General features: G+C 43.9%; 52 protein-coding genes, 5 tRNA genes and 2 other annotated features (2 of these 59 only partly in view). Of the genes, 12 read left to right on the forward strand and 45 right to left on the reverse strand.

The features are described 5' to 3' along the window. Both VIG27_RS09925 and VIG27_RS09930 read left to right on the forward strand, forming a co-directional pair. On the forward strand, positions 1-476 hold the final stretch of the coding sequence (locus VIG27_RS09925; RefSeq protein ID WP_394522334.1) for a 6-phosphofructokinase. Its footprint begins 742 nt before the window's first position; the window shows 476 of its 1218 coding nt (coding positions 743-1218); the start codon falls outside the window, past its left edge; it ends in the stop codon at positions 474-476. A 187-nt stretch (positions 477-663) separates the two neighbouring features. Continuing rightward, positions 664-2295 carry a diguanylate cyclase domain-containing protein gene (locus VIG27_RS09930; protein WP_394522335.1) on the forward strand — a complete coding sequence of 544 codons (1632 nt, stop codon included), beginning with the start codon at positions 664-666 and terminating at the stop codon, positions 2293-2295. 41 nt (positions 2296-2336) lie between these two features. Here the strand turns inward: VIG27_RS09930 and VIG27_RS09935 are convergent. The 3 genes from VIG27_RS09935 to VIG27_RS09945 form a co-directional block, all read right to left on the reverse strand. Beyond that, a tRNA-Leu gene (locus VIG27_RS09935) sits at positions 2337-2420 on the reverse strand. 141 nt (positions 2421-2561) lie between these two features. After that, a tRNA-Leu gene (locus tag VIG27_RS09940) sits at positions 2562-2645 on the reverse strand. Between the two features lie 48 nt (positions 2646-2693). Further along, a tRNA-Leu gene (locus VIG27_RS09945) sits at positions 2694-2777 on the reverse strand. A 157-nt stretch (positions 2778-2934) separates the two neighbouring features. Here VIG27_RS09945 and VIG27_RS09950 point away from each other — a divergent pair. The 3 genes from VIG27_RS09950 to VIG27_RS09960 all read left to right on the forward strand — a co-directional run bounded on the left by VIG27_RS09950 (position 2935) and on the right by VIG27_RS09960 (position 4088). Continuing rightward, positions 2935-3018 (forward strand) — tRNA-Leu (locus tag VIG27_RS09950). Positions 3019-3080: 62 nt separating this feature from the next. Next, a tRNA-Asn gene (locus VIG27_RS09955) sits at positions 3081-3153 on the forward strand. Positions 3154-3830: 677 nt separating this feature from the next. Beyond that, positions 3831-4088 (forward strand): hypothetical protein, encoded by a 258-nt coding sequence (locus VIG27_RS09960; protein ID WP_394522336.1) that lies wholly within the window; start codon positions 3831-3833, stop codon positions 4086-4088. 97 nt (positions 4089-4185) lie between these two features. Here the strand turns inward: VIG27_RS09960 and VIG27_RS09965 are convergent, their stop codons facing one another. Next, a complete protein-coding gene (locus VIG27_RS09965; RefSeq protein WP_394522337.1) occupies positions 4186-4389 on the reverse strand; it encodes a hypothetical protein in 204 nt (67 codons plus the stop codon). Between the two features lie 271 nt (positions 4390-4660). Here VIG27_RS09965 and VIG27_RS09970 point away from each other — a divergent pair, with 271 nt between their 5' ends. Further along, positions 4661-4876 carry a hypothetical protein gene (locus VIG27_RS09970; RefSeq protein WP_394522338.1) on the forward strand — a complete coding sequence of 72 codons (216 nt, stop codon included), beginning with the start codon at positions 4661-4663 and terminating at the stop codon, positions 4874-4876. Between the two features lie 73 nt (positions 4877-4949). Here VIG27_RS09970 and rplT read toward each other — a convergent pair whose 3' ends face one another. The 9 genes from rplT to VIG27_RS10015 all read right to left on the reverse strand — a co-directional run bounded on the left by rplT (position 4950) and on the right by VIG27_RS10015 (position 14117). Further along, complete coding sequence (rplT, locus tag VIG27_RS09975) at positions 4950-5306, reverse strand: 50S ribosomal protein L20 (protein WP_394522339.1); 357 nt, start codon at positions 5304-5306, stop codon at positions 4950-4952. A gap of 29 nt (positions 5307-5335) precedes the next feature. Beyond that, entirely contained in the window at positions 5336-5533 is a 198-nt protein-coding gene (rpmI, locus tag VIG27_RS09980; RefSeq protein WP_013272956.1) for a 50S ribosomal protein L35, read from the reverse strand. Between the two features lie 27 nt (positions 5534-5560). Continuing rightward, entirely contained in the window at positions 5561-6055 is a 495-nt protein-coding gene (gene infC / locus VIG27_RS09985; RefSeq protein WP_394522341.1) for a translation initiation factor IF-3, read from the reverse strand. A 318-nt stretch (positions 6056-6373) separates the two neighbouring features. After that, a complete protein-coding gene (locus tag VIG27_RS09990; RefSeq protein WP_394522342.1) occupies positions 6374-6688 on the reverse strand; it encodes a DUF1540 domain-containing protein in 315 nt (104 codons plus the stop codon). A gap of 119 nt (positions 6689-6807) precedes the next feature. Beyond that, the gene (gene thrS, locus VIG27_RS09995) at positions 6808-8769 is read right to left on the reverse strand and encodes a threonine--tRNA ligase (RefSeq protein ID WP_394522343.1); all 1962 of its coding nucleotides are present in this window, start codon (positions 8767-8769) and stop codon (positions 6808-6810) included. A 201-nt stretch (positions 8770-8970) separates the two neighbouring features. Then, positions 8971-9185, reverse strand: a binding site (T-box leader). 211 nt (positions 9186-9396) lie between these two features. Next, on the reverse strand, positions 9397-10467 hold the full coding sequence (locus VIG27_RS10000) for a branched-chain amino acid aminotransferase (RefSeq protein WP_394522344.1): 1071 nt from the start codon (positions 10465-10467) through the stop codon (positions 9397-9399). Between the two features lie 119 nt (positions 10468-10586). Continuing rightward, complete coding sequence (locus tag VIG27_RS10005) at positions 10587-12017, reverse strand: MATE family efflux transporter (RefSeq protein WP_394522345.1); 1431 nt, start codon at positions 12015-12017, stop codon at positions 10587-10589. A 206-nt stretch (positions 12018-12223) separates the two neighbouring features. Then, positions 12224-13372 (reverse strand): lactaldehyde reductase, encoded by a 1149-nt coding sequence (gene fucO, locus VIG27_RS10010; protein WP_394522346.1) that lies wholly within the window; start codon positions 13370-13372, stop codon positions 12224-12226. A 175-nt stretch (positions 13373-13547) separates the two neighbouring features. Then, a complete protein-coding gene (locus VIG27_RS10015; protein WP_394522347.1) occupies positions 13548-14117 on the reverse strand; it encodes a TetR/AcrR family transcriptional regulator C-terminal domain-containing protein in 570 nt (189 codons plus the stop codon). Between the two features lie 201 nt (positions 14118-14318). Between VIG27_RS10015 and VIG27_RS10020 the strand changes: the two genes are divergently transcribed. Further along, positions 14319-15749 (forward strand): MATE family efflux transporter, encoded by a 1431-nt coding sequence (locus VIG27_RS10020; protein ID WP_394522348.1) that lies wholly within the window; start codon positions 14319-14321, stop codon positions 15747-15749. Positions 15750-15815: 66 nt separating this feature from the next. Here VIG27_RS10020 and nrdG read toward each other — a convergent pair whose 3' ends face one another. From nrdG to coaBC, 19 genes are all read right to left on the reverse strand, one after another. After that, entirely contained in the window at positions 15816-16334 is a 519-nt protein-coding gene (gene nrdG, locus VIG27_RS10025) for an anaerobic ribonucleoside-triphosphate reductase activating protein (protein WP_394522349.1), read from the reverse strand. Positions 16335-16344: 10 nt separating this feature from the next. Continuing rightward, a complete protein-coding gene (nrdD, locus tag VIG27_RS10030) occupies positions 16345-18474 on the reverse strand; it encodes an anaerobic ribonucleoside-triphosphate reductase (protein WP_394522350.1) in 2130 nt (709 codons plus the stop codon). A 112-nt stretch (positions 18475-18586) separates the two neighbouring features. Further along, on the reverse strand, positions 18587-19207 hold the full coding sequence (locus VIG27_RS10035) for a flavodoxin family protein (protein WP_394522351.1): 621 nt from the start codon (positions 19205-19207) through the stop codon (positions 18587-18589). Between the two features lie 15 nt (positions 19208-19222). Then, complete coding sequence (locus VIG27_RS10040; protein ID WP_394522352.1) at positions 19223-22372, reverse strand: DEAD/DEAH box helicase; 3150 nt, start codon at positions 22370-22372, stop codon at positions 19223-19225. Positions 22373-22395: 23 nt separating this feature from the next. After that, complete coding sequence (gene argS, locus VIG27_RS10045; RefSeq protein WP_394522353.1) at positions 22396-24165, reverse strand: arginine--tRNA ligase; 1770 nt, start codon at positions 24163-24165, stop codon at positions 22396-22398. Between the two features lie 166 nt (positions 24166-24331). Next, positions 24332-24889, reverse strand: a complete 558-nt coding sequence (efp, locus tag VIG27_RS10050) for an elongation factor P (RefSeq protein WP_394522354.1) — start codon at positions 24887-24889, stop codon at positions 24332-24334. Between the two features lie 112 nt (positions 24890-25001). Then, the gene (gene aroQ / locus VIG27_RS10055) at positions 25002-25430 is read right to left on the reverse strand and encodes a type II 3-dehydroquinate dehydratase (RefSeq protein WP_394522355.1); all 429 of its coding nucleotides are present in this window, start codon (positions 25428-25430) and stop codon (positions 25002-25004) included. A 109-nt stretch (positions 25431-25539) separates the two neighbouring features. Beyond that, positions 25540-26055: a YqeG family HAD IIIA-type phosphatase gene (locus tag VIG27_RS10060; RefSeq protein ID WP_394522356.1), complete on the reverse strand. Its 516-nt coding sequence runs from the start codon at positions 26053-26055 to the stop codon at positions 25540-25542. A gap of 7 nt (positions 26056-26062) precedes the next feature. Further along, positions 26063-26515 carry a transcriptional regulator NrdR gene (gene nrdR / locus VIG27_RS10065; RefSeq protein WP_394522357.1) on the reverse strand — a complete coding sequence of 151 codons (453 nt, stop codon included), beginning with the start codon at positions 26513-26515 and terminating at the stop codon, positions 26063-26065. An 84-nt stretch (positions 26516-26599) separates the two neighbouring features. Continuing rightward, positions 26600-26860 (reverse strand): PRC-barrel domain-containing protein, encoded by a 261-nt coding sequence (locus VIG27_RS10070; RefSeq protein WP_394522358.1) that lies wholly within the window; start codon positions 26858-26860, stop codon positions 26600-26602. A 64-nt stretch (positions 26861-26924) separates the two neighbouring features. Then, positions 26925-27752, reverse strand: a complete 828-nt coding sequence (locus VIG27_RS10075) for a DUF975 family protein (protein WP_394522359.1) — start codon at positions 27750-27752, stop codon at positions 26925-26927. Beyond that, on the reverse strand, positions 27752-28150 hold the full coding sequence (locus tag VIG27_RS10080; RefSeq protein WP_394522360.1) for a hypothetical protein: 399 nt from the start codon (positions 28148-28150) through the stop codon (positions 27752-27754). Before VIG27_RS10080 ends, VIG27_RS10075 begins: the two co-directional genes overlap by 1 nt. A gap of 158 nt (positions 28151-28308) precedes the next feature. After that, positions 28309-29205: a MetQ/NlpA family ABC transporter substrate-binding protein gene (locus VIG27_RS10085; protein WP_394522362.1), complete on the reverse strand. Its 897-nt coding sequence runs from the start codon at positions 29203-29205 to the stop codon at positions 28309-28311. A gap of 44 nt (positions 29206-29249) precedes the next feature. Next, a complete protein-coding gene (locus VIG27_RS10090; RefSeq protein ID WP_394522363.1) occupies positions 29250-29915 on the reverse strand; it encodes a methionine ABC transporter permease in 666 nt (221 codons plus the stop codon). Beyond that, a complete protein-coding gene (locus VIG27_RS10095) occupies positions 29905-30927 on the reverse strand; it encodes a methionine ABC transporter ATP-binding protein (protein WP_394522365.1) in 1023 nt (340 codons plus the stop codon). The genes VIG27_RS10090 and VIG27_RS10095 overlap by 11 nt, the downstream gene beginning before the upstream one ends. A 339-nt stretch (positions 30928-31266) precedes the next feature. After that, complete coding sequence (locus tag VIG27_RS10100; protein ID WP_394522367.1) at positions 31267-32670, reverse strand: Sapep family Mn(2+)-dependent dipeptidase; 1404 nt, start codon at positions 32668-32670, stop codon at positions 31267-31269. A gap of 18 nt (positions 32671-32688) precedes the next feature. Beyond that, a complete protein-coding gene (locus VIG27_RS10105) occupies positions 32689-33141 on the reverse strand; it encodes a GatB/YqeY domain-containing protein (protein ID WP_394522368.1) in 453 nt (150 codons plus the stop codon). A 53-nt stretch (positions 33142-33194) separates the two neighbouring features. Next, entirely contained in the window at positions 33195-34784 is a 1590-nt protein-coding gene (locus VIG27_RS10110) for a peptide chain release factor 3 (RefSeq protein WP_394522369.1), read from the reverse strand. A 63-nt stretch (positions 34785-34847) separates the two neighbouring features. Beyond that, complete coding sequence (gene coaBC / locus VIG27_RS10115; RefSeq protein WP_394522370.1) at positions 34848-36068, reverse strand: bifunctional phosphopantothenoylcysteine decarboxylase/phosphopantothenate--cysteine ligase CoaBC; 1221 nt, start codon at positions 36066-36068, stop codon at positions 34848-34850. A gap of 84 nt (positions 36069-36152) precedes the next feature. Between coaBC and VIG27_RS10120 the strand changes: the two genes are divergently transcribed. Further along, positions 36153-36920, forward strand: coding sequence for a type III pantothenate kinase (locus VIG27_RS10120; protein WP_394522371.1), 768 nt, complete (start codon positions 36153-36155; stop codon positions 36918-36920). 108 nt (positions 36921-37028) lie between these two features. Then, positions 37029-37805 carry an RNA polymerase sporulation sigma factor SigG gene (gene sigG / locus VIG27_RS10125; RefSeq protein WP_394522372.1) on the forward strand — a complete coding sequence of 259 codons (777 nt, stop codon included), beginning with the start codon at positions 37029-37031 and terminating at the stop codon, positions 37803-37805. Positions 37806-37864: 59 nt separating this feature from the next. Here the strand turns inward: sigG and VIG27_RS10130 are convergent, their stop codons facing one another. The 8 genes from VIG27_RS10130 to VIG27_RS10165 all read right to left on the reverse strand — a co-directional run bounded on the left by VIG27_RS10130 (position 37865) and on the right by VIG27_RS10165 (position 49899). Then, a complete protein-coding gene (locus VIG27_RS10130; RefSeq protein WP_394522373.1) occupies positions 37865-38734 on the reverse strand; it encodes a DUF3298 and DUF4163 domain-containing protein in 870 nt (289 codons plus the stop codon). Between the two features lie 25 nt (positions 38735-38759). Further along, entirely contained in the window at positions 38760-39230 is a 471-nt protein-coding gene (locus tag VIG27_RS10135) for an RNA polymerase sigma factor (protein ID WP_394522374.1), read from the reverse strand. A gap of 141 nt (positions 39231-39371) precedes the next feature. Then, the gene (gene sigE / locus VIG27_RS10140; RefSeq protein WP_394522375.1) at positions 39372-40112 is read right to left on the reverse strand and encodes an RNA polymerase sporulation sigma factor SigE; all 741 of its coding nucleotides are present in this window, start codon (positions 40110-40112) and stop codon (positions 39372-39374) included. A 29-nt stretch (positions 40113-40141) separates the two neighbouring features. Next, positions 40142-41035 (reverse strand): sigma-E processing peptidase SpoIIGA, encoded by an 894-nt coding sequence (locus tag VIG27_RS10145; RefSeq protein ID WP_394522376.1) that lies wholly within the window; start codon positions 41033-41035, stop codon positions 40142-40144. Between the two features lie 219 nt (positions 41036-41254). Continuing rightward, a complete protein-coding gene (locus VIG27_RS10150; RefSeq protein ID WP_394522377.1) occupies positions 41255-43894 on the reverse strand; it encodes a valine--tRNA ligase in 2640 nt (879 codons plus the stop codon). Between the two features lie 67 nt (positions 43895-43961). Further along, positions 43962-44184 (reverse strand) — a binding site (T-box leader). Positions 44185-44273: 89 nt separating this feature from the next. Then, positions 44274-45089: a hypothetical protein gene (locus tag VIG27_RS10155; RefSeq protein WP_394522384.1), complete on the reverse strand. Its 816-nt coding sequence runs from the start codon at positions 45087-45089 to the stop codon at positions 44274-44276. Continuing rightward, positions 45086-46309 (reverse strand): DUF5716 family protein, encoded by a 1224-nt coding sequence (locus VIG27_RS10160; RefSeq protein ID WP_394522385.1) that lies wholly within the window; start codon positions 46307-46309, stop codon positions 45086-45088. The genes VIG27_RS10155 and VIG27_RS10160 overlap by 4 nt, the downstream gene beginning before the upstream one ends. 17 nt (positions 46310-46326) lie before the next feature. After that, entirely contained in the window at positions 46327-49899 is a 3573-nt protein-coding gene (locus VIG27_RS10165; protein WP_394522386.1) for a DUF5717 family protein, read from the reverse strand. A 142-nt stretch (positions 49900-50041) separates the two neighbouring features. Here VIG27_RS10165 and VIG27_RS10170 point away from each other — a divergent pair, with 142 nt between their 5' ends. From VIG27_RS10170 to VIG27_RS10180, 3 genes are all read left to right on the forward strand, one after another. Further along, positions 50042-51199, forward strand: a complete 1158-nt coding sequence (locus VIG27_RS10170; protein ID WP_394522387.1) for an NAD(P)-dependent malic enzyme — start codon at positions 50042-50044, stop codon at positions 51197-51199. A 71-nt stretch (positions 51200-51270) separates the two neighbouring features. After that, positions 51271-51795, forward strand: a complete 525-nt coding sequence (locus tag VIG27_RS10175; RefSeq protein WP_394522388.1) for a DUF4364 family protein — start codon at positions 51271-51273, stop codon at positions 51793-51795. Positions 51796-51829: 34 nt separating this feature from the next. Next, positions 51830-52099, forward strand: coding sequence for a hypothetical protein (locus VIG27_RS10180; RefSeq protein ID WP_394522389.1), 270 nt, complete (start codon positions 51830-51832; stop codon positions 52097-52099). A 132-nt stretch (positions 52100-52231) separates the two neighbouring features. On the opposite strand, the gene VIG27_RS10185 is transcribed toward VIG27_RS10180, so the two are convergent. The 5 genes from VIG27_RS10185 to lon all read right to left on the reverse strand — a co-directional run. Next, positions 52232-52975 (reverse strand): amino acid ABC transporter ATP-binding protein, encoded by a 744-nt coding sequence (locus tag VIG27_RS10185; RefSeq protein ID WP_394522391.1) that lies wholly within the window; start codon positions 52973-52975, stop codon positions 52232-52234. Then, the gene (locus VIG27_RS10190; RefSeq protein WP_394522393.1) at positions 52976-53776 is read right to left on the reverse strand and encodes an amino acid ABC transporter permease; all 801 of its coding nucleotides are present in this window, start codon (positions 53774-53776) and stop codon (positions 52976-52978) included. It lies immediately after the preceding gene. A gap of 106 nt (positions 53777-53882) precedes the next feature. Further along, on the reverse strand, positions 53883-54782 hold the full coding sequence (locus VIG27_RS10195; protein WP_394522394.1) for a transporter substrate-binding domain-containing protein: 900 nt from the start codon (positions 54780-54782) through the stop codon (positions 53883-53885). 67 nt (positions 54783-54849) lie between these two features. Then, the gene (gene yihA, locus VIG27_RS10200; protein WP_394522395.1) at positions 54850-55449 is read right to left on the reverse strand and encodes a ribosome biogenesis GTP-binding protein YihA/YsxC; all 600 of its coding nucleotides are present in this window, start codon (positions 55447-55449) and stop codon (positions 54850-54852) included. 12 nt (positions 55450-55461) lie between these two features. Then, positions 55462-57671, reverse strand: the 3' portion of a protein-coding gene (lon, locus tag VIG27_RS10205; RefSeq protein ID WP_394522396.1) for an endopeptidase La. 109 nt of this gene lie beyond the right edge of the window; the window shows 2210 of its 2319 coding nt (coding positions 110-2319); its start codon lies beyond the right edge, outside the window; its stop codon occupies positions 55462-55464.

Here is a 57671-nt window from a genome sequence, read left to right on the forward strand (position 1 = left end):
CCAAAGGGAAATTTATCTGCGAATATACAGATGATGTCCAATTAGATACCTTTGGTCACAAGATGCTTGCCGGCAGCGGAAAAATACTGGAAAACTTTGTACGGAACCGCTTTGGTGTAAAGGTACGCTCCGTAGAATTAAATGTCAATCAGCGGTGCAGCGGTATGCTGGCTTCTGCTGTTGATATTGAAGAATCCGTTCAAGCCGGAACAGAAGGCGTCAAAGCAGCATTAAAGGGTATTACCGGCATAATGATCGCTTTTAACCGTACAGCAGATTCCCCATACACCATGGAATGCATTACGGCTGACGTGGACCAAGTCTGCAACAAGGAAAAGCTGTTTCCCAAGGACTGGATCTGCGCAAATGGAACCGATATTACAGATGATTTTCTTAGGTATGCCCTTCCTCTCATTCAGGGAGAACCAAAAAGAAAGATGGAAGGCGGTCTCCCCGTATATATTTTCAGAAAATAAAAAACTCAATTGGTAAAAAGTCAAAGAATTGTCCACTATGGGCAATTCTTTTTGGTTTCAAGCAAAATATCGAATAAAAGAAGATTTTGTTTTTTGTAATTCTTGTTGCATTTTTTCCCTGCTTGTCTCATATATTTTAATAAAGCTCATTCTACATTTAAAAAAGCACTTATGGGAGAAAGTAAAAATGAACGGAGAATCTTTTTTAGATCGCATTCCTTGCGGCATACTGAAGCTAAATACCCAGGAACCTTTTGCTATCCTCTATTGTAATCAGGCTATTAAAACCTGGTTTCACTCGCCCGTCTCTTTAAGAGACCTTGTCAGCGGACCGGAATATACGGCACTTGTAAAAGGCATCCAGTGCCACCTTTCAAGCGGGCTAAACCGCTTCTTACTGGAATTCAAAACGGATTCCGAAAATAACTGTATCTGGTTTTCCATTGAAATAAATTATGTTTCTGAGGAAAATATTTTATACTGTGCGGTATCAGACATTACAACAATTAAAAAAGCCCAGGAACGTCTGCGTCTTAAAGAAGAACAGCATCGTCTTGCAGCACAGCATTTCAGCTGTCTTGTGAGCGTCTATGATATTCCTTCTGGAACCATATCTCCCACCCCGGAATTTTCCAGAAACTTTCCACTTCCATTTGCCCAGCCACTTTCTCCTGAATCCCTAATTGACAATGGAATTGTACATAAAGAAAGCATCGTGGATTTCCTTGATTTTTTTCATTCTATAGAAGAAGGAAAACCGGAAGGAAAATGCATCCTGCGTCTGAAGGCCGGAGGAAAATTCCGCTGGTTTTCCACCCACTATTCCCTTGTCTATACCGAAAACCAAACTCCGGTCCGCAGCATTATCTCCTATCAGGACATCACTGACGAGTACGAAAAAGAACTGGCTTATCAGCGGTGGAGGGATTACATGGAGGAACAGAAAAAAGACTGTATTGGCTATTATGAGTATAATCTGAAATACGATCTGTTTGAGGAAATAATCGGTGAGCAGACGTCAAACCTTCCCAAATATGCCTCCAATTCCTTTTCTGACATCATTTGCTTTACTGCGGAACGGTTCATATATGATGAAGACAGGAAAATGTACCTCCAATTTTTTAATAAAGAACAGTTACTCTCCCACTATTACAAAGGGCACCGCTCCCTTCGACTGGAACACCGCCGGCTAAGACCAGACGGCAGTTTTTTTTGGGCCCTGGGCATGGTACAGATCGTTTCTGATCCGTATACAGATACCATCAAAGCGTTTATCCTGATCAAAGATATTGACGCCTCAAAGAGGGAAGCCCTCACTCTGCAGGAGCTGTCAGAGCAGGATTCCCTTACCGGTCTGTTGAACCGCGCCACTGCCATCAGATCCATACGTCACGCTTTAAAGAACAGACAGAGCCATCATGTCCTAATCATACTGGATATCGACCGTTTCAAGCAGTTAAACGACAGCTATGGGCATCAGTTCGGCGACAAAGCTCTGCACCGGGCTGCTTCAAGACTGAAGTCAGCATTGAGAAGAGATGATATTTTCGGGCGTCTGGGTGGAGATGAATTCATCATACTTTTAAAGGATGTGTCCTATAGCATGGATTTGTACACCCGTCTGGAAAACTTATGCAATTTAATTGGAAGCGCCCTGGAACCGGAAGCCCATATATCAGGAAGCCTTGGAACCGCCGCATTTCCGGAAGACGGAACCAGTTTTGAAGAACTATATGAAAAAGCAGATATTGCTCTCTATCAGGCGAAAAAGCATGGAAGAAATCAATATACCGTCTATGAACCCGGCATGCGCATGTAAAAAAGCCCTGCAGCTTAACCGCAGGGCTTTTTTACCAAGTATGCAGAAGAAGGGACTTGAACCCTCAAGGTATTGCTACCACACGGACCTGAACCGTGCGCGTCTGCCAATTCCGCCACTTCTGCTTATTAATTGTACGAATTGAAGAATCAATTTGTACAATTATAATACTATACTTTCCAAAATTAATCAAGCACTTTTTAACTTTTTTTTAATTGCCTGTTTTGAAACAAAAAAAGAATCTCTCTGGGAGATTCTCACACCAATGCGGGAGATGGGACTTGAACCCACACGATCATACAACCACAAGATCCTTAGTCTTGCCTGTCTGCCAATTCCAGCACTCCCGCATGTCACTCAACAAAAACCAGACAGCCATGACACTCTGTAAGGTTTCATGCAGAAGAAGGGACTTGAACCCTCAAGGTATTGCTACCACACGGACCTGAACCGTGCGCGTCTGCCAATTCCGCCACTTCTGCATTTCGTTGTTATCTTTCGCAACAACAATAGCTATTATAGTATACAACCCTACTTCTGTCAATATGTTTTTCCAATTTTCTTCAAATTGTTTTTTGAATATATTTTTCAAAAAATATTGACAATTCTTTCTAAAAATGGTAAGATAACATCCGTTGTGCGGGAGTGCTGGAATTGGCAGACAGGCAAGACTAAGGATCTTGTGGTTGTATGATCGTGTGGGTTCAAGTCCCATCTCCCGCATTTAATATATTTTTATTTTACCCTTGACAGATGTTTCTTTTCGGGTATAATAAATGATATATTCCTCGATAGCTCAGTTGGTAGAGCAAACGGCTGTTAACCGTTGGGTCGTAGGTTCGAGTCCTACTCGGGGAGTTTTCAGTCACACTTTGAGTGTGATTTTTTTTGCAAAACCCCCGGTATTTCTATCCGGGGTTTTTGTTTCACGAATAAGAACGTTTTTTATTTTGCAAGTTTCAATGATTTTTTCACGATATAGCATATTTTTTTATCTAAAGGAATACGATTTAACGTACATACCTGTCAAGGTGGTACTTAGGTGCCTTCAGGCACCCATATTAGTAAGCGGAAAGTCTCCATCTCCTGTAGACTTTCCGCTTTTTTCTATTATTAACAGTTGCAGTCCTCATTATTATTTCTCCACCTGCATCTCGGATCATTACAACCGTCCCGGAAACCAGCCCAGTAAGCCCTTCTTCTCTCCTCTTCACAAGCATTGTTATCATTGCAACAGCAATTGTTGTTCCAATTACCTCTGCAACTATTCCAATTACGTCTATTATTACAACACCCGCAAAAACAGCCCATACGATACACCTCTTTTCTATTTATATATGTTATTATATGACAAACTCAGACAAAATGTGAATCATGTCCAGATAAAGAGGTGGATTGCATACCTGGTTGAAAAATTTGTATTAACTGCTATAAACTTTTTTCATATATTATTACTATCAAATAAAAAATATAAAGGATGTAATCAAATGCCCCCATTTCCCCCTAACACGAATCCTCCCGGAGGACCGGGTCCAATGGGACCACCTCCTTCCAGAACTCCCCAAAAGCCCGCTCAAACACGTTCAGGAGCCAGAATCATAGATGCCGGCTCCATCCGGCAATGCATGGGGCGTTTTACCTATATATGGATGAGCAATGGTCAGGAATTCTGGTTTTTCCCGGTTCAGATCTGGCGCAATAGCGTTTCAGGTTTTCGCTGGGACCGTAGATTCGGCTGGTCCTTTACTGGAATCTCTTTAAATCGCATCGACATGTTTACCTGTTCCGTATAATAACCCGGACCATTTGCAATCTATAGTTTTATGATACTCTATTAGATGGTTAAAGAATGAAGCATCGGCAGCGTTCTAAAATTAGAACGCTGCCTTACTAGTTTGATGAGAAAATTATCATACAAAGAAAACTAATTACAGCCATCATTATAGTAATTCCCCCAGCGGCATGAAGCGTTCCGGCATCCATCTCTAAAACCAGCACAGTAAGCTTCTCTTCTTTCTCGTTCGCAACAATTTCTGCTCCAACTATTATTACAGTTATTCCACCAATTATTGTTGTTATTACAGCAACGGCCATTCCAATTAAAGCAACACATAAATTTCACCTCTTTTCCATAAATAGTTACACTACATTATATGGAATTTGTAGACAAGGTGTTAAAAATGGCTTTTTTGTTCTTATGAAATAAATCCTACAGAACACTTAATAAGCCACAAAAGAATGGAGAACCGGCCGTATTAAAGTATGCATATTTCCCTTTGACATATAAATTTATGTGATTTATAATGAATGAATCAAGCAAATACGCAAGCTTATTGCTGAATTGGTTTAAGAAAGGAAAAACAAAATGGGAAAACTTGAAAGTGCAGAAAAAATAGGTTTAAAAAACAAAGATACAGATAAATTAATCGTAGTATATCCTTTTAAGGCAGAAGGAAGCGATGAAGAAATAACCAAAAAGGTTACAGACTGGTATTATATGCAGCATTGCTCTGCAGAGGAAGAATTAAGGAATGCATATGTAGACCTTCTGACGGAAGCAGAAGCAAAATCTATAAAATAAAAACTTATAAACCTAACGTTTCTATAACAAAAACCCCGCAAACCATAAAGTTTTTCGGGGTTTTTATATACGATTAAGCCACTTTGGATTTAACCAGTTCTGCTAATTTTGCAAAGCCTTCTGCGTCATTCACAGCCATATCAGCCAGGACTTTTCTGTTTAAGTCAACACCGGCTAATTTCAATCCATGCATAAATACACTATAGGATACGCCATTAATACGAGCTGCTGCGTTAATACGGGCAATCCATAACTGTCTGAACTGTCTCTTTCTTTCTTTTCTGCCTGCGTAAGAGCTTGTTAATGCTCTCATTACGGACTGTTTTGCTACTCTATACTGTTTGGAACGAGCGCCTCTGTAGCCTTTAGCCATCTTTAACACTCTGTTATGTTTTTTCTTAGCGTTCATACCGCCTTTAATTCTTGCCATCGGTTTTTCCTCCTTCTTAACTCAAGATTCTATAAATATGGTAAAATCTTCTTCATTACTTTTGCGTTAGTTGCATCTGTAACGATATCTTTTCTAAGATTTCTTTTTCTCTTAGTAGATTTCTTAGTTAAGATGTGAGATTTGTAAGCTTTATTTCTTACAAGCTTTCCTGTTCCTGTAACTTTGAAACGCTTTGCAGCCGATTTGCTTGTTTTTAATTTAGGCATTGTATTTTCCTCCTTGATAATGTTCTTTTAGCGTTTTGCGGTTAAAAACATAACCATGCTTCTTCCTTCCACTTTAGATGGCTTATCAATTGTAGCTATATCAGACAGCTTCTCAGCGAAATCATCTAAAATATATCTGGACTTTGACATATGCGCCATCTCACGACCTCTGAAACGTAAGGTTACCTTAACTTTATCTCCCTTTTCGAGGAACTTCCTTGCGGCGCCCATCTTTGTGTTCAAATCATTTGTATCAATATTAGGAGATAAGCGAACTTCTTTAATTTCGATTACCTTCTGTTTCTTTTTAGCTTCTTTTTCTTTTCTTGCCAGTTCATAGCGATATTTACCGTAATCGATAATCTTACAAACCGGTGGTTTTGCAGTCGGAGCAATCTTAACCAAGTCGAGTTCTGCTTCCTTTGCCATCTGCAAAGCATCTTTGGTAGGCATGATGCCTAATTTCTCTCCGTTCTCACCAATCAACAGAATATCTTTATCTCTGATCTGTTCATTAATCATTAAATCGCTAATTGTCGTGCACCTCCATAATATAGTGTGTGTTGGTCGGAATCCACATTACTTGCCCATAGGCACAAAAAAAGTAGATAGACAAACGCTATCCACCACCAAAGTCTCTACACAGAACACCTATGTATCAAAGGCTATGAACCAAGGACACTTGCTCGTGCCATGGTGAGGCGGATACCTACTTTCCTGTCTGTTGTTTCCACAACTTAGAGTATAATACTATATATTTATCTATCTGTCAAGTTTTTTTTGCGAATTGAAAATAGAAAGATACGTCAGCCGCTTTCCTGACGTATCTTTTTACTGATTTTATCTGGTTTTAAACGTAGCGCATTCGGTATGTTCCGCTTGCTGTGCTCCATCTCCTGCAATTCCAATATGCTCTGCGGAGCAATGGCGTCCTTCATTATAAACGCAGTTTACTGCTTCACAATCCACTTCCAGTCTGCTTTCCGGAGTTTTAAATAAATTGTGGAAAGAACCATCCCGGTTTTCATCAAAGCTGCCGCAGCAGGTTTCATAGCTGTCCTTCGCCTGATTACCTTCAACGATAATGGCTGATTTACAGCAATAATTATCAGAATTGTGGAGACAGTTTGTAACATTGCAATCCAATTTTGTCATGGCACGTTTCCTCCTGGCATTCTTATTGAGATATTATTTCAGGAGGTAGTATGCACAACCGGGAAGGAAACTATTCTTTCAAATAGAATCCTTCCCGGTTATGATTCCACTTCGGAAATTTATTTTTTTTCTTCTGTTACAGTTACCTTTTTGATTTCCTTGGTTCGGATCTCACGGCAGATATCATCAATGAAATCTTTAAGCGGACGCTGGCCCTCGTCACCATTAAAGCGGCTGCGGACAGATACCACACCCTCCTCTTCTTCCTTCTGACCAACAACCAGCATATATGGAAGTTTATCCAGACGGGCTTCTCTGATCTTATAACCAATTTTTTCTGCACGTTCATCAACAGTGGCCTGGATTCCGTTGTCTTTTAACTGTGATACCACTTTCTGAGCATATTCATGATATTTCTCGGAAATAGGAAGCACGCGGACCTGCTCCGGACATAACCAGGTGGGGAATGCAGCCTCATACTTTTCGATGAGCCATGCAAGAGTTCTCTCATAGCAGCCGAGGGAAGTTCTGTGAATAATATAAGGACGTTTTTTTGTTCCGTCTTTATCCACGAAGCTCATATCAAAACGTTCTGCAAGAAACATATCAAGCTGAATGGTAATCATGGTATCTTCCTTACCGTACACATTCTTGGCCTGAATATCAAGCTTTGGTCCATAGAATGCAGCTTCTCCTACTGCTTCCGTATATTCAATTCCAATATGATCAAGAATCTTGCGCATCATATCCTGCACTTCATCCCACATCTGGGCATTTCCCATATAGTGGTCGGCATTCTCCGGATCCCACTTGGACATCCGGTAAGTGACATCCCCTTCCAGTCCCAGAGTGGTCAGACAGTATTTGGCTAAATCCACACAGCCTTTGAATTCCTCTTCAATCTGATCCGGGCGGACAATAAGATGGCCTTCGGAAATGGTAAACTGGCGGACACGGGTAAGACCGTGCATTTCGCCGGAGTCCTCATTGCGGAATAATGTGGAGGTCTCGCCGTATCTGCATGGCAGATCACGATAGGATTTCTGGCTTTGTTTGTATACATAATACTGGAATGGACAGGTCATGGGACGAAGGGCAAATACCTCTTCATCTGTTTCCTCATCTCCCAAAACAAACATTCCCTCTTTATAATGATCCCAGTGATCGGAAATCACATACAAGTCCTTTTTGGCCATGAGAGGTGTTTTTGTTCTCATGTAGCCTCTCTTCTCTTCTTCATCCTCGATCCATCTCTGCAAGGTCTGGATGATCTTTGCGCCCTTAGGCATCAGAAGAGGAAGTCCCTGACCAATTACATCAACAGTTGCAAAAAGTTCAAGATCCCGGCCCAGCTTGTTATGGTCACGGTTTTTGATATTTGCTAAATATTCCAGGTATTCGTTTAATTCATCCTTCTTTGCAAAAGCAGTTCCGTATACACGTGTCAGCATGGCATTTTTTTCGCTGCCTCTCCAGTAAGCACCGGAGGAGGAGGTAAGCTTGAATGCCTTAATGGATTTTGTACTCATCAAGTGAGGACCTGCACATAAATCTGTAAAATCACCCTGACGGTAGAAAGAGATTTCTTCGCCCTCAGGAAGATCCCGGATCAGCTCTACTTTATATGGTTCACCCTTTTCTTCCATAAATTTAATGGCTTCATCCCTTGGAAGAGTAAAGCGTTCGATCTTTGCTCCTTCTTTTATGACCTTCTTCATCTCAGCTTCGATCTTATCCAGATCTTCTCTTGAAAAAGAGGGAATATCAAAATCATAATAAAAACCATTTTCAATGGAGGGGCCGATGGCAAGCTTTGCCTCCGGGTAAAGTCTCTTAACGGCCTGAGCCAGTATATGGCTGGCTGTATGGCGGTAAGCCGAAAGTCCAGCAGGATCACTCACCGTTAATATGCTTAAATTGCAGTCGCGATCAACGACTGTTCTCAAATCTACTACCTTTCCATCTATTTCGCCTGCACAGGCATTCCTTGCCAGGCCCTCGCTTATATCAGAAGCGATTTCGATCACGGATAAAGCATGTTCATACTCTTTGACTGAGCCGTCTTTTAATGTAATTTTCATTTACCATCAATCTCCTTTACGTTGTTGTGAAATATTCTATTTCCAAACATGATAGCGTCTGACTTGTCAGGCACTATCGCCGACACTTTAGTGACATAGATCTCTGAAGCGTCACAGACCTTCTATAGGAGGTCCTTTTATCTCTTCGGACATCATTTCCTAATGAGACAAAAAAAGCCCCTTTCCATATGCTTCCATACAGAAAGGGACGATTAATCATAATAAATCGCGGTTCCACCCTAGCTTGAGTGAACAAAAATGTTCAAACCACTTCATTTGATGATAACGGAATCACCGTTCCCGATTAAGGGACGCTCCAAGATGGTCTTCTCATAGCATTCCGGTAAAGCACTCTCACCAAACGTGCTTCTCTCTGAACGTTCCTGTCATGATACTGTTCTTGTCATTGCGTTTTCTATATTGTTTCTATGACTAGATTATAGCATGGTAACGCAGTTTGTCAAGCTTCTTGATAATATTTTATTCATAAAAGAAGAATGAGTACTGCCAGCCAAAGCCCTGCGAATTTCCAATTCAAAAGGTGCCAGGGAATACGTCCCCCACATTATACCCGGACCTATTGACCATGGCAAAGGCCCTGTCTTCTTTGAATCTTCTTATAAAAGCTTATTTTACTTCAACACTCCAGCCCTTTGGACCTTCTATTTTACCAAGCTGGATACCAGTGATGGTATCATAAAACTTCTGTGTCAGTTCTCCGATCTTTCCGCCGCCGATGGACATCCGGTCTTCTTCAAAACGCAGTTCTCCTACCGGGGAAATAACGGCCGCTGTACCGGTCCCGAAACATTCTTCCATTGTTCCGTTTTTTGCTGCAGCAACCACTTCGTCAACAGAAACCTGGCGTTCCTCCACCGGAACGCCCCACTCCCTGCAAAGGGCAATGACAGAGTCTCTCGTAACTCCCGGAAGAATGCTTCCGTTTAATTCAGGTGTGATTACGACGCCGTTGATTTTGAAGAAAATATTCATGGCTCCAACTTCTTCAATATACTTGCGGTGAACTCCGTCAAGCCACAGCACCTGAGAATATCCTTCTTCATGGGCTTTTACCTGGGATGCCAGGGAAGCAACATAATTTCCTCCGGTCTTTGCCTCTCCGATGCCTCCTTTCACCGCTCTTACATACTCATCTTCGATCCATATCTTAACAGGATCAAGGCCGCTGGCATAGTAAGCACCTACCGGGGACAAAATGATCATGAACTTATAAGTATGGGAGGGTCTTACCCCAAGAAACGGATCCGTAGCAATAACAAACGGTCTGATGTAAAGGGAAGTTCCCGGTTTTGTGGGAATCCAGTCCTGATCTGCCTTTACCACTTCCTTCAATGCCTCTAAAAACAAATCTTCCGGAATCTCAGGAATGCAAAGACGGTTGTTGCTGCGGTTGGCACGCTCTATGTTCTTATTGGGACGGAACAGTAAAATCCTTCCGTCTTCCGTTTTATAAGCCTTCAAACCTTCAAACATCTCCTGTCCGTAATGGAACACCATGGCGGACGGCTCCAGCTCCAGCTTATGATAAGGAACAATCCTCGGATCATACCAGCCTTTTCCTTCTTCGTAATCCATCTCAAACATATGATCCGTAAATATGGTACCAAAGGTTAAAGGATTCTCTTTGCCCGGTTTTTCCTTAGGGCAAGTTGTTTTCTCGATTGTGATTTTCTGCATATTATTCTCTTCCTTTCCCACACCGGCATATCTGTCAGTTTATAATTGTTTATCATTATGTTCCAAAAAATGCGGGCTGTCAAGAATTTTTACGCCGATTGCCCTGCAAAATTGGAATTTTATGATGCATTTTTCTTCTTTATTTTTTTGTTAAGTTCCGGCCATACCGTTAAGAGCATCGTGATAAAGCAGGCACCGCCGCCGATGAAATTGGAGACCGGTTCTGCCATAAAGACACCAAAGATGCCATTTCCCAAAAGCAGAGGGATGGCGATGATCAAAGGAGCTACGATGATCACTTTGCGGAAAATCGAGAAGAACACAGCCTGTCTCGCTTTTCCTAATGCCACAAAGGTGGACTGGCCTGCAATTTGCAGAGACATAAAGAAGAACCCAAAATAGTAGATTCTCATAGCCGGGACCCCTGCGGTTATCAACTCCGGATCCTGGTTGAAAATTCGGATAAAAAATTCCGGATACCCATGAATTAGTCCCCACACCGCCGTCGTGTACACAATGGAAACGATGGAGGTGAATACGATGGCCTTTTTGACTCTTCCATACGCTTCTGCTCCGTAATTAAATCCCATAATGGGCTGGGCACTGTTTGTGACCCCTTTGACCGGCATGATAAATACTTCACGAACAGAATTGATGATGGTCATGACGCCTACATATAAATCCCCGCCATACTGCTGCAGTGATGCATTGTAGAGAACCTGAACAAAACTGTTGGTAACATTCATGGTAAATCCTGACATTCCAAGCCCTATAATGCTTTTCACCCTGTGTTTTTCCAAACGGAAACAGGACAGCTTCAGCTTGAGTATGGCTTTTTTCCCTGTAAGGAACTTTACGGTCCAAAGTGCGGAAAGGAGCTGGGCAATTACAGTTGCTAACGCCGCTCCCCGGACTCCCATATCCATAAAGAAAATAAAAATGGGGTCCAGAATGATATTAACGACTGCCCCCAAAAGTACGGTCATCATTCCCATGGTGCCAAAGCCCTGGGAATTAATAAAGCTGTTCATGCCAAGGCCAACCATAACAAAAACCGTTCCAAGGAGATAAATTTCCGCAAACTGTGCTGCAAATGGATAAGTGGCATCACTTGCTCCAAACAAATACAGCAGCGGCTTTTTAAAAATAAGCCCCACTGCCGTGAGCAACACTCCAAACAAAAGCATAAGCATAAAAGAATTGCCCATGATTTTTTCAGCTTCGTCGGTGCTTCCCCGTCCTCTTTCTATGGAACATAATGGGGCACCTCCCATACCAAACAGATTTGCAAATGCCATAACAATGGATACGATGGGCAGGCAAAGTCCGAGACCGGTAAGTGCCAGTGTGGCATTTTCAGGAATTCTTCCAATAAAGATTCTGTCTACAATATTGTAAAGGACATTGACCAGCTGTGCCAAGGTCATGGGAACGGCCAGCTTCATTATGTTTCCCACTACATTTCCTTTTGTAAAATCATTGGTCGTCTTATCCCTTTGTTCCACCGGCTTTTTTTCTTCATTTTTCTTGTGTTTGTTCAATAACCCCATTTTCAGTTCCTCCCCTAGTATGCTTATCATATCATTATTTTTTCTTTTTTGCATCCAGTTTTTATATAGAATTCCCCTATAAAAGAGACTGTAATGAAAAAGGCATCCTGACTGGTCTTGGGAACCATTTCAGGACACCTTTTACGGTTTCATTATGATCGGGAGATACCTTACAGCCAGACGATCCGCTTTCTTACATTCAACGGTTACATAAGGGATCTGTAAAGTCTGATGATATCATCAACGCTGGCTTCCTTTGGATTGCCTGGTGCACAGGCATCTGCAACTGCAGATTCTGCCAGGAACTCTAAATCTTCTTCTTTTACGATCTCTTTTAGATCAGCGGGTATCCCTACATCTGCGGAAAGCTTCTTCACTGCTTCCACAGCTGCTCTGCGGTATTCTTCACTGGTCATTGTTTCTGTATTTTCCACACCCATTGCCCTAGCGATATCGCGGTATTTTTCTCCGGTTTCGCTGGCGTTGAACTCCATAATGGTTGGTAGAAGAATGGCATTTCCCACACCATGAGGGGTGTCATAGACAGCGCCCAGGGCATGAGCCATGGAATGTACGATCCCAAGACCGCAGTTTGAAAATCCCATACCGGTAATGTACTGGCCCAACGCCATGCCCTCCCGGCCTTGTGCAGTATTGTCCACCGCACCTCTCAAGCTTTTTGCAATGAGTTCTACTGCCTTAATGTTGAACATATCCGTAATCGGATTGGCCCCCTTGGTAATATAACCTTCAATTGCATGAGTCAAGGCATCCATGCCAGTTGCTGCTGTCAGGCCCTTAGGCATGCTTGCCATCATGTCCGGGTCCACCACTGCTACCACAGGAATATCATGAGGGTCAACACAGACAAATTTACGTTTTTTCTCCACATCGGTAATTACATAGTTAATGGTTACTTCTGCTGCTGTACCGGCCGTGGTGGGAACAGCGATAATGGGTACGCTCGGTTTTTTGGTTGGGGCTGCGCCTTCCAGGCTTCTTACATCAGCAAATTCCGGATTAGCAATAATGATACCGATGGCCTTTGATGTGTCTATGGAAGAACCGCCGCCAATGGCAATGATATAATCAGCTCCAGACTTTTTAAAAGCTTCCACGCCATTTTGTACATTCTCAATGGTAGGATTGGGTTTGATATCGGAATAGATCTCATAATCCATTTTGTTTTCTTCCAGAATTTTTGTAACCTTGGAGGTAACGTTAAACCTAATCAAGTCCGGATCAGACGAAACAAATGCTTTTTTAAACCCTCTTTTTTTAACCTCTTGGGGAATCTCCTGAATGGCACCTGCGCCGTGATATGAGGTTTCATTTAATACGATTCTGTTTGCCATGATGATCTCTCCTTTTCTTTCCGCTTGGGGTGTTTTTTAAATGCATTTCCCAGTTCTTTATGTTATAATTTTAACAAAAAATTTTTAAAAAAGAAAGTTACAATCCTTTTGTTTTGTAACAAATGTTACATAAACTTAGAGTTGTAACTTTCTTTCTGTACATATATACCATAATTTATACCAGTCCTATATCCGCAAACACGGCTGCCAGACCGGGGGGCATGGCTTCTGTCAGGCTTTGCGCCATCTCTTCCGGACTTTGCTTCATTCCGGATAAAACCCACTTCACCGTCATGTAAACGGAACCTCTGCAATACATCTCCAAAAGAAACTGGATCGCTTCAGATAGAGGCTCCTGTTTTCTGCGGGTCATAAGCTCCGTATAGAATCCTGTAATCAATTCAAAATCATGCTCTTTCAATGAATTGTAATCGTCAGAGCGGAACGCTTCTGTGAAGAAAATCTTTTCTTTTTTAATAAATCTGAACTTCTCACACAAGCTCTGGCATACCGTTTTATCCACTCCGATCTGAGCGAAAGATTCCAGCACCAGCTTGTCAAAATACCAGTTGATCAAATCATATTTGTCTTTAAAATTCCGATAAAAGGTTTGTCTGGTCACCCCGCAGCCATCCACGATGTTCTGGACCGTGATCTTATCTACAGGCTTGGTTTTCATACATTCCTTTATGGAGTCAGCCAGACGGTATTTGGTTTTTTCATTTTTATGAAGGTTTTCTGCCATAATCCGCTCCTGTCCAATTTCATTATGGTTTATTTTACCACAAGACGGGAGTTTTGTGAACATTCATGAAAACAAAGGGGTTGAACCCGACAAATTTTCTGTAGTTTTTTTTAAATACAACCGATTATTCGTATCTTTTTACGCTTCTTTGAATTATGCTTATTCATGCATTAAGAATCAATCATTCAAAGGAGAGAAACCATGTCAGTCAAAGCAAGCTTATCCGCCAAGGATGCAAAATTCCGGAATTTTGCATTAAACGACAACATGTGGAGAGTGGTCCTCTATGTTGGCCTCCCACTGGCCTTATACCAGAGCTTAAACCAGCTTTTTAAAATATTTGACTCCATGATGGCGGCCCACATCAGCGCCACTTCTGTCTCAGCGGTGGCTTATTTATCTCAGATCAATTTGACGCTTTCCGCCTTGGGCGGCGGTCTTGCCATCGGTTCCAGCCTAAAGATCAGTGAAGCCTACGGTGCTGGTGATTTTGGACTGGTAAAAAAACGGGTCAGCAGCCTGTTTGCCATGTGCGGGATCTTAGGGGGCGTTATCCTGATTCTTTTAATTCCCCTTGCGCCTGAGTTTTTAAGATTTGCAAAAACACCGGACAGCTTTATTGCTGAGGGAACCCAGTATTTCCGGCTGGAACTGGTGGGAATGGTCATAAACTTTTTTAATAACGTTTACATCGCCATTGAACGTGCCCGGGGAAACTCCAAGAGGATTCTGCACTTGAATATAGGAGTTATTGCCATTAAGCTGACCATGACCGCCCTGTTTGTTTATGTACTGAATTCGGGGATCAATATGATTTCCGTAGCGACAATAATTTCCCAGTGTTTTCTTTTGTCTGCCGCTATGGTTAATTTAAACGAGAAGGACAATGCGTTTGGCTTTTCGGTTCACAGCATCAGCTTAAAACCATTGGTCACCAAACCGATGATCACTCTTTCCATTCCGGTCATTATGGAAAAAATGGCGTTTTCCTTTGGAAAAGTTATCATAAACTCCATGAGTACCATATACAGTTCTCTGACCGTAGGCGCTCTTGGGATTTCCAACAACATCGGGGGAATCACTACCATGCCTCAGATGGGGTTTCAGGAGGGCGGCTCTGCCATTATCAGCCAGAGCATGGGCGCCGGAAAACCCAAACGGGCCTTAAAAGCCTTTGGGTGCATTTTGGTCATCAACGTGATAATCGGTGCAGTACTTATGTCCTTTTCCCTTTTATTTCTACACCAGATCAGCAGTCTGTTTGCCGGAAATGATAAAGAATTCAGAACAATGATTTCCTCCATCTACCGGTATGAAGCATATGGTGCCATTCCGCTGGGAATAAATTCCTCGGTTCTTGCTCTGTTATACGGATTCGGAAAGACCAAGATCACCCTGACCCTTAACTTTTGCCGGGTTTTCATTTTCCGTGTACCTGTGCTCTGGCTTTTACAGAACTATACGGACCTTGGCAGTACCAGCCTTGGCCTTGTGATGGCAATCAGCAATACTGCCACAGGAGCAATGGCTTTTCTCATCGGAATCATTGAAATCCGCAGGATCTGCCGCCAGCACAACCTGACATTTTCCCGGCTTTCCTTTCGTAAGAATACAATCACGGAACAATCATAAGGCTTTCAAACAAATAAAACAGGACGTTTTGCCAGACCTTACGGTCCACAGCAAACGCCCTGTTCTTTATTCCCACAATACGATTTGTTTCTTAGCAAGAGATTCGGGTACCTTAATGATCCTCTGATTGGAGGACCCCTTAAACCGAAGCTTTAAATCTTTCTTTTCCAACTGGAACTTTCCATCTACCATCACATCGAAATAAGAAATCAGCCGCTTTGTCTCCGGCAGACGCTCTGCCATGTCTCCTACTATATCCTTTTCAAAGTCATAACCGGTATAACACCAGATGGTCTTCTCCGGGAAACGCTCTTTTATTTTTTCCACAAGGGGGACCAGAGCCTTCTGGTTGGAAGGATGCATGGGCTCTCCTCCCAAAAGGCTGAATCCGGCGATATAATTGTGATCCAGATACCCCAGTATGGTTTCCATGGTTTCTTCTGTAAATTCCTGTCCGTAATCAAAATCCCATGCCTCAGAGTTAAAACAACCCTCGCAGAAATGCGTACAGCCGCTGACAAACAGAGACACCCTTACTCCTGGTCCGTTGGCCACATCGGTGGGCTTTATGGTCGCATATTTCATGATCTGCCTCCTATAAGTGAAGAACTCTGGATTTGATTTCTTTTGTCTTGCCGGTGTTCCAGAAATTCTCTCCAAGGTAACCACAGGTCCTTCTGGTCACATTCATGCGGTCCCTGTCCTTGTTATGGCACTGTGGGCATTCCCATTCCATATCATCGTTGATGATAATCTCTCCGTCAAACCCACATTCCTGACAGTAGTCAGACTTTGTATTAAATTCTGCATACTGTATATTGTCATATATGAATTTCACCACTTCTTCCAACGCTTCCAGATTGTTGCTCATATTCGGCACTTCCACATAGGAAATCGCGCCGCCGGAAGAAATCTCCTGAAACTGGCTTTCAAAGGTAAACTTTCTGAAGGCATCAATATGCTCCCGCACATCCACGTGGTAGGAATTGGTGTAATACCCTTTATCCGTAACATCAGGAATGACTCCAAAACGCTCCCGGTCAATTTTAGCAAACCGGTAGCAAAGAGATTCTGCCGGTGTTCCGTATAAACCAAAACCAAGGCCAGTCTGTGATTTCCAGAGATCGACCGCTTCCCGCATATGATTCATGACACGGAGGGCAAATTCCTCGCCTTCCTTTGTCGTATGGCTGGTTCCTTTCATAAGCTTGGTTGTCTCATAAAGACCGATGTAACCCAGGGAAATGGTTGAATAACCATCTTTTAACAGCTTGTCGATCTTCTCTCCTTTTTTCAGTCTTGCAATGGCACCGTACTGCCAGTGAATGGGGCTTACATCAGAAAGGGTTCCCTCCAGAGACTTATGTCTGCACATCAGTGCTTCATAGCTTAACTCCAGGCGCTCATCAAGGAGCTTCCAAAACGTTTCTTCGTCTCCGTTGGCAAGAATTCCGATCTGAGGAAGATTGATACTTACAACACCCTGGTTGAATCTTCCTTCAAACTTATAGTTGCCATTCTCATCTTTCCATGTGGAGAGAAAGCTTCTGCATCCCATACAGCTGAATACATTGCCTTCATAGTTCTCTCTCATCTTTTTTGCTGAAATGTAATCCGGGTACATACGTTTGGAAGAACATTTCACCGCAAGCTTTGTAATGTAGTCGTATCTGCCGCCCTTTAAACAGTTATTCTCATCAAGCACATAGATCAGCTTAGGGAATGCAGGAGTCACGTACACGCCTGCTTCATTCTTAATCCCCTCAAGTCTTTGACGAAGAATTTCCTCTACGATCATGGCATTCTCTTCAATGTATTCATCCTTATCGTCAAGATATAAGAACAACGTTACAAAAGGAGCCTGACCGTTGGTGGTCATCAGCGTGTTGATCTGATACTGAATGGTCTGCACACCGGACTTCAATTCATCACGCAGACGGATGGTTGCCATCTTTTCCACCACATCTTTTGTCACGGAATCGCCAAATTCTTCCTGGATCTGCTTACGGAATTTATCGTTGCTCTTTCTTAAATATTTTCCCAAATGGCGGATATCCACGGACTGGCCGCCGTACTGGTTGCTGGCAACCGCTGCAATGATCTGAGTCATAACAGTACACGCCACCTGAAAGCTTTTAGGGCTTTCGATCATCTTTTCATTCATCACCGTACCGTTGTCCAGCATATCACCGATATTGATCAGACAGCAGTTAAAAATGGGCTGTACGAAATAATCCGCATCATGGAAATGAATGGCTCCCTGCTCATGTGCCAGAGAAATCCGTTCCGGAAGCAGCATTCTCTTCGTTAAGTCTCTGGATACCTCTCCTGCAATATAATCCCTTTGCGTGGAGGCAAGAATGGTGTTTTTATTGGAATTCTCCTCTGCAAGCTCTTTATTCTCATTCTTGATCAGCTTTAAAATAGACTCGTCCGTGGTATTGGCTTTTCTAAGCAATTCTCTCTGGTAACGGTATATGATATACTTCTTGGAAAGGGTGTATTTGTTTTTATTAACAAGACCGCTCTCAATCATATCCTGAATGGTCTCTACATTAATCACATCCCCCGCGTGATCTTCAACAAAATCCAGAATGGAATGGATCATATCTTCACTAGCCTGCTCAGAAAGCTCTACTTCCGCATTCGCCTTCTGTATTGCTCTAATGATTTTCTCCCGATCATAATCGACCATTCTGCCATCACGTTTTTGAACTTTAATCATTCCTGTCACCTTAACCTCTTCTATATTTTGTATACACAATTTCTCAAACACAACATCTAGTGCTTTTTAATTATACACCACGAAAAAAAAAAGTAAAGAGGATTTTCAAATCTTAACGGACAAAATTTGTCCACGCTTTTTCTTCCTGGGCCGGAAGGCTGATTCCTGCGTTTTTTCCTGCTTCCAGACATTTTAACAGCCATGCCATATTTTTTCCTAAAACCCGCATGATCTGAAGTCCTTCCAAATCCTGCTCCACATCTGCAGCATCCCTTCCATGAACCATATTCCAATAGTTGGAGGAAACAACCGGCATCTGGGCAATGGTGAAATACTTATTCAATGCATCAAGGGTGGCCGTTGTTCCGGCACGGCGCGCGGAAGCAACGGCTGCTCCCGGCTTAAAGGCGAAGTCTCTTCCCGCAAAAAAAAGCCGGTCCAGCAGGGCAAACAAAGAACCGTTTGCAGAAGCATAATAAACCGGTGAGCCAACAATAAGCCCGTCCGCCTCTTCCATTTTATCAAGGATCTCATTGACCGGATCGTCCTGGAACACGCATCTGCCGGTTTCCGCACATTTCCCGCATGCGATGCAGCCATGGATGGCTTTGTTCCCGATGTGAATCACTTCCGTTTCAATCCCTTCCTGATTCAAGGCTCCTGCCACTTCGGTGAGCGCACGGTTGGTACATCCTTCTTTGTGTGGACTTCCGTTAATCATCAATACTTTCATCTCTTATTCATCCTTTCATTCATTTAATAGACCCAATAAATCTTCCCGGCTTAAATTACTAAGGGAAATGGTTCCCTCCGTAATAATCTGTTCCGCCAGGTCTTTTTTTGACTCCTGCAATTTTAAAATATTTTCCTCAATCGTTCCTTTTGTAATCAGCTTAAATACAGACACCTGCTTTTCCTGGCCGATCCGGTGGGCCCGGTCTGTCGCCTGATTCTGGGCCGCCACATTCCACCATGGATCAAAATGGATCACAATATCCGCGGCTGTTAAGTTAAGCCCGGTCCCTCCCGCTTTCAGAGAAATGAGAAACAGAGGAATTTCATCCTCCTTAAAGGAGTTGACCATATGCAGACGCTCCTCTTTGGGGGTGGCTCCGGTTAAAATATAAAATGGAATCTCTTCTTTTTTAAGCCTTTGGCTGATGATCTCAAGCATGGATGTAAACTGGGAGAAAAGAAGAATCTTATGACCTCCCTCTACTCCGTTCCTCACAAGATCCATACAGGTTTCAAGCTTTGCGGATTCCCCGCTGTAATCTCCGTAGCACAGATGAGGATCACAGCATATCTGCCGCAGTCTGGTAAGCTCGGCAAGAATTTGGATGTTGTCCTTTCCTGATTTTCCCTCCATCCGTTCCAGTTCTTTTTTCAGCCGGTATGCATTGGCCGTATAAATATCCTTCTGTTTTTTATCAAAAGCGGAATAAACCACAGTCTCCAGCTTATCGGGAAGTTCTTTTAATACATCCTTTTTTAAACGCCGTAGGATAAATGGTCCGATGAGCCGGTGCAGGTTCTCCAATACAGAAGGTTCCTGGTCTTTGACAATCGGCGTTTCATATTCTTTTTTAAATTTCTGGTAGCTGAACAAAAATCCGGGCATCAGGTAATCAAAAATACTCCATAACTCGGACAAGCGGTTTTCAATGGGCGTTCCGGTCAGCGCGAACCGGCTTTGGGCCTCGATCCCTTTGACTGCCTTTGCACTTTGGGTGGAAGCATTTTTAATATATTGAGCCTCATCTATGATCTGGAAACGGAAGGACTTCCCTTCATAAAACGGAATGTCTCTTTTTAACAAATCATAAGAAGTAATGAGCACATCATTCCCGGCCATATGGGTAAGCATCTCCTCCCGGTCAGCGGCCATACCGGTCACAGTCAGAACTTTAAGCTCCGGTGCAAACATGCGAAGCTCATTCTCCCAGTTATAGACAAGTGACGCAGGACAGACGATGAGGGAAACCGAAGACTCCTGCTTTTCTTTCTCATCAAGCAGCAGGGAAATGACCTGTATGGTTTTCCCCAGTCCCATATCATCAGCCAGTATACCGCCAAACCCGTAATGATCCAGAGTTTTTAGCCACCGGTATCCCGTCTTTTGATATCCTCTTAAAATCTGCCGAAGGGCTTGTGGGACCTCAAAATCACTGTCCTCCACGGATTTCATGCCACGAACCACTGCTTTATATAGCTGGTCCCGGTATAGAGTTATACCGCTTCCCTCTTTCAGCAGTCCATCCAGATAAAGGGCACGGTACTTTGGCAGACGGAAGGTTTTATTTTCCAGATCAGAAAGGTCCAACGACATATCTTCCATAAGCTTTGCAACCGAAAGAAGTCCGTTATCATCAAGATTTAAAAATTCTCCGTTCTTCAAACGGTAAAACTTTTTTTTCTTACTGTACTCTGATAACAGACGGTTTAATTCTTCTCCGGACAATCCCTCCGTATCCACATGAAGCTCCAGCCAGTTGCCGACGCTTCGGATTCCTACGGAAACCTTTGGCGGAGGCAATACCTTTAGTTTTTTAAAGGATTCTGAAAAGTAAACCTCTCCATAGTTCATAAATTCCTGTATTCCGTCTATCAGCAGACGATATACCGCCTCTTCGTCATTGCGGATGGCGGGATAAGAAGAATCATATTCCCTGTATTTAAAATATTTGGTTATCAGCTGACTGATGCGGAACTCACCCGGCACATCCCGGCATACGGTGCGGGGAAGCCGTTCATCCTCCACCGGCTGGAAGGAATAATCCCCATAGAACAGTGTCGGCTTTAAAGTCAGATTGTTTGGTCCGTCGGAATCAAAGTAAAAGCGGGCCTTCAACTCCTCCGGCTTATATTGTTCCAAATCAAGATCACCGGAATCAATGGTACAGTAAGCGGCAATTTTTTTTAAGACACGTTCATAAAAGAGAGGCATGTCCTTGTTGTTGATCTCAGTCTCATATTTGAAGCCATACCCTTCCATCATCTGTTTAAAGAATACCCCCAGAGCCTCGCTGCAGGACTGGTCACAGCAGTAAAGATAGTGGGCATCTGCGAAATAAAGATGATGCTGGCCTTCAAATACCATCAGATCTTTGTCTATGGAAACGGATACACCTTCTCTGCCTTCCCTTCTTACCGTTACCGTCAGCTCAGGAGTACGTTCCGTAACCTCGACCTGGCGTTTCTGCCCTTTGTAATCCTCGATTTCCAGAGTCCTGTTTTTCATGATTTGAAAAAAGCGGTCGATAGTGGTACGGCTTAAATTTAAAAAGCGCATGACAGGACTGGCGGAAAATGAGCTTTTTTGAAACTGCTTGTGGTGTTCTAAGTAGGTATTTACAACTTCCATGACAAATTCCAAAAGAGGACGGCTTTCTTTCAGGAAAGCCGAAACGCTGTGATGAAAGGATAACTTTTTTCCATATTCCACAAAGGTCCCGCTCTCCACCGCTTTTACAAAAGCAGAAAGATCCCTGATCATATAAAGCCGGTCTCTTCCCAATTTAAATTCCAGTTTTACTTCCCTGCGGCCGGCCACCATAGCGACTAAAAGCTTGATCTGTTCCCCTTCTTCTTCGCTCATGATGCGGGCCACTTCCCGATTGGTGTATTCCCGGATCATGGCTCTGGCCTGCTGGGAAGTAGTTACCATCCTGCCCTGATTTTCCATCTCCTGGGCTTTGTATGCAGAAAAAAGTGCCTGACAGTGAGAACACATCCCCCGGTAAGAATTCCCCAGGGCACAGGAACAAGAGTAGTCGATTACCTGACTACCCTTGATATGCAAACTTGCCTTATATTCATTTCCCTGATCCTCAACTACCGCTCTGACGCCTGATTCACCTTTCCAAAAGGCATTTGTCGTCATATGTGATACTTTCATAACCCTTCACATCCGTTCGCTGCTTACATTCGTTCCGGAGCTTCAATCCCTAACACATAGATGCATTCGTTCAACACATCCTTGGTTAGACTGATCAAACGCACCCAGGAAGCCTGCTGTTTTTTATTTTCTTCGGAAATAATCTTTGTATCGTGATAAAACCGGTTAAATGCATTGGCAAGCTCATAGATATACTGACATATTTTATGAGGAGCAAGCTCTGCAAAACTTGTTTCCATGATCTCATTATAACGGGAAAGCTGCAGCATCAAATCCTTTTCAGCTCCGGAAACCGGTGCAAGAATCCGCACTTCCCCCTCATACTTATCATCCAGCTCCTGGTACTTTGCAAGAATTGATTTTATCCGTACAATGGTATAAAGGATATAGGGTCCTGTATTCCCTTCAAAGGACACAAAGCGGTCCATATCAAATATATAATCCTTAGATGCCTGATTGGACAAATCCCCGTACTTTAAAGCCGCAAGTCCTACGATCTTGGAAGTCTCTCTGGCTTCGTCTTCTGAAACCGTCCTGTTTTCCAAGATTTTTTCATAGGCAGCCTGGCAGATATCTTCAATCATGGTTTCCAGACGCATTACGCCTCCGTCTCTTGTCTTAAACGGCTTTCCATCCTTTCCATTCATGGTCCCAAAGCCAAGGTGGGACATCTTCTTATCCGGAGCCGTAAATCCTGCCTTCTTTGCCACACGGAACACCTGTATAAAGTGAAGTTCCTGACGTTTATCTGTAATGTAGATGTACCAGTCCGGTTTAATATCCCGTTCCCGCTCAATAATCGTTCCAAGATCAGAGGTGGAGTAAAGAGCCGCTCCATCGGATTTGCGGACAATACATGGAGGAAGTTCTTTGGAATCCCCCTCTTCTGCAATGTCTACCACCAGTGCGCCCTGGCTCTCATAGGCAAGTCCTTTGTCCTGCAGTTCCTTGATCAGTCCCGGAATATAAGGTTCCGCATCGCTTTCGCCCTTCCAAAGATCAAAGGAAACATCCAGATTCCCATAGTTTTTCTTTAAATCTGCGACGGATACGTTAAGAATATGCTGCCAGATGGCACGATATGGTTTATAGCCGTTTTGAAGCTTTAAAGTCGCATCATGGGCTCTTTTGCTGAATGCTTCATCTTCTTTTGATTTTATGCTTGCAGCCGGATAAATCTCCTCCAGCTCGCTGATGGTAAATGGCGGTTCTTTCGGATATTCTCCTTCAAAGGAGTCATCAAAATAAGGAAGTTCCGGTTTTCTGTCCTTTAATTCTTCAATAATAAGACCCATCTGAAGTCCCCAGTCTCCAAGATGGACATCGCCAATGACATGATGGCCCAAAAAGCGTCCCAGCCTTTTTATGCTTTCCCCGATGATGGCAGGACGGAGATGTCCCACATGGAGAGGCTTCGCCACATTGGCTCCGCCGTAATCCACCACAATGGTCAGCGGGTTTTCCACCTTTTCGCACCCGCACTGGTCTTCTCCTGCCATACCATTCATATAGTCTGCCAGATAGCCGGAATTAATCTTTAAGTTGATAAATCCCGGCATCACTGCGTCCACTGCAGAAAAAACGGGGCTGTCAGAAAGCTTAGCCACTACTTCTGCTGCAATATCGTACGGTTTCTTTTTATAAGCCTTTGCTGCTGCCATGGCTCCGTTGCACTGGTATTCACAAAGATCCGGGCGGTTGGATAAAGTAACCTTTGCATAGGCTTCCTCATATCCGCACTCCGCAAATGCAGCTTTCATCTCTGCCGTAATCAAATCAAGAATCTTTTTCATCCGTTCCTGGTCTCCTTTTTCTATATCCAGATATTTATAAGCTAAATATTAATTATATTACAAATAAGGTTAAAAATCAAATTCTTTTGTATGGTTTCTTCCAGTCTTTCCTGAATTCTTTTTAAAGCAAAAAAGACCGGGCTTCCCGGTCCTTTTTTCATTCTGATTAAACTCTTGACATATATTCACCAGTACGTGTATCGATTTTAATCTTATCCCCCTGCTCTACAAAAAGAGGAACATATACAACGGCTCCGGTCTCAACAGTAGCTGGCTTTGTAGCTCCCTGTGCGGTATCTCCCTTAAATCCTGGTTCTGTGTCTGTGATCACCAGCTCCACAAATAACGGAGGTTCTACAGAATATACTTTACCATTGTAAGAACATACCTTAACGTTCTCATTCTCTTTCACAAACTTCAATGCATCACCGATCACGTCAGGACCTAATGCCACCTGCTCGTAAGTATTTGTATCCATAAAGTTATGAAGATCTCCATCGGCATACAGATACTGCATGTCTACTCTGTCGATTCTTGCCTGTGGGAACTTTTCTGTCGGGCGGAATGTGCGTTCTACAACGCCGCCGTTTACCACATCTTTAATCTTTGTTCTTACGAATGCCGCACCCTTTCCAGGTTTTACGTGCTGGAACTCCATAATCTGATATACAGTACCCTCGATCTCCAATGTGATACCGTTTCTAAAATCACCCGCTGATATCATAAATGATATTCCTCCTTGAATTTCTCTTCTTAACCTTTTATATTCTATACTATAACAAACGCATTTTCAACCGTTTTTTTGCAAATATCTCCATTTTCTTACCCGAACAGGACTATTTGCCCGTTAAAAAGTCCATAGCAAGAACATACCCTTTCAGTCCCAGACCAACAACTTGTCCCGTACATACCGGCGCTGTTACAGACAAATGACGGAATTCTTCCCTTTTATGGACATTAGATATGTGAACTTCGATTTTTGGAATCTCCACGGAACCCAATGCATCCCTTAACGCATAGCTGTAATGGGTGAACGCTCCGGGATTAATAATGATCCCTTCCGTTCCATTATGATAAGCTTCCTGAATCTTATCTATCAGTCCGCCTTCATAATTGCTCTGATAGATCTCCAGTTCATGGCCTTCTGTCTCCGCTTTTTTTGTAAGCATGGAAACCAGAGCCCCGTAGTCTTCGGTGCCGTATATTCCTTTTTCACGAATTCCCAAAAAGTTTAAATTTGGCCCGTTTAATATCAAAATCTTCATGTTCTCAGCGCTGCCTTTCCTCACATCTTATAACTCCAGGCAAAGCAGCTCTTTAGATTTCTTTTTATTATATCCCTAAAAGCGGTCTTTTACCCGGAAAAATGTTCTTTTAAAATGATATATCACCTTTTTTATCTCTGTGATAGAAATATAACACAATGGCTTCCAATGCCCTCTTTAAGACAATCTGGATTTCTTCTTTTGGATCAATGGGCTTTACCAGTATATTGTGTATTCCGGCTCTTTTTGCGCCATACACATCCGTAAAAAGCTGATCGCCGACGAAAACCGTATTTTTCACATCGGTTCCCATCAATTCCATGGCTTTCTGATAGCCTTTTATTCCAGGCTTGTTCCCCCGGAATATATAACGGGGGCTTCCCACTGCTTTTGCAAAGGAAGCCACTCTTGGTTCTTTGTTATTTGATAAGAGACAGGTTTTCAGCCCTATTTCCTGCAAATGTAAAAAGAGATTTTTCGCTCTTTCATCTGCAGGTGCACCATGAGGAACCAGCGTATTGTCAATATCAAAAATAACACCCCGGATTCCGCTTTTGTATAAACGTTCAAAGGGTATGTCATACGTGGATACCACGTCTTCATCGGGATAGAATGTCTTTAACATAAATCTCCTACTTCTTTAACAGTTTTCCTATTTCTTCTATAAATGTATTCACATCTTTGAATTCCCTGTAGACGGAAGCAAAGCGGACGTAAGCCACTTCGTCTATCTCCTGGAGCTTTTTCATCACAAGTTCTCCAATGACAGTGCTTTCCACTTCTTTTTCTTCCCGGTTGAACACCTGCGTCTCCACATCATCAACCATAAAATCAATCTGCTGGGATGAAACCGGCCTCTTATGGCAGGAATGAAGAATTCCTGATTCTATTTTTGAACGGTCATAAACCTCTCTGGAACGATCTTTTTTAATTACCATGAGAGGCATGGTCTCAAGCTTCTCATAAGTGGTAAAGCGTTTACCGCATTTTTCACACTGCCTGCGCCGCCTGATGGAACTATTGTCATCTGCTGGTCTGGAATCAATGACTTTTGTATCTGCTTCATTGCAAAATGGACATTTCACGCCTCTATCCTCCTGTCTTACGGACTGTATCTATATTATGTATATCATAACTTACATTCCGCAGATTCGCAAGCCCATCTTCTACTATACCCCGCATTTTTCCGTGGCTTTATCCAAATCCACATTGACAAGTATAATATCCGGACCGACTTGCCTTATATCACAGAAGGGAATGACATATTCTTTTTCCCTAACCAAAAATCCGCAAAAGCATCCGGGGCCAGGCACAATTATGGATAAAAGGCACCCCGACTCCATATCAAAATCCACATCGCCCACATAACCCAGACGTTTGCAGTCACAGATATTAATCACTTCTTTTGTCTTGAGATCAGAAATGCGCATAGAATTCACCTCCTGCACTGCTTAGTGTATTCTATGCGCATAAAAGCCGTATGACACGGTTTTATCACCAATTTTCCTGATGCCTCATGGATTCGTAAGAATCCTCCGGCAGTCTGGTATAAGTTTTTGATGTCTGCTGCTCTTTTATATCCAGATAAAATTCTGTCAAGGTGGCATGAATATAAGGTAAAATCCAAAGGAAACCGATACACATGGAGAAATATCCCAATATCATCATTCCGATAAAGCTTAAATAAATATAAAAGAGACGTCCCTTGTTTCCTCTCATCATCTCAACACTTTCCCGAACACTTTGAAGCACGCCCTTATCCGTAGCTTCTATCAGGATATACGTGGACTGGGATAAATAAATGGAACTGATTACGGTACCTGCCAGAAGTAAAACATACATCAGAACCAAAAGCACTGCCATTACCGGCAAAAAATCCGTAATAACTGCAACCACAAACACAACAAGGTAAGGTATCGCACATACAAATCCGATTAATACCCGGATCATATAAAGACCCAAAAATTTCATAGGTTTGTTTTTCAGTCCAAAAAGCAGGTCTGAAAATCCAGGATTCCGGTTTGTGCTTATATGATAATATAGCTTTAAAATTCCAGGTGCCAATAGCCCCATGGCTGCCATCATTATGATAGAAAAGAAAACAATGATGATCTGCATGATAATAGATCCGGCTACGGATTCGCTTCCGCCGATAAATAACGATGCGTTGGCAATCCCAATAAATAACGCGCATATAAAATAGATCATAATAAACACAGCCGCAACGGCAGAGAGGATCAATTCTGTACCGACACACAGACCATATCGGCCCTTTAATCTGGCCTTTGCCCGCTTTTTCAGTTCTGCAGATGTGGTTTTCATTAAAAAGCACCTCCTGTGTTATATTCCCCCGCAGCAACAAGTATGAGAAATACAATTCCTAACAGCACTGCCAGCACGATACCGATGACAGAGGTGATCAAACCGGCCATTGCATAGCCCTCGAACCGGTCCTCTGTCTTGGAAAGAAGTGCAAAGATGATTCCCAGGCTGCCGAATATGAAACCTCCGTAACAACAGGAAGTAACTATACCTATAATTCCCATAACCAGAGATGCCAGAGCCATGTTGCTCTGAGATGATCTTACCGGCTGCTTTGGCATCTCCTGATAATTCCAATCTCTATTCACTTCTTCCAATTTTAAAGGCTCAGGACGGGTATCCTGCTCCAAACCGGCAGAAGGTCCGTCGTAATATCCGTTTTGATGATCCTGATCCATGTATTATCAACTCCCTTTTTTTGTCATAATACAAAGATTATACAATAAATACCAGGATATGTAAAACTAATCTTTTGCATCTCATCTATTTCCGACAAAATAAAACGCTGCAAAAGCAACAAATGCCTGCTCTGCAGCGTTTTTTATTGGTATCGTTATTAGAAGGAAGGAACAACTGCTCCGTCATAGGTATCTTCAATAAATTTCTTAACCGTATCGCTTGTTAAGGCTTCTACAAGTGCTGTTGTTTTTTCGCTCTTTTCCTCGCCCTCACGAACCGCAATGATATTGCTGTAACGGGTCGCTGCAGCTGACTTGGCATCTTCGACAGCCAATGCATCAGATACCTTTAAGCCTGCTTCAATGGCATAGTTGCCATTAATAACTGCAACATCCACATCACCTAAAGAACGGGGAAGCTGAGCTGCTTCTACTTCAACAATCTTTAAATTCTTATCATTCTTAACGATATCATTCTTGGTAGCTTCAAGTCCCACCCCTTCTTTCAGTTCGATCAGACCATTGTCTGCAAGGAGCAGAAGGGCTCTTGCTTCATTGGAAACATCGTTTGGAACTGCAATCTGAGCACCATCTGCAAGGGCATCAAGAGATGCTGTTTTGCCTGCATAAATACCGAATGGCTCATAATGAATGGAGGCAGCACTTATGAGAGTGGTTTTATTCTCCTCATTGAACTGATCCAGATATGGCTGATGCTGAAAATAGTTTGCATCCAGATCACCGGAATCAAGAGCCAGGTTTGGCTGGACGTAATCGGTATATTCTTTTATGACCAGATCATAGCCTTTTTCTTTTAATACCTCCTTCGCAGCCTTTAAAATCTCTGCATGAGGTGCAGGGGTTGCGCCGACAACGATCTTTTTCAGCTCACCGTCAGACTCCGCTTTGGAATCTGCCGCAGTCGTATCTCCTGCTTTCGTAGTTTCTGCTTTCGTTTCTCCTGCTGTAGCAGGTGATTGGCTTTTTCCTGAACATGCGGTCAGAGCACCTGCTGCAAGCAATGCTGCGGTAAGAACATAAAATGTTTTTTTCATAATTTTTCCTCCTTTAATTTATATGGTAACGCCTTTGGCTGTTACTATTTGATTCTCTTATCGCTGACTCTGGAAAGCTTCATTCCCGCCTCCTGAATGATCTGTACAATGACAACCAGTATTACCACGGTCGCAAACATCATTCCTGTCTGGTAACGGTAATAACCGTATTTAATCGCTATGTCTCCAAGTCCGCCGCCGCCTACGAAACCGGACATGGCAGAATAACTAAGTATGGTGGTCACAGACAGGGCGGCCCCCACCAAAAGAGATGGTTTTGCTTCCGGCAGAAGAACTTTCCATATAATCTGGAACGTAGATGCCCCCATGGATTTGGCTGCTTCAATCACTCCCGGGTCCACTTCCTTAAAAGAAGACTCCACCACACGGGCCACATAAGGAGCGGAAGCAATGACCAACGGGGGAATGACCGCTTTTGCACCTAACGTGGTTCCCACAATGACCTTTGTGATAGGAATTACCATAATCAGCAAAATGATAAACGGCACAGAGCGGAGAAGGTTAATGACCAGTCCCAGAATTCTCTGAAACCACGGAATGGGATAAATGCCGTTTTTATCAGTGACAATGAGAATGATTCCCAAAGGGATTCCAATCAGATAGGAAAAAAAGGAGGAAGTAAAAGTCATGAACAGAGTCTCCCATATTCCCAGCTTTAACATATCAAAAGTCGCTGCATCAAATATCATAATCCGTCACCTCCTCATGGGTTATTTTTGCTGTTTTTAAGTAATTTAATATACGGTTCTGATCCACTTCGTCTTCCGGAAGCTGGATGACCATCTGACCCATGGCGGTTCCGTTAATATCTTTTGTCTCCGCATGGATGATATTGACCGGTACTTTGCAGGCAAGGATCATATTGGACAGGACCGGTTCAAATGAAGAACGACCGTCAAAAGTGATTCTCACCATCTTTGAATGGCCGAATCGTACCGCATGTTCTGCGGCATCTCCTAAAATAAGCTGCCGGCCGATCTTTGATTTCGGACCGGAGAAGATGTCAGAAACACTTCCCACTTCTGCAATATGGCTTTGGTCTATGATCGCCACCCGGTCACAGATCGCTTCTATTACAGCCATCTCATGTGTAATGACCACAACCGTTACTCCAAGGTTTTTATTGATTTCCTTTAACAGGCCAAGTATGGATTTGGTGGTATTGGGATCGAGCGCACTGGTGGCTTCATCACAAAGAAGGATCTTCGGATTGGTTGCCAAAGCTCTGGCAATGGCAACTCTCTGCTTCTGTCCTCCGGAAAGCTGGGACGGATAAGCCTTTGCCCGGTCTTTTAAACCTACCAGCTCCAGCAGCTCCATGGCCCGGTCCACGGCTTCCTTTTTCTGCACACGGGCTATTTCAAGAGGAAAGCATACATTTTGAAGTACGTTCCTCTGGGCCAGCAAATTAAACTGCTGAAAGATCATTCCCATGGACTGCCTGGCCAGTCTCTGCTCCCGCGGCCTCATGGCGGATAAACTTTTATTTTCAAAAAGCACCGTTCCTGAGGTTGGTACCTCCAAATAGTTGATACAGCGGACTAATGTACTTTTTCCGGCTCCGCTTAAACCGATTATTCCAAAAATCTCTCCCCGTTCGATGGAAAGATTGATATCATCCAGTGCTTTAATGGGACCGTTTGAGGTATGAAATTCTTTACCAAGCCCTACCAGCTCTATGATTGGTTCTGCTGACTGCATGTGTCTGTTTCCTTTCTTTCAGGTAAAAAAAGGCCGCAAGTCCTGCACAGACTTGCGACCTGATAATTCCCGCGTTTCGCTGATCCTGGCGAATTCAATCACAATCCATACAAATGAAACTTATTATCGGTTTTTTACGCACTCTGACATACAACACATCTTCATACACATGCCGTCTATCCGATCCATATTCATCTGCATAGCTTTTGATTGATTCATGGCAGCTACTCCTTCCCTGATTCCTATAGTAAAAGTAGGAATTGTTTTATGAGGCGTATTTTACGCTTTCATCCTGTATTTGTCAATACTATTTCAAAATGTTGAATCATTTTCTAATTCTTAGGAACAAAGATCGACAATTACCTGTGCAAATATTTTGGCACTTACAACAAGTTCTTCTACAACGGCAAATTCATCCGCCCCATGCATCCGGTTATCAGTCTCCGGCATAGAGGCTCCGAATGCGACTCCGTTCTTCAGATCATGGACATAGGTTCCGCCGCCCATGGACAAGCATTCGCCCTTTCTTCCGGTATAGCCTTCGTACGCATTCAAAAGGGTCTTTATAAATTCTGAATCTGGGTCTACATGATGAGGAGGTCTCATGGAGTCGTTATGAAGAGTAAAGCCTTGATCCTTCATTCTCTTTTTTACTACCTGAAGCACATTCTCCTCATTGGAACAGATCGGGCAGCGGCTGTCAAAGGTTCCTTCCAGACCTGAATCTGTTACTTTCAGCAAACTGAAGGCAAGCGTTAAGTCCCCGGAGATTTCATCTCCCATAGCGATGCCCAGTGCCTTTCCTTTCGTATCCCCGTGAGGGATCAGATCATGGAGTCTGCGAAGCATGGTCACCTGCGGACATTCTGCCAGCGGAAGCTTTAACAGATAATAAAGAAGTCCGGTGAGGGCGTTGTTGCCTTCCTCCGGAGTGGAAGCATGAGCGCCTTTGCCAATGGCAGTTATGACAGCCCGCTCTCCTTCCATCTTAATCTCATAACGGATCTTGGTGGTCACTTCTACTTCGTCTGCAACCTTGCGAAGTATTGTTTCCTCAATCCCTGCAACGACTGCGGATACCTTTCCGGGAACCACATTGACTTTAATTCCGGCATCCAGTTCCACAATCTTAGGGAGTTTGTCCGAAGGCTCCCACTCTGCGGTAAAATGTCCGTTCAGACCGCCCTTTTCTGTATTCACCACCGGAAACGCTCCGTCAGGAGAAAATGTCATAGGTGCTTCCTTTTCGACTGCATAATAATGAGCGATGTCAGAGCTTCCGCATTCCTCATCGGTTCCAAGAATCAGGCGCACATTCTTGCTTAAAGGAATCTGAAGATCCTTTACGGCTCTCATAGCATAAAGAGATGCAACTGCAGGCCCTTTATCATCCGAGGTTCCGCGGCCAAAAATCTTTCCGTTCTTTACAACAGGTTCAAATGGTTCTGTTTCCTTCCAGCCTTCTCCAGCGGGAACCACATCGAGATGGGCCAGGATATCAAGCTGTGTGTCTTTGTCATTCAAGTCCACAGTCCCAACATAGTTGTCATAGTTATTAATGGAAAACCCATAGGATTCTGCCATGGCAAGTGCTTCGGTCAAAGCCTCAAAAGCGCCCGGACCAAAAGGCATTCCTTCTTTATAAGGCATCTTTTCACTATTGATCCTGCACAGCCTGCAGATATCTTCCAGCATTTCCTGCTTATGCGCCTCGATATATTCTTCTATTTCCTTCTTATACATAAACACCGCCTCTTTTCTTTACTTCATCAGCCCTGCCAGAACTTCATTGACTACCTTGCCGTCTGCCTTTCCTTTTACCTTTGGCATCAGGACTTTCATGATCTTTCCCTTATCTGCCGGGGTTGGAACTTCAATGCCCAGTTCAGCAAGAACAGAATCAATGATTTCCCTGATCTGCTCCTCGCTCATATCCTCGGGGGCAAATTCCTTATAAACTGCAATACGAAGAGCTGCCTCTTCCCTGATATCATCTCTGTCTGCAGGTGCCAGCTCATAAGTTTCCTGGGTCTGCTTAATTTCCTTTTTCACGATCGCATTGGCTTCTTCTTCTGTAATCGGAGTATGGTCCTTCTTGTCAATCTCAAAATTTTTCAGTGCTGCAAGAAGCATGGATAACGCATCTTTCCTCTGCTTGTCTTTTGCTTTCATGGCCTCTACCATAGCTGCTCTTACTTCATCAATCTTACTCATCGTTCTTCCTCCTTAAATGTTCTATATTATTACCGGTCTTTTCATTCCAGGATCTAGCTGCGGCCAAATTCAGAAAGTTCCAGTCCCGGATTACGCTCCAATACCATTCCCACACTCCAGCTGTTGACAAACAAAAGAAGAGGATTGTCTTTTAAATCCTTGATCCGTTTCATATCAGAAGTTCCCTGGATTTTTGCCACATCAATTTCATTACTATTCACAACCCAGCGGATATATTCATATGGAAGCTTCTCAAGCTTTACTTCCACATTGTACTCATTCTCCAGACGGTAGGTCAGAACTTCAAACTGGAGTTCTCCCACCACGCCGACAATGATTTCTTCCATACCGGTATTGAATTCCTGGAAAATCTGAATGGCTCCTTCCTGAGCGATCTGATTAACCCCTTTGATGAACTGTTTTCTCTTCATGGTATCCATCTGGCGCACTCTGGCAAAATGCTCCGGAGCAAACGTAGGGATTCCTTCATATTCAAACTTTTCACTGGATTTGCAAAGAGTATCTCCAATGGAGAAAATCCCAGGATCAAATACACCGATGATATCTCCTGCATAAGCCTCTTCCACAATCTTCCGGTCCTGGGCCATCATCTGCTGGGGCTGAGATAACCGCAGCTTTTTTCCGCCCTGTACGTGATTGACCTCCATGCCTGCTTCAAATTTACCGGAAACGATTCTCATAAATGCGATCCGGTCTCTGTGGGCCTTGTTCATATTGGCCTGAATCTTAAAAACAAAAGCGGAGAAATCCTCTTCAAAGGGATCCACCACTCCGGTGGTTGTAAGCCTTGGCAGAGGAGAAGTTGTCATTTGAAGAAAATGCTGCAAAAATGTCTCAACACCGAAGTTTGTCAATGCGGAGCCGAAAAACACGGGAGATAAGTCTCCTTTGCTGACACGCTCCATGTCCAGCTCATCACTGGCACCATCAAGCAGTTCGATCTCATCCATCAGCTGCTTGTGAAATGCTTCCCCGATCAGATCATCAACACCGGAATCTCCCAGCTTGACTTCTGTGGATTCCACTTCCTTTTGTCCGTTCATGGCTGCACGGTAAGTGGTGATGGTTTCTTTATGCCGGTCGTAAACGCCTTTGAAATCTCTGCCGCAGCCGATGGGCCAATTGACCGGACAGGTGCGGATTCCAAGTACATTTTCAATTTCATCCATCAGTTCAAAGGGATCTCTTGCCTCCCGGTCCATCTTGTTGATAAAGGTAAAAATCGGGATGTGGCGCATGACACACACCTTAAACAGCTTAATGGTCTGTGCCTCCACACCTTTTGAGCCGTCAATGACCATGACTGCGGAATCGGCTGCCATAAGTGTCCGGTAAGTGTCCTCAGAGAAGTCCTGATGTCCAGGCGTGTCCAGAATGTTAATGCAGAATCCGTCGTAATTAAACTGCAGTACGGAAGAGGTGACGGAAATACCTCTCTCTTTCTCTATTTCCATCCAGTCGGAAACTGCATGTTTGGCACCTTTTCTTCCTTTTACAGTACCGGCCAGATTAATCGCCCCTCCATAAAGAAGAAACTTCTCGGTCAGTGTGGTCTTTCCTGCATCCGGATGGGAAATGATGGCAAATGTTCTTCTCTTTTTAATTTCTTCCGCTATATTCACAAAAATAGTTCCTCCAATTATACGTCTAAGTCTTGTCTATTGTAGTATGATTCCTGCCATAAGTCAAGATTCACTGTCGGTGAAACCATCCACCGTTTCCCTGGAAAATATCTCGTCAAGAAGCTTATGCGCCACTTCCTCTTTGGTCATCTTTTCCAATTCCATTTCTTTTTCTCTGGTAATAATGGTCACCACATTGGTATCCGTTCCAAATCCGGCTCCTGCTGTCTTTAAGTTATTGGCTACGATCATATCAATGTTTTTTTTCTCAAGCTTTGCCCGTGAATTTTCCAGCATATTCTGTGTTTCCATGGAAAATCCGCACAAAAACTGTCCAGACTTCCGGTGGCTGCCCAGCCACTTCAGGATATCGTCCGTCCGTTCAAGCTCGATGGACATGTCACCGTCTTTTTTCTTGGTCTTTTCAGTTCCTGCATGCTTTGGCCGGTAATCTGCCACTGCGGCCGCTTTGATGATAGCATCCTGATCCTCATAGCGGCTGGTTACGGCATCAAACATTTCCTTTGCGCTTTTGACCTCGATCACATTTACAAAGGGCGGCTTTTGCGTTTCTGTTTTCCCCGTCACAAGAGTCACTTCTGCGCCTCTTAAGGAAGCTGCCCTGGCAACGGCATATCCCATCTTGCCGGTGGAGTGATTGGTAATATAGCGGATTGGATCAATGGCCTCCATGGTAGGACCGGCGGTGACCAGGAGTTTTTTACCGTTCAAGTCTTTTTTATATGCAGCTTCCTTTTCGATAAATTGGTATAATACCTCCGGTTCCGGCATCTTTCCCGCTCCTGTATCTCCGCAGGCAAGATAACCGACTGCCGGGTTTATCACCTCCATCCCATAGGATGCACATATCTTTAAATTATCCTGAACAATGGGATTTTCATACATATTGGTATTCATGGCCGGTGCAATTATTTTTTTGCATTTGCATGCCAGCACCGTAGTGGTCAGCATGTCATCTGCCAACCCATGGGCCAGCTTTGCAACTATATTGGCGCTGGCTGGTGCGACCATGACCACATCCGCCAGTTTGGCCAGTGATACGTGTTCCACGCTGTACTGGAAATTCCGGTCGAACGTATCCACCAGGCATTTATTGCCGGTCAAGGTCTCAAAAGTAATCGGATTGATAAAATTCGTGGCATTTTGTGTCATAAGGACATGCACATGACAGCCCTTTTTCATCAGCATGCTGGCGAGTGATGCTATTTTATAGGCCGCAATGCTGCCTGTTACTCCTAAAATAATATTTTTTCCTTTCAGCATAAGCGCCTCCCGTTGTTTTTCGTCTAAAAATGTGATACTCTACAGTATAGCATAAGAAAAAAAAGTTGAAAAGGAGTTCCCTCTATGATTTTAGCCATTGATTTAGGAAACAGCAATATCGTCATAGGAGGCATCGACAATACCAGAACTTATTTTGTAGAGCGAGTTACTACCAATCATGGAAAAACCGAATTGGAGTATGCGGTTAATATAAAAGACATTATGGAAATTCACCACTACCCGCTTTCTGCCATTGAAGGTGCAATCATTTCTTCTGTTGTTCCTCCGCTTACGGATGTTGTCAGCTCTGCCGTTAAAAAAATAACAGGCAAAACACCTCTCTTAGTAGGACCCGGAATGAAGACCGGACTGAACATAATGATGGACAACCCCAAAACCGTGGGAAGCGATCTAATTGTTGATGCAGTCGCCGCTTTAAAGAATTATCCCGCTCCTATTATAATCATTGATATGGGGACCGCTACGACCATGTCTGTAATCGACCAGGCAGGCAATTACACCGGCGGAATCATCTTTCCGGGGCTGCGGGTATCCCTTGATTCTTTGAGCAGCCGGACTGCCCAGCTGCCCTACATCGGATTAAACAGCCCATCAAAAATTATCGGCAAAAACACCATAGAATGTATGAAAAGCGGAATTCTTTACGGCAATGCCGCCATGATCGACGGAGTGATCGACCGCATGGAGGAGGAGCTGAAAGCAACTGCCACCATTGTTGCCACCGGAGGACTTGCCTCCAACGTCATCCCACTGTGCCGTCATAAAATTTATTTGGACGACGCACTTTTATTAAAAGGATTATTGATCTTATACGAAAAAAATAATCAGTAACCGGACCGACCAAAAACTGGAAATAAAATTTACCCCCGCTATCGTATAAAAGCCCTCCATTGAGTACATCATTTCTATAGAGAATAAAGATGATGCGGAGGGAAAGATATGTCTGGATACAAAGTAGAAATTTGTGGCGTCAATACTTCCAAACTGCCTCTTCTGAGCAACGAGGAGAAGGAAGTACTGTTCAAACGGATACTTAACGGGGATAAAAAAGCCCGTGAAGATTACATCAAAGGAAACTTAAGACTGGTTCTCAGTGTCATACAGCGTTTTTCCGGCAGCAGCGAAAACGTGGACGATTTATTTCAGATTGGGTGCATCGGCTTGATCAAGGCGATTGATAATTTTGATATTACGCAGAACGTCAGGTTTTCCACCTATGCAGTTCCTATGATTCTCGGAGAAGTAAGACGTTATCTCCGGGACAATAACTCCATACGTGTCAGCCGTTCCCTGCGTGATACCGCTTATAAAGCCATTTATGCCAAAGAAAATTTGATGAAAAAGAACTTAAAGGAACCCACTCTCATGGAAATAGCCGATGAAATCGGCGTGAGCAAGGAAGACATAACCTATGCTTTAGACGCAATCCAAAGCCCGGTCAGCCTTTATGAACCGGTTTATTCCGACGGCGGAGATCCTCTCTTTGTCATGGACCAGATCAGTGACAAAAAAAATCTGGAAGAAAACTGGGTGGAGGACATTTCCTTAAACGAAGCAATGAGACGGCTTCCGGAAAGAGAGCGACATATCATCGACATGCGCTTTTTTGAAGGCAAGACCCAGACTGAGGTGGCCGAAGAGATCCATATCAGTCAGGCCCAGGTAAGCCGTCTGGAAAAAAATGCTTTAAAGACTATGAAAAATTACCTGTCTTAAAACCATACAAAGCATAAGCCCACCTTTAGAATCCAAAGGCAGGCTTATCCTACATATTCTTATAATCCGGTTACCGAGTTCGGTATGGTAAACTCTACTGCACCCATATAACCAGGTGCGACTTCATATTCGTCAAATACAATCACAATTTCCCCTTTATCATTAAAGTAATAACTTTCATCACCTTTTATTCCGGTAAAACCATCTTCGTCATGTTCCTGTGAGTGATAAAAATAGATTTTTGAATCATCAGAAGCCATCTGTTCTTTCATCTGCTTTTTAATATTTTCTCCGATTCCATTCAGTACATCTTCTTTTCCTCGAAACAGATCTTTCAGTGTGACAACATTCCCCGTAGACTTATCTATGGTAAATATCTTCACATACTCCGCACCGCTGGCCATGATAACGGTCGTATTGATCCGCAAAGACAAATACTTTTTATTATCCGTTACCACTTCGTATCCGGAAGTCACAGAATAGTGCCCCTTGCCTGCCAGATTTTCTGTAACCTGTTTTTCATATTCTCTTATGAGCTGGTTTGCATATTCTTCAATGGAATGATTGACCTTGTAATTGTCATTGTTGTCAATGGAAACCTTAGGTATGTCAATTTTAGCTTCATAATTCTCATTCATATCCTCAAAAGTACGGAATGTCACAACTTTGGCAATTGCGCCAAGAACCGGAATCCCTTCCATAGCATTGGCCGTAACAGGGCTTGCATTTGCCATAATTGTAATAAGTGCAGCAGCGGCGGCGGCTGACACGGCTGAACGTTTGGTAATTTTAATCATTTGTATCTTTTTCTTTTCTCTTTTTCCTTTGTCTATTCCATCTATCACGGCGTTCCGGGCAGCCTGGGGTACCGGAATAGTTTCATAGCTGTCTTTCATTTTTAAAAGCTTATCTTTGTCACTGTATTCCATAATCACGGCTCCTTTCTTAGGTAAATTACGGTTCCAATGCTATTTTTAGTTTTTTAAGTGCACGGTAAAGCCTGCTTTTTACGGTACTGACATTCATATCCATTACTTCTGCAATCTCTTCGAGCTTCCACTCTTCCAAATATTTTAGCATGACAATGGTCCGGTCTTTTTCTTCCAGGACTGTTAAAAGTTCTAACGGATCATCTTCCCGGTATTGGTCTTCATGAGGAGCTTCTACGTCCAGAAGGCTTACCTCTATCCGCTTTCTATTTCTGAGAAAATCAATGGCTGTATGTATCACGATTCGGTAAATCCAGGTTGATAGAAAACTTCTCTCCCTTACTTTATCCAACTCTTTGATTGCCCGATATGCACTTTCCTGGACAATATCCAGGGCATCCTGCTCATTCTTTACATAGCTGTAGGCAAGCCTGTAATACTTCTCATAATTGGTTATGAGTAAGTTCTCTGCTTCCGCTTCAATCTTTTGTTTCATCTCTTCCTCCTCTCCAGGTTCTACTTATTAGACGTTATAAATCTAAAAAAGTTTCAATAATTATATAAAAAAGGAAAGACTCCACAGAGCCTTTCCCAAATTCATTACGCCTCTTTGCTACACCCTTATGATACTACATTCTTATTCAAAACGGACAATTTCTTTTTTCAGCCGCTTCATGATTTTTTTCTCCAGCCTTGAAATATAGGACTGGGAGATGCCAAGTAAATCAGCCACCTCTTTCTGCGTCATTTCTTCTCCCTCTTCATCCGTCAGACCGAACCGCAGTTCCACAATCTTGCGTTCTCTTGGACTTAAACGGCTGATGGCCGTATTCAGCAGATTCCGCTCCACTTCTGTTTCCAGATCCTTATAAATAACATCTTCGTCCGTTCCAAGGATATCGGAAAGCAGAAGTTCATTGCCATCCCAGTCAACGTTTAGAGGTTCATCAATGGAAACTTCCATCTTGGTTTTATTGTTCCGGCGCAGATACATCAGGATTTCATTTTCAATGCAGCGGGAGGCATAGGTGGCCAGTTTAATATTTTTGGATGGATTAAAGGTATTGATGGCCTTGATCAGTCCGATGGTACCTATGGAAATCAGATCCTCCACACCAACGCTGGTATTATCGAATTTTTTTGCTATGTATACAACAAGACGGAGATTGTGCTCGATCAATTCTGATTTTGCCTTTTGATCATCGTCTCCGCCAAGAAGTGCAATGATCTGCGCCTCTTTTTCATTGTCCAGGGGCGCTGGCAGGATATCGGCTCCTCCGATGTAATGGATCTCCCCCTGAGACGGCATCACAAGCGTCCTGAACGTAGGAATTGCCTTAAACTGGAAACGGTTTGGTACGGAAACTTTTATTATCATGTCGATACTCTCTCCTTTACATCAAACATTTACTCATCGTGCAACAGCATCTGGTATTCACCATTTACGGATAACGTCTTTTTATAGACAGCCACCAGAGGCTTTATAATTACTTTTACTTCATCTCCCTGACGCACTTCCATTTCGTCTAGAAAAATACCGGGCAACACTCCGCTGCTTTTCCCAACACTTCCAAAGGGAATATAAATAACCTCTGTCACTGTTTCGCAGATCTCCCGAACAGCTTCGTAGGTCACCACATGGACGGGCCGGCGGCTTATGGGTTCATACAGCCGGTTTCCCGTATCAAGAAGAGCTGTCACTTTTTTTTCCTTTCCCCTGTAACGCATGGTGACTTCAAAAAAATTGCTCCTTTCTTTCCATAGTCCCGGAATCCACCAAAGCAAATACCGAATCCCAAAGTAAGCGCCTGCCGCAAGAAAAATCAACCGGTAAAGAGGGAGAGCTTTTCTGCCATTTCCCCTAAGAATCTGTTCTATATAATAGCCGGCCTTCGTATGTTGATATAGGATATTCATTATTCCGGCCACCACGGCCGCGGCCAGAAAAAGTGCTCCTACTGCTTTGCATATTTCCTTTGGTTTTTTCACATCAAAGGCCGTCATTACCATCAGGGTGCTGATGACTAAATAGGTAATTATCATCTCAAGCCATAAGGGCAATATCGGAAAAGCGGCGGCAAATACGGCCCATGCCGCCCCTAAAAATGCCCCAAGAATCATTCTCCACCTAATAAAACGGTATTTCATGCCCCGCCTTACAATGGATAATACCAATAAATCCATGGTAAAATTAATCAAGAACAACACATCTATGTACAGGTTTATTTCCGTTGCTGCATTCACCTCCCGCCCTGTACGAACATTATATCCAGTATATCTTTCAGAATTTGTCAAAACCATGGGGATGATTCCACTTTTTCATCGTCTTTTTCCGTCCTGCTGTGTCACAGAATGACATATTATTACACCCTGGAAATATCTGGATGGACAAATACAGCGGTCTCCCATATGCCTTCTTTCCTCCCTTTTAAGCAACAAAAAACAGCCGGAACAGGCATTTCTGCCATGTTCGACTGTTTTTCACAAACCATTTTTTATTGTCGATATTTAAAAATTCATTCAGGAAAGCTGGGTAAGCCTCTCTTTTACCTGTTCCATCATCTGAGTGTATTTTTCAAGCTTTTCTTTTTCTTCCTGAATTTTGGCTTCCGGAGCCTTGCTTACGAATTTCTCATTGCTCAGCATTCCGGTAACACGGGCCAGCTCTTTGCTTAAACGGTCTTCTTCCTTCTTTAACCGCTCGATCTCTTTTTCAATATCAACTAATTCTGCAAAAGGCATATAAATGACTGCCTGATGAATGACCGCAGATACCGCATCGTCGGAAATTCCGTTCTTATCCTTCTGCAGATAAACTTCCCCCGCATAACCAAGGGTAGCAAAGAATACCTTGCTGCTCTCAAAAATATCAAGAATCTCCTGGTTTTCAGATACCACATAGACCTTTGCCTTTTTGCTTGGCGGTACATTCATGGAAGTGCGCACATTACGGATTGCTCTTACCGCCTCCTTAATGGTCTCTACGGCCCGCTCCTCAGATTCAAAGTTCCATGAAGCCTCATATTCCGGCCACTGGGAGATCATGATAGACTCCTCCTGATCCTGGAGATTGCAGAATATTTCTTCCGTCACGAACGGCATATAAGGATGAAGGAGCTTCAACGACCGGATCAATACGGTCTTTAACGTCCAGATGGCAGCAGCTTTTGTGGTATCATTATCATCCCACAGTCTGGGCTTTACCATCTCAATATACCAGTCACAGAATTCTTCCCAGATAAAGTCATAGACCTTCTGAAGTGCAATTCCAAGTTCGTATTTATCCAGATTTTCTGTCACGTCCTTAGCCAGAGTGTTCACCTTTGACAAAATCCATTTATCTGCCATGGTAAGCTCGGAAAGCTGTGCCTCTGTTTTCGGTGCTTTTTCAATATTCATCATGATGAAACGGGAAGCATTCCACACTTTATTTGCAAAATTTCTGCTCGCCTCCACACGTTCCCAATAAAATCTCATATCATTGCCCGGAGCATTTCCTGTAATAAGGGTCATGCGCAGCGCATCTGCCCCGTATTTATCAATGACCTCCAGAGGGTCAATGCCGTTTCCTAAGGATTTGCTCATCTTGCGTCCTTCAGAATCCCTCACCAGGCCATGCATCAGTACGGTATGGAACGGCAGCTTTCCCGTATGCTCGATGCCGGAAAATACCATACGGATGACCCAGAAGAAAATGATATCATAACCGGTAACCAGTACATCGGTTGGGTAGAAATACTTTAAATCTTCTGTTTCATTGGGCCATCCCAGGGTTGAGAACGGCCAGAGTGCAGACGAAAACCAGGTGTCAAGAGTATCCTCATCCTGTGTTAAGTGTGTCCCCTTGCATTTTGGACAAACGTCCGGTGCTTTCCTGGAAACAACGATCTCTCCGCAGCTATCACAGTAATAAGCCGGAATCCGGTGCCCCCACCAGAGCTGTCTGGAGATACACCAGTCACGAATGTTCTCAAGCCAGTTAAAATACGTCTTATCAAATCTCTCAGGAACAAATTTTAAGGAGCCATTCCTTAATGCTTCCACCGCTGGTTTAGCCAGCTCATCCATCTTAACGAACCACTGCTGTTTTACCATAGGTTCTACGGTGGCACCGCAACGGTCATGAGTTCCAACCGCATGGGTGTGAGGCTCGACCTTCACCAAAAGCCCCAGTGCCTCCAAATCCTTTACCATGGCCTTTCTGGCTTCATACCGTTCCATACCGTGGTATTTGCTTCCCGGAAGGTTGATGGTGGCATCGTCATTCATGATAACCAGTTCCGGCAGATCATGTCTTTTCCCAACTTCAAAGTCATTGGGGTCATGCGCCGGAGTGATCTTTACGCATCCGGTACCGAATTCTTTATCCACATATGAATCCGCAATTACCGGTATCTCACGGTCTGTAAGAGGAAGCTTTAACATTTTGCCGATCAGGTCCTGATACCGTTCATCCTCCGGGTTGACAGCCACCGCACTGTCTCCTAACAGAGTTTCCGGCCTTGTAGTTGCGATCTCCACAAATCTGCCTTCTTCTCCTGCAATGGGGTAATTGATGTGCCAGAAGAAGCCATTCTGGTCCTCGTGCTCCACCTCAGCATCGGAAATGGAGGTCTGGCATACCGGACACCAGTTTACGATTCTGGAGCCTTTATAAATATAACCCTTTTTATGAAGGCGGATAAACACTTCCTGGACTGCCTCAGAGCACCCGTCATCCATGGTAAAGCGTTCTCTCTCCCAGTCAGCGGAAGAGCCTAGCTTATGAAGCTGATTGATGATTCTGCTGCCATAATCCTTTTTCCAGTCCCAGCACTTGGAAAGAAAGCCTTCTCTTCCAAGTTCCTCTTTGTCAATGCCCTGCTGTTTCAAACTCTCAATTACCTTTACTTCCGTGGCAATGGCGGCATGGTCTGTTCCCGGCTGCCAAAGAGCCTCAAACCCCTGCATTCTCTTGTACCGGATCAAAATGTCCTGCATGGTATTGTCCAGAGCATGTCCCATATGGAGCTGTCCGGTGATATTTGGCGGCGGCATCACAATGGTAAAGGGCTTCTTGTCCTTATTTGGCTGTGCATGGAAATACCTTTTATCCAGCCACTTTTTATAAAGCTTTCCTTCGATCCCAGCCGGATCATAGGTCTTTTCTAACTCTTTCATAATCTTCTCCTTTATCTTTCCCATCATTTTTCATAGAAAAAAAGAAAAGCCCTCTGCATCCTTGGATGCAAAGGGCGAATCATCGCGGTACCACCTTTTTTTATATGACAAATCCTGCCATACTTCTTTCGGCTTATAACGCTGCCAGGCGTGAAAGCTTACTGTCAGTCTGATTCAGCCTTCCGGTTCCAAAGCTACCTTCCGAACACACTTCCTTAACCGCCTTTCAGCCGATGGACGGTTTTCTCTTTCAGGGTCATGCACGTACTCCTCTTTTTCTCTACCTTTTCTTTATTCCCACCCGTGGGCTTTGGCACAAAGCCATACTCACAAAGTGTTTTCCTGTCATTTGTAATGATAGTGTCTTTTCAGAAATTTGTCAAGACATAATGTTGCGGTATTCCTGTTTCCACTTCTGAACAAGCTCTCCGGCGCCTTGAAAACGCTTGATGGGATCTTTTTGAAACAGCTTTTCCAGTTCCAGAAGGCTGTCTGCCTGGCCTGCCAGCTCTTCTGCTTTTCTCCGTTCTTCTTCGGTTTCCCGCTTCAATTCTTCCGTAATCAAGGCCTGAAACCTCTCATTTAATACAAGGCCCTTGTTCCACTGGGCCAAATGGCAGATTCTTTTTAAGACCTCACTGTTTTTTACCAGATCAAAGGATTTCACATAAGCCTGATAAGCCTTGTTGGTCATAAAAAGCCTTGCATAGGAGGCACCCAGATTGTTATAGATCTTTGCCCGAAACACGTCATCCACACGGTTTCCCTTCGGCAGTTCTAAAATCCTCTGATATTCCGCCACCGCTTTTCCATACTGTTTTTTGGAAAACAGATAATCCGCCCGTTCCTTTAAAAATTCCGCCTCCGGCAGCCGCCGGTAAGCGGCTAACTTCTGCCTAAAACGGTTCACCTCTGCCGCATTGTAATAATCGCATTCGTGTAGAATTACAGCCAAAATCTCATCCCCGTCTTCACCGCTTTGCTGTAATTTCACCAGCTTTAAAGCAAGGAAAGCCATATCCAGATCATCCCGGATAAATTCAATCAGGGAATTATCCACAAAGTTGTCCATGACAAGCAGAGGATTATGATAAATCACATAGCATAGCTCCTGGGAAGAAAACAAACGGACTCCCAGACCTTCAAAATAATATGGGTGTTTCACCGGCTCCTGCCGGCAAAGAATCAGACTCATAGCATGACCTCTTGTCTAATGACTGCATCCGTAGCAGGAAACAGCTCTCCAAAGCCTTTGTCTTTCAGTACCACTGCCATGGTTTTTTCATCCAAAAAGCCAAAGCTCAAGCCCAGCCGGGTCGTCCTGCTTGGCCGGTTGGGAAACCCTTCTAAGGGGATCTTTACTAAGCGCCTCTGTTTGGGGTCCATGGGAGTCACCATAAATTCCACATAATCCTGGTTATCCACGATCAAATCTACACTGCTCTTTGTTTCGTACCAGTTATCACCGGCAGCCGCCACCACAAGCTGGCTTTCCCGCTCCTTGTGGAGCACTCGCATGGAAACTGTGGAATGAAGCCGTCCATCACAGATGCAGGTGAACGGATATGCGTTATTTTCCTGTAAGTAATCCATGCCTTTAAAAGCCGCACCTCTTGCAAACAGCTCCTGCTCTATATAAACCTTGCGGCGGGAACAGAGCACCTTCATGGAATCCACCGCCCAGTCATGGCGCTCAAAGCCTTTCCCGGTGAGAAAAACAGAGGAAAACAGCTTTTTCTGAAGAAGCCGTTCCGCACAGGAGCTTAAGATCTTATCCGCCAGTTTTCCGCCGGAAGGCGTATCTAAAATATCCAGATTAAAGCTTTCTTCCAGAGCTTCATCCTCTGCGATCACCATCATCTTCCGTAAGCCCCGCTGCACCTTCAGTTCATAATAGTGAAAGGAATCTTCCGACAAGTCAAAGACACCCACCTGATTGCTCCATACCTCTTTCTTCTGGCTGAGTACATAGTACACAAACCCTTCCGTGTGGCTTATAATATGAACCCGGTCCCTGGGAATCCCAAGCGAATCCGCACAATGCATCAGAGAATCCATCAGCTTGATATCCACCTTCTGCAAGGTGATCACCAGCTGTTTCACCTCTTCGCAGAAAAATTCCTCCATTGGGAGCTTCAGTATTTTTTTCAAATAAATCGTTAAAAGTTCAAGTCCTTCATATTTGGTTCCGCCCAGGGTCGCGGTACCTTCTTTTCTAACCATTTTTATCAGCTTGTCTACAATGATGCCTTCTCCCACAAGGGTATAGGCATAAGCCTCTTCCCCCACATACCAGGCATCTTCGTCCTTTTTACGGCAGATGACCGTAGGAATGCACCATGATTTTTCCCTGTCATGGCAGCATATGCGGGTATAGGCATCACAGAGATCAAGCCCTATTATCAGTCCGTCCATCGACAGCCCCCTTTATCTTACATCAGTGGAAATAATTCTTCTGCAGCCGCATTCTTTTTCAAATACTCCTGCATCCGTTTTTTGAGCCCTGTTTCGTCCTTTAAATTTAAAGACAGGCTCATTTCGTTCAGACACGCAAATCTGCTGTCCGAATCCTTAGGGGATTTACCAGCATCACAACTGACACTGCCTTCCTTTTTCAGCACCCATTCATCATCAACCAGTTCGCTGATCCGATACTCCATGATCTCGCCTTCAAACAGAATCTTCTGCTTGACAAACACGCCCTGGTATACCCGGGCAATGTCTTCCATGTGAAATTCCTCCTCATCGGGAAGGATCCGTACCTGAAGCTCAACCTTGGAATCCCGGGCTGCGCAGTACTGGATCATGGCTTTATCAAGAATATCCTCCGGCAAAGAAACGTATTGCGCCAGTTCTTTATAATGGGGGAATACATATCCTTCTTCCAAAAGATACTGTACCGTCTCCCTGCACAGGGTTATCTGCTCCTTTGAAAGGCCGGGAAGCTGGGAATAATACTTTGAAAGAGCCAGCAGATAAATGGTTGGCAGGCGTCCTTTGACAGAAGCTCCTCTCACCAGGGCCTCCAGATAAGCGAACACTTTTTCTTCCGGCTCTTTCTCGTCCATAAAATATTCCGTGCATTTTATGGTAAAATACGCTTTTACGATATTATCGCTGGTTTCCTTACGGGTTCTATATAAATGGAATACCTTGTCCAGTTTTGCCATACAGCCCGAAAACATCATCTGGGCTGTCAGCCGTTCTTCTAAGTCATAAGTCTCCACATGCCCGGAGACTCCCTGCAAAAGCACTTGTACCATCTGGTCTGTAAGTCCGTTAAAATGTTCGCATAAATAATCCAGAATCACGCTGTCATGTTTCCCTTTCTGAAACACCTCATAAGCCAGATATAAAAGCAGGGGATCTTCGTCAAACAGCTTCTGAAGAATCATCTTGGTACACAATTGATACAGATGTTCCGTCTCAATTCCTTCACAGCCGAATTCCCGGAGCATTTGAAATGCTTCTTCCATATAGCCGTTGCGGATCAATGTATTGCAGACTGCGGTCCTCTCCGGTTTTGTCAGAACCTTTTTATCCAGATTCAGCAGATATCCGGCGCCCTCTGCCCCCTCTTGGGGAACCTCAGCCTGATTCTGGTAAAATTCAATGACTCTGGATAAAAGCAGCCGCTGGTAATAGGGCCTTAGCTTGGGATCTTCCAAGGTAGCCTCTAAAATCTTTACCTCCGCCGTATCGGATATGCCGCCGGCAAGCACCTTATTGCAGGCTCTTAAACGAAGCATGGAATGATCCGGATAAAGTTCAAAGCAGCGTTCCTCCAACTCAGGCCGGTCCATGACCGGGTCCTTTTTATAGGGGACATTGGCATACCGGTTGCCGAACGCATCCTGAAACAGCAGGATGCTGTGTTCAGAAAACAGCGGAACGTAAGCGATTCCATTTTCAAGAAGGAAGGCATCCTCCTCCGTCAGTTCCTCGTAACAGACAATGACATATTTCATCTTAGGATTGCTGCACTCCACCCGGTAGGAACGCAAAATAGACGGAAGCACCATTGCCATAGGAAGATCAATCACGTCCTTTAATATCATCCGTTCGTAGATAGCCGCCAGACGGTTGTTGATCCTGGATTCAAATAACTGCTCCGTTGCAAACTTTTCAATGGTACGTTCATACGCCTGATACAGCGGATCGGAAGGTTCCAAATACACTAAAACATTTTTATATAAAACGGTCCTGCTGTGAAGGTCCAGCTCGCTGCCTCCATAAGAAAAGTAAAGAAGCACCTCTTTTGGCAGAAGGTAGCAATAATCTCTTGGAAGCGCGTACAAATAATATTCATAAAGTCTTGTCAGACTGATTCCGGCCTTTATCCCTTTTTCATACCAGGCAAAGGCTTCTGCCATGCGGCATTCCCCTTTGATCAGGAGCGCGCAGATGGCTTCCAGCACTTCTTTTTCCGGGTATTCCTTATAAAGCCTGACCAGCATCCGGTAGTGGAGACGGTTAAAATGCTTGGCGGTCAGGGTCAGCCTGGAAACCGTCAGCGCCAGCTTTTTTTCCACCAAGCCCTTGCCTGCGCAATGAAACAGGATTTGAAGCTCCATAGGTCCCACAGTCCGTATCATATCCGGTGCACTGTTTAATATCCGGCAGCCCCATACATAGAAAAACGGGCTTCTGACGCCCGCCTCATATTGCCGTTTCAGCAGGGAAAACAGAGCCGGCATATTATCAAAGAGTCTGCCATCCAGCTTGAGCAGCAGCACAAAAAGCCAGAACAGCTTCCGGTCCTCCTCCAGATATTTTTTCATCAGGCGGATTAAGGATTCCTTCTGATATTCATCCGGCTGGACTTTTAAGCGCAGATACTGATAGTAACAGTACAATTCCTTCTTTTCCTGACGCCGGTCTAAAATATCATCTCTGCACTCATCAAGAAGCAGGGCTGCTTTTGAAGGCTTTCCTCCGCCCACGCATACTTCCGCACGCAAAAGCTTATAAAAGCTCTTTTCCCCTTTCATCAGTTCCAGTTCATCAAGCGCCTTTTCCATCTCTTCATAGATGCCTGCGGTACTGATTTTTCCAGACTCTTCTTCCAGGCGCAGCCGCAAAAATCGGCCGAAAGCCTCTTTTGCAAAGGCATCCTCCGCCGATATCCCTCCTCCTGGGTTTACAACTGCCATAACCGGTATGAGAAATTTGTCTTCCACTCCGGTTATAATGATTCTTCCGGAATTCTCTCCCTGATGCATCCGTTCGGGGTGAACATAAAACGGGATGCTGCATTGGTCCTGTTCAAAATCATGTTCTCCAACACTTTTTTTCGGTAACTCTATAAAATCACAGTCCGTTGTAACCTCCAGGTTCACATATCCCCACCCGCTGCGCGTTATCACAACGCTGTCCTTTACAACGTCCTCCAGTTCTCCAAATATCCGCTCTTTGGTTTCCGCCCATAATTCTACCGGCTTTTTTACCTTCAGTGCGGTCAAAAATTCTTCCAGTTCTTTTCTTCTGTCCGGTCTTCCCTTTAAACCATCATAAATCGCCCTTATATGAAGGTCATTCATAAAAGGGGCCGTGACAAAATCACGGTACTCGAACAAACGCAGTGCCGTGTCCATATCTTTCTTTGCAATCTCTGCAAAATCTTCTGCTGTTTTTAAATCACTCAGCGCTTTTCCTGACGTACTCAGTTCCACACGAAAAGAATAAGGGACTTCTCTCTCGCCGCCATTGGTAACCAGATAAAAAGATCCCTTAATCACATCCCCATCTTCCAAAAAACTGCCGTTTATTTCATAGACCAGATGGTTATATGTACCGCCAAACGCTCCGCTTATAAGCCTGACGCGAAAGTTCGAGGAATATGCAAGTCCTTTTATGTGTAGATTGTTCTCACTGGTAACGACAAGTTCCCGCCTCGTGGCTCCTCCGGAGCGCACCACATCATCAATTCCCGATGGGGTAACCTTAATCTTTGGAATTTCTGAATCAATGATGCCTTTTGCCAGCCTGTTGATTCGTTCTCTCATAGTGCCACCTGTATCTTAAATTTCCTTATCTTATTAGCTTGCTTAAATTTAATTACTCTATATTCTAACATATTTTCTATTGATTTAAAACCCTAAAATTGGTATGATATAATAAAAACTGTTGAAAAAAGGACAAACTCTCATGACAACCAACGAGAAAGCTTTATTGCTGCATAAAGAATGGAACGGAAAACTGGAAGTTATTTCCAAAGCAAAGGTGAAAACCAGGGAAGATCTTGCCCTCGCCTATACTCCTGGCGTTGCAGAACCATGTAAGGCCATCGCAAAAGATCCGGAGACCGCCTATCAATATACGATAAAATCCAACACTGTGGCCGTAGTTTCAGACGGCAGTGCGGTACTTGGTCTTGGCAACATCGGCCCTCTTGCTGCCATGCCGGTCATGGAAGGAAAAGCAGTGCTGTTTAAAGAATTTGGCGGAATCAATGCCGTTCCCATCTGTCTGGATACTCAGGACACAGAGGAAATCATTAAAACCGTGGTGAATATCGCTCCGGCATTCGGCGGAATCAATTTGGAAGACATCTCCGCTCCCCGCTGTTTTGAAATCGAAGAACGGCTGAAGGAGCTTCTTTCTATCCCGGTATTTCATGATGACCAGCACGGAACTGCCATTGTGGTTCTTTCCGGCATCATCAATGCCTTAAAAGTGACTGGCAGAAAAAAAGAAGAATGCAAAGTTGTGGTAAACGGTGCAGGTTCTGCCGGAATAGCCATTGCAAAGCTTCTTTTGACCTATGGATTCGTTCATGTTACCCTGTGTGACCGGATCGGAATCCTTGCCAAGGGCATGGAAGGCTTGAACTGGATGCAGGAAAAGATGATGGAGTTGACCAATCTGGAAGGAAGACACGGTTCTCTGGCAGATGCCATGAGGGGGGCTGACATCTTTGTAGGCGTATCCGCTCCGGGAATTGTCACGGAAGACATGGTTGCTTCCATGAACTCAGACTCCATTTTATTTGCTATGGCAAATCCGGTTCCTGAAATCATGCCTGACCTTGCTAAAGCTGCAGGAGCCAGGGTCGTGGGTACGGGAAGATCCGATTTTCCAAATCAGGTGAATAACGTGGTTGTTTTCCCAGGAATCTTTAAAGGCGCACTGGAAGGGCGGGCAACTGCCATTACCGAAGAGATGAAGCTGGCCGCTGCTACTGCCATTGCTGACCTTGTAGCACCTTCAGAATTAAACGAGAACAACATTCTGCCGGAGGCTTTTGACCCCCGTGTTGCAGATGTTGTAAGCCGGGCGGTAAAAGAACATATCCGGCAATCCTAAAAAAATCAGCCGGAAGATTTTTGATCCTTCCCTGAAATTACGGCGCGCAGAATGCGTCACTGGAGGTAACTATGCTGTCAGAACCTATGACCCTGTACAAACTGATGATTTTATACATGCTTAAGCAGGTAAACTTTCCCCTGACCAGCGCCCAATTGTCAAACTTTTTTCTGGAGCATGAATACACCACTTATTTTACCTTGAACCAGGCGCTCAACGAACTGCTGGAGGCCCGATTGCTTCATGTGGAGACCAATCACAACAGCAGCCGGTATGAAATTACAAGAGAAGGGGAAGAAACACTTTCCTTTTTCGGGAACAAAATCTCTCCTGCTATCATCAATGATATAGATGAGTATTTAAAGGACAATAAATTCCGGCTCCGCAATGAAGTCGGCGTCACCGCAGACTATTATAAATCCACCAGTCAGGACTATGTGGTCCACTGCGAAGTACGGGAAGGAAAAAACTGCCTGATAAATCTGGAGCTATCTGTTCCGGACAAGGATCAGGCAGAAATCATGTGTGATCACTGGAAATCAAAAAGCCAGGAAATCTATGCATTTGCCATGAAATCGCTGATGAGCGGTTCCTGACACACCTGGCTCTAAACGATAAGGGGGAATCTGCTTGAATAAAATTCAGGTAAAAAAAACTTGGTTTCAGACCATCCATGACCAATATGAGTCTATACGCAGGCAGCAAAGGAAAAAATTGTTTCGATTTAAGATAAAACTGTTTTTAACCCTTGTTCTGCCCGTCCTGATCGTTGTGCTTGGAATTCAAGTTGCCCGTACCTTTATTCAGCTCAAGATACGGCAGCTCTTTACAAAACCTCTTCCCGGAAGCAGAGAAAAAGAAGCTTCCACATCAGACCATGAGGAGCACTTGCCGAAGTAATTGATACTCAGACCGGACAGAACCGGGTTCTGTCCGGAACCAATTTTATTTATCCCTACATTCTTTTGCATATCAAAAAGGAGCCGGCTTCACAACTGACCGTTCAGTCATTCAGCAACAGCTCCTATTCTTTTATCCCTGCATAAAACGGTTCAAAAATTCTTTTGTAGAGTTCTTTTGAGGATTTCCAAAAATATCTGCCGGTTTTCCTTCTTCTTCAATGACTCCGCCAGCCATATAAACCACATGATTGGATACATCTCTTGCGAACGCCATCTCATGAGTCACGATAATCATGGTAAGCCCTTCCTTGGCCAGCGTTCTCATGACCGCCAACACTTCTCCCACCATCTGAGGGTCAAGGGCCGATGTGGGTTCATCGAATAAAAGAATCTCAGGTTCCATGGCCAAGGCCCTGGCAATTGCCACTCTTTGCTTCTGTCCGCCGGACAGCTGTCTTGGTTTGGCATTGATATAAGGAGCCATGCCCACTTTCTCCAAATACATCATGGCTTTCTTTCTTGCTTCTTCTTTCTCTTTTTTCAGCACCTTCACCTGCCCTACCAGACAGTTTTCCAATACAGTCATATTGTTGAACAAGTTAAAATTCTGAAACACCATACCTACTTTGGTTCTGTAAGACGGTGCATTCATCTTTCTGTCCGTAATATCCACATCATGGTATAAGATCTCACCGGTCGTTGGTGTTTCTAAAAGGTTGATGCAGCGCAACAGCGTTGATTTACCGGAACCGGAGGCTCCGATGATACAGGTCACATCCCCGGCATTTACCGAAAAGTCAATATCCCGTAAAACGACGTTGGCTCCAAAGGTTTTACTTAAATGATGGATTTCCAAAACTTTTTCTGCTGCCATTTACTTATCCTCCTTCTCTTTCGGATCTGGAAATTTCACCAGGCCGCTGGTATAAGCCAGCGTATCTGTGGTAGCCAGATCGTAGCTGTCAGGACCATCCATCTTCTTTTCCCAATGACGAAGGATTCTGGAACACGCAAAGGTCAGGATGAAATAAATGATCATGGTAATGGTAAATGCCTCAAAGTAAGTGTAATAAGCGCCTGCCACACCCTTTGTCGCATAGAATAATTCCACCACACCGATGACGGAAAGCACACAGGTATCCTTGATGTTGATGATTAAGTTATTGCCGATCTGGGGCATGATGTTGCGGAGTGCCTGAGGCATAATCACATTGACCATGGTCTGGAAATGAGTCATGCCGATGGCCTTTGCACCTTCCGTCTGTCCCGGATCAATGGACAGAATACCGCCTCTTACGGTCTCAGCCATATACGCACCGGTATTGATGGATACAATGAAGTAAGCAGCAAAAACAATGGACATATTGATGTTAAACAGTGCAGAGGAACCGTAGAATATGAACATGGCCTGAACCATCATCGGAGTTCCCCGGAAAATTTCAACATATACATTTAAAATAATTTTAACAAGCTTCAAAAAGATACGCTTGAGGATATGATCGTTTTTTGATACAGGAATCGTCTGAACGATTCCTACGGCAAAACCAATGATACAACCAATGATCGTTCCTACAATAGCAATTGCCATTGTCTTTCCGGCGCCGCTCAAAAAGGATGGACCGTACTCATGCAGAATAAATATAATTCTGCCAAAAAAATCTGATGGTAAAGACATATTACCTACTCCTTTTCACAGTGTCATTTAGACAGCACAAGCGGCACGGAATTGAACGCTGTTGTCCTTCCCGTGCCCGCAAATCCTGCTTCTTTTCTATTACCAGTTATTTTGATAACGGCTGTACGGAAATGGCTTCCTCCATCATCTTGTCGAAGTCATCCTTTGTCAGCTTGGAAAGGACTCCGTTAATGGCATTTTTTAATTCCGTGTTGCCCTTCTTTAATGAAATTCCGATATTGATGTCTTCATCAGACACTTTGAAATCGCCCTCTGTTCCGGTAAAATCAAGAAGTTTAAAATCAGGATAAGCCATCAGTGCAGCCTGTCCGGTTGGCTTATCGGTAACAACCACGTCACATCTGCCGGTGCTAAGTGCTACCAGCATCGCAGGAGCAGATTCCATCGCAGGCTGAATCTTCGCCTGTGGGATCTGGGGAAGACAGCTGTCATACCAAATGGTATTTAACTGAGAGGTTCCTGCAGCGCCTGCAAGATCCGCCACGCTCTTGGCATTCTCATATTTGCTTCCATTCTTTACCAGAGTAACAATGGTTGCATAATAGTATGGGTCGGTAAAGTCAACGGACTGCATACGTTCAGATGTAATAGACTGACCGGCGATGACGCAATCCACTTTTCCTGACTGAACGGCCGGTACCAGGGAATCCCAGTCCAGCTTTACGATTTCTAAGTCGTACCCAAGTTCATCTGCAATCTTTTTTGCCATCATGACGTCATACCCGTATGCGTAATCAGAGCTTCCGGAAATCGGAACGGCTCCGTTCTCATCGTTTGACTGGGTCCAGTTATAAGGGGCATAACTGCATTCCATGGCAACCTTTAATACTTTCTTGTCTCCGGTATCTGCACCGGCCGCAGTGGTTTCTGCACCAGCAGCCCCGTTTGTTTCCTTCTGTGAACCGCTTCCGCATGCAGTCAATGCTGCTGCTGCAAGAGAAACTGCCAAAAGAGCGGCTGCTACTTTCTTGATTGTCTTTTTCATAACTGTTTTCTCCTCTTTCTGCCAAAATGAACTCTATGTAATAAATAGGTTCATTATAAAAAGATTTTTATTCCTTGTCAATACTATTTATGGAATCTGATATTAAGTCCCAGATTTCTTCTCTGCCCTGTTTTGTCTCAGCAGAAAATGCAATGACAGTCACTTCACTTCCGATTCCAAGACCCGTGCGGAGGATCTTTAGGGACTTCTGCACCTGACTCCGTTTTATTTTGTCCAGTTTTGTTGCAATGATCACCGGCTGATATCCCTGATATACAATCCAGTTATACATGGTCTTATCATTTTCTGACGGTTCATGGCGGATATCAATCAGCAAAAACACACACTTTAATACCGGAGATTTATGCAGATAATTTTCAATCATCTTTCCCCATTTTGCCTTTACTTCCAAAGATACCTTCGCATAGCCGTAGCCGGGAAGATCCACGTAGTAAAGTTCATCGTTGATATTATAAAAATTAATGGTTTGAGTTTTTCCGGGCTGGGATGAAGTCCTGGCAAAGGATTTGCGGTTCATCAGAGCGTTGATCAGGGAAGACTTTCCCACATTCGACTTGCCCACGAAAGCGAATTCCGGCTTTGTGTTCTCCGGCAGCTTGCTGGTGATGCCGCATACAGTCTCCAATTCTACTGTTTTAATAATCATATAAATTCCTTTCTATTCCTGGACAAATGCTTCCTTTATCACCTCTGGCATGTGCTTTACATAAACGATGGTAAGATTTCCGGTGATTTCATCGGAAAGCTCCAGAATATCCTTCCGGTTCTTATACGGAACCAGAACTTTTTCCACATGGGCCATACGGGCTGCCAGGATTTTTTCCTTTAAGCCGCCGATAGGAAGAACACGGCCTCTTAAAGTGATTTCTCCGGTCATTGCCAACTTTGCATATACCTTACGGTTCGTAACTGCAGACAGCATGGCCGTTGCCATGGTAATTCCTGCGGAAGGGCCATCCTTTGGTACGGCGCCCTCGGGAATGTGAAGATGAATATCATGTTTTTCAAAATAGTCATCTTTTACCTGGTATTGCGGACAGACGGAACGGACATAGCTTAATGCGATACGGGCAGATTCTTTCATCACATCCCCCATCTGTCCGGTCAGCAAAAGATTTCCTTTGCCCGGCATGACATTGACCTCGATCTGAAGCGTGCTTCCGCCTACGCTTGTCCAGGCCAAACCTCTGACGATCCCGACTTCATCGTCCTCATTCACATCTTCAAAGGTCACCTTTTCTTTGCCCAGATAGGCTTCAATGCCTGCTTCCGTAATTTCAATGACCTGGGACCGATCCTCTAAAAATTGTCTTGCAGCCTTTCTGTAAACAGCACCGATCCGCCGTTCTAAGGTACGGACGCCTGCTTCTCTTGTATAATTGTGAATGATCTTTTCAAGCGCTTTGTCGGTAATCGTGACCTGGCTTTCTTTCAGGCCGTTCTTTTCTCTCTGCTTTCTCACTAAATAATTCTTTGCAATATGGAATTTTTCATTCTCCGTATAGCTGGTTACTTCAATTACTTCCATACGGTCCAGAAGAGGACCCGGAATGGTAGAGGTAGTATTGGCCGTAGCGATAAATAAAACATTGGACAAATCAATCGGAAGTTCTACATAATGATCTCTGAACTTAACATTCTGTTCACTGTCAAGAACTTCCAAAAGCGCGGAAGACGTATCTCCCTTGTAATCTCTGCTCACTTTGTCGATCTCATCCAAAAGCATTAAAGGATTGCTTACTCCTGCCTGTCTTAATGCTTCTGCAATTCTTCCCGGCATGGCACCTACATAGGTTTTCCGGTGTCCTCTGATTTCCGCTTCATCCCGGACACCGCCCAGGCTGATCCTCACATATTCCTTATTCAAGGCTTTTGCCACAGAGCGGGCAATGGAGGTTTTTCCGGTTCCGGGAGGTCCTACAAGGCAGATAATCGGGCTTGAACCTTTTTTGGTCAGCACACGGACCGCAAGATATTCTAAAATCCGCTCTTTTACCTTGGAAAGGCCGTAGTGGTCTTCCTCTAAGACTTTCTCCGCATGAGCAATGCTGTTGTTGTCCTTTGATACTTTTTTCCACGGAAGGTCCAGGACTGTCTCCAAGTACATACGGACCACATTGGCTTCCTGGCTTCCTCCGGGCATTGATTTAAAACGCTCGATCTCTTTATGGATCTTGTCCTTAATCTCTTTGTCCGCTTTTAAAGCCTTTAACCGTTTGCTGTATTCATCCGCATCGGAAAGAGGATTGTCCTCTCCCAGTTCCTCCCGGATTACCTTTAACTGTTCTCTTAAAATATAATCTTTTTGATTCTTATCAATCCGTTCTTTTACAGTGGACTGCAATTCCCGTTTGATCTTTGTGACTTCAATTTCCGTCAGAAGATGTTTCATCACCAAGGCATATCTGTCTTCCACCATTACACTATCAAGCACCTGCTGGCGTATGAGATAGTCCCAGGGCAGCTGCACTGCAATCTGGTCCAAAAGTTCTCCTAAATCTGTGAGAACCAAAAGCCCCGGAATCACTTCTTTTGCAATTCTCGGATTTTCTTTTCCGTATTCGGAAAGCTTGTCCCGAACGATCTGCATCATCGCCTGTCTCGTAATATCGTCGAGCAGCTCCTCATATTCCGGCGCTTGGTCTATTTCCCCTACCAGCATTGGTTCTTCGCTTTCGAGGGCAAGAAGTTCCACCCTCTTAAGCCCTTCCACCATAACACGAATTACATTGCCAGGCATCTTTACCAGCTGTTTGATAAGGGCCACCGTGCCCATATGATGCAAATCTTCAAAAGCAGGGTCAGCCTCATCCGGATTCTTCTGAGTAACCAGACATACCTTCTGATCTCCCACCATTGCTTTTTCCA

This window comes from Lacrimispora sinapis, from assembly GCF_043633585.1.
Lineage (GTDB): Bacteria > Bacillota > Clostridia > Lachnospirales > Lachnospiraceae > Lacrimispora > Lacrimispora sinapis.

Coding starts and splice junctions, on each gene's coding strand:
- VIG27_RS10130 (WP_394522373.1), bottom strand. CDS start 38,734: ATGGAATACAGTGACAAAGATAAGCTTTTAAAAATGAAAGACAGCTAT.
- VIG27_RS10155 (WP_394522384.1), bottom strand. CDS start 45,089: ATGAGTCTGATTCTTTGCCGGCAGGAGCCGGTGAAACACCCATATTAT.
- VIG27_RS10020 (WP_394522348.1), top strand. CDS start 14,319: ATGTCAGTCAAAGCAAGCTTATCCGCCAAGGATGCAAAATTCCGGAAT.
- VIG27_RS09970 (WP_394522338.1), top strand. CDS start 4,661: ATGGGAAAACTTGAAAGTGCAGAAAAAATAGGTTTAAAAAACAAAGAT.
- VIG27_RS10195 (WP_394522394.1), bottom strand. CDS start 54,782: ATGAAAAAGACAATCAAGAAAGTAGCAGCCGCTCTTTTGGCAGTTTCT.
- yihA (WP_394522395.1), bottom strand. CDS start 55,449: ATGATTATTAAAACAGTAGAATTGGAGACTGTATGCGGCATCACCAGC.
- nrdG (WP_394522349.1), bottom strand. CDS start 16,334: ATGAAATATGCGACCATAAAGCCCACCGATGTGGCCAACGGACCAGGA.
- VIG27_RS10190 (WP_394522393.1), bottom strand. CDS start 53,776: ATGTCTTTACCATCAGATTTTTTTGGCAGAATTATATTTATTCTGCAT.
- VIG27_RS10090 (WP_394522363.1), bottom strand. CDS start 29,915: ATGATATTTGATGCAGCGACTTTTGATATGTTAAAGCTGGGAATATGG.
- rpmI (WP_013272956.1), bottom strand. CDS start 5,533: ATGCCTAAATTAAAAACAAGCAAATCGGCTGCAAAGCGTTTCAAAGTT.
- VIG27_RS09990 (WP_394522342.1), bottom strand. CDS start 6,688: ATGACAAAATTGGATTGCAATGTTACAAACTGTCTCCACAATTCTGAT.
- sigG (WP_394522372.1), top strand. CDS start 37,029: ATGTCTGGATACAAAGTAGAAATTTGTGGCGTCAATACTTCCAAACTG.
- VIG27_RS10175 (WP_394522388.1), top strand. CDS start 51,271: ATGCTGTCAGAACCTATGACCCTGTACAAACTGATGATTTTATACATG.
- thrS (WP_394522343.1), bottom strand. CDS start 8,769: ATGAAAATTACATTAAAAGACGGCTCAGTCAAAGAGTATGAACATGCT.
- VIG27_RS10135 (WP_394522374.1), bottom strand. CDS start 39,230: ATGAAACAAAAGATTGAAGCGGAAGCAGAGAACTTACTCATAACCAAT.
- VIG27_RS10005 (WP_394522345.1), bottom strand. CDS start 12,017: ATGGGGTTATTGAACAAACACAAGAAAAATGAAGAAAAAAAGCCGGTG.
- VIG27_RS10035 (WP_394522351.1), bottom strand. CDS start 19,207: ATGAAAGTATTGATGATTAACGGAAGTCCACACAAAGAAGGATGTACC.
- VIG27_RS10070 (WP_394522358.1), bottom strand. CDS start 26,860: ATGCGCATTTCTGATCTCAAGACAAAAGAAGTGATTAATATCTGTGAC.
- VIG27_RS10120 (WP_394522371.1), top strand. CDS start 36,153: ATGATTTTAGCCATTGATTTAGGAAACAGCAATATCGTCATAGGAGGC.
- coaBC (WP_394522370.1), bottom strand. CDS start 36,068: ATGCTGAAAGGAAAAAATATTATTTTAGGAGTAACAGGCAGCATTGCG.
- nrdD (WP_394522350.1), bottom strand. CDS start 18,474: ATGATTAAAGTTCAAAAACGTGATGGCAGAATGGTCGATTATGATCGG.
- VIG27_RS10015 (WP_394522347.1), bottom strand. CDS start 14,117: ATGGCAGAAAACCTTCATAAAAATGAAAAAACCAAATACCGTCTGGCT.
- VIG27_RS10060 (WP_394522356.1), bottom strand. CDS start 26,055: ATGTTAAAGACATTCTATCCCGATGAAGACGTGGTATCCACGTATGAC.
- aroQ (WP_394522355.1), bottom strand. CDS start 25,430: ATGAAGATTTTGATATTAAACGGGCCAAATTTAAACTTTTTGGGAATT.
- VIG27_RS10160 (WP_394522385.1), bottom strand. CDS start 46,309: ATGGACGGACTGATAATAGGGCTTGATCTCTGTGATGCCTATACCCGC.
- VIG27_RS09965 (WP_394522337.1), bottom strand. CDS start 4,389: ATGGCCGTTGCTGTAATAACAACAATAATTGGTGGAATAACTGTAATA.
- VIG27_RS10150 (WP_394522377.1), bottom strand. CDS start 43,894: ATGAAAGAGTTAGAAAAGACCTATGATCCGGCTGGGATCGAAGGAAAG.
- VIG27_RS10185 (WP_394522391.1), bottom strand. CDS start 52,975: ATGGCAGCAGAAAAAGTTTTGGAAATCCATCATTTAAGTAAAACCTTT.
- efp (WP_394522354.1), bottom strand. CDS start 24,889: ATGATATCAGCGGGTGATTTTAGAAACGGTATCACATTGGAGATCGAG.
- VIG27_RS10095 (WP_394522365.1), bottom strand. CDS start 30,927: ATGCAGTCAGCAGAACCAATCATAGAGCTGGTAGGGCTTGGTAAAGAA.
- VIG27_RS10080 (WP_394522360.1), bottom strand. CDS start 28,150: ATGGATCAGGATCATCAAAACGGATATTACGACGGACCTTCTGCCGGT.
- VIG27_RS10040 (WP_394522352.1), bottom strand. CDS start 22,372: ATGAAAGTATCACATATGACGACAAATGCCTTTTGGAAAGGTGAATCA.
- argS (WP_394522353.1), bottom strand. CDS start 24,165: ATGAAAAAGATTCTTGATTTGATTACGGCAGAGATGAAAGCTGCATTT.
- VIG27_RS10075 (WP_394522359.1), bottom strand. CDS start 27,752: ATGAAAACCACATCTGCAGAACTGAAAAAGCGGGCAAAGGCCAGATTA.
- VIG27_RS10085 (WP_394522362.1), bottom strand. CDS start 29,205: ATGAAAAAAACATTTTATGTTCTTACCGCAGCATTGCTTGCAGCAGGT.
- VIG27_RS10145 (WP_394522376.1), bottom strand. CDS start 41,035: ATGGTTTTGACAAATTCTGAAAGATATACTGGATATAATGTTCGTACA.
- VIG27_RS09930 (WP_394522335.1), top strand. CDS start 664: ATGAACGGAGAATCTTTTTTAGATCGCATTCCTTGCGGCATACTGAAG.
- VIG27_RS10170 (WP_394522387.1), top strand. CDS start 50,042: ATGACAACCAACGAGAAAGCTTTATTGCTGCATAAAGAATGGAACGGA.
- rplT (WP_394522339.1), bottom strand. CDS start 5,306: ATGGCAAGAATTAAAGGCGGTATGAACGCTAAGAAAAAACATAACAGA.
- VIG27_RS10105 (WP_394522368.1), bottom strand. CDS start 33,141: ATGAGTAAGATTGATGAAGTAAGAGCAGCTATGGTAGAGGCCATGAAA.
- VIG27_RS10100 (WP_394522367.1), bottom strand. CDS start 32,670: ATGTATAAGAAGGAAATAGAAGAATATATCGAGGCGCATAAGCAGGAA.
- sigE (WP_394522375.1), bottom strand. CDS start 40,112: ATGATAATAAAAGTTTCCGTACCAAACCGTTTCCAGTTTAAGGCAATT.
- VIG27_RS10165 (WP_394522386.1), bottom strand. CDS start 49,899: ATGAGAGAACGAATCAACAGGCTGGCAAAAGGCATCATTGATTCAGAA.
- VIG27_RS10000 (WP_394522344.1), bottom strand. CDS start 10,467: ATGCAGAAAATCACAATCGAGAAAACAACTTGCCCTAAGGAAAAACCG.
- VIG27_RS09960 (WP_394522336.1), top strand. CDS start 3,831: ATGGGACCACCTCCTTCCAGAACTCCCCAAAAGCCCGCTCAAACACGT.
- infC (WP_394522341.1), bottom strand. CDS start 6,055: ATGATTAATGAACAGATCAGAGATAAAGATATTCTGTTGATTGGTGAG.
- fucO (WP_394522346.1), bottom strand. CDS start 13,372: ATGGCAAACAGAATCGTATTAAATGAAACCTCATATCACGGCGCAGGT.